Annotated in this window: 67 protein-coding genes and 5 pseudogenes (2 of these 72 cut by a window edge); 54 read left to right on the forward strand and 18 right to left on the reverse strand. The window is 67.6% G+C overall.

Annotated features, from left to right (window positions below; translation table 11 throughout):
- The 6 genes from secA to mtrA form a co-directional block, all read right to left on the reverse strand.
- A protein-coding gene (gene secA, locus O159_RS10070) for a preprotein translocase subunit SecA (RefSeq protein WP_021755705.1) crosses the window boundary here: on the reverse strand, nt 1–487 show its start. It extends 2,330 nt beyond the left edge of the window; the window shows 487 of its 2,817 coding nt (coding positions 1–487); its start codon is at nt 485–487; its stop codon lies beyond the left edge, outside the window.
- Nucleotides 488–683: 196 nt separating this feature from the next.
- Complete coding sequence (hpf, locus tag O159_RS10075) at nt 684–1,382, reverse strand: ribosome hibernation-promoting factor, HPF/YfiA family (RefSeq protein WP_021755706.1); 699 nt, start codon at nt 1,380–1,382, stop codon at nt 684–686.
- Nucleotides 1,383–1,604: 222 nt separating this feature from the next.
- On the reverse strand, nt 1,605–2,354 hold the full coding sequence (locus O159_RS10080; RefSeq protein WP_021755707.1) for a ComF family protein: 750 nt from the start codon (nt 2,352–2,354) through the stop codon (nt 1,605–1,607).
- 170 nt (nt 2,355–2,524) lie between these two features.
- Complete coding sequence (gene lpqB / locus O159_RS10085) at nt 2,525–4,237, reverse strand: lipoprotein LpqB (protein WP_021755708.1); 1,713 nt, start codon at nt 4,235–4,237, stop codon at nt 2,525–2,527.
- Nucleotides 4,234–5,907 carry an MtrAB system histidine kinase MtrB gene (mtrB, locus tag O159_RS10090; protein WP_043993687.1) on the reverse strand — a complete coding sequence of 558 codons (1,674 nt, stop codon included), beginning with the start codon at nt 5,905–5,907 and terminating at the stop codon, nt 4,234–4,236. Before mtrB ends, lpqB begins: the two co-directional genes overlap by 4 nt.
- A gap of 16 nt (nt 5,908–5,923) precedes the next feature.
- A complete protein-coding gene (gene mtrA / locus O159_RS10095) occupies nt 5,924–6,607 on the reverse strand; it encodes an MtrAB system response regulator MtrA (protein ID WP_043993689.1) in 684 nt (227 codons plus the stop codon).
- A gap of 185 nt (nt 6,608–6,792) precedes the next feature.
- Here mtrA and O159_RS10100 point away from each other — a divergent pair, with 185 nt between their 5' ends.
- The 6 genes and pseudogenes from O159_RS10100 (at nt 6,793) to O159_RS10120 (ending at nt 12,089) form a co-directional block, all read left to right on the forward strand.
- Nucleotides 6,793–8,109: a hypothetical protein gene (locus O159_RS10100; RefSeq protein ID WP_021755711.1), complete on the forward strand. Its 1,317-nt coding sequence runs from the start codon at nt 6,793–6,795 to the stop codon at nt 8,107–8,109.
- 10 nt (nt 8,110–8,119) lie between these two features.
- Nucleotides 8,120–8,752 (forward strand): DUF4129 domain-containing protein, encoded by a 633-nt coding sequence (locus O159_RS10105; RefSeq protein ID WP_236609468.1) that lies wholly within the window; start codon nt 8,120–8,122, stop codon nt 8,750–8,752.
- A gap of 203 nt (nt 8,753–8,955) precedes the next feature.
- Nucleotides 8,956–9,288, forward strand: a pseudogene (locus tag O159_RS16610) (DUF4350 domain-containing protein); the annotation flags it as partial.
- Nucleotides 9,289–9,409: 121 nt separating this feature from the next.
- Complete coding sequence (locus O159_RS15920; RefSeq protein WP_021755714.1) at nt 9,410–9,991, forward strand: hypothetical protein; 582 nt, start codon at nt 9,410–9,412, stop codon at nt 9,989–9,991.
- Nucleotides 9,988–10,983, forward strand: coding sequence for an AAA family ATPase (locus tag O159_RS10115; protein ID WP_021755715.1), 996 nt, complete (start codon nt 9,988–9,990; stop codon nt 10,981–10,983). Before O159_RS15920 ends, O159_RS10115 begins: the two co-directional genes overlap by 4 nt.
- Before the next feature lie 2 nt (nt 10,984–10,985).
- Nucleotides 10,986–12,089, forward strand: a complete 1,104-nt coding sequence (locus O159_RS10120) for a DUF58 domain-containing protein (RefSeq protein WP_236609470.1) — start codon at nt 10,986–10,988, stop codon at nt 12,087–12,089.
- Between the two features lie 327 nt (nt 12,090–12,416).
- Here the strand turns inward: O159_RS10120 and O159_RS10125 are convergent, their stop codons facing one another.
- On the reverse strand, nt 12,417–13,412 hold the full coding sequence (locus O159_RS10125) for a stage II sporulation protein M (protein WP_021755717.1): 996 nt from the start codon (nt 13,410–13,412) through the stop codon (nt 12,417–12,419).
- A 17-nt stretch (nt 13,413–13,429) separates the two neighbouring features.
- Here O159_RS10125 and O159_RS10130 point away from each other — a divergent pair, with 17 nt between their 5' ends.
- A complete protein-coding gene (locus O159_RS10130) occupies nt 13,430–14,311 on the forward strand; it encodes an RDD family protein (RefSeq protein WP_021755718.1) in 882 nt (293 codons plus the stop codon).
- Between the two features lie 5 nt (nt 14,312–14,316).
- Here O159_RS10130 and O159_RS16890 read toward each other — a convergent pair whose 3' ends face one another.
- Entirely contained in the window at nt 14,317–14,505 is a 189-nt protein-coding gene (locus O159_RS16890; RefSeq protein ID WP_021755719.1) for a GNAT family N-acetyltransferase, read from the reverse strand.
- On the opposite strand from O159_RS16890, the gene O159_RS16615 reads away from it, so the two are divergent.
- Nucleotides 14,417–14,875 carry a hypothetical protein gene (locus O159_RS16615; protein ID WP_330216820.1) on the forward strand — a complete coding sequence of 153 codons (459 nt, stop codon included), beginning with the start codon at nt 14,417–14,419 and terminating at the stop codon, nt 14,873–14,875. The genes O159_RS16890 and O159_RS16615 overlap by 89 nt on opposite strands.
- On the opposite strand, the gene ahcY is transcribed toward O159_RS16615, so the two are convergent.
- The 3 genes from ahcY to O159_RS14160 all read right to left on the reverse strand — a co-directional run bounded on the left by ahcY (nt 14,869) and on the right by O159_RS14160 (nt 18,093).
- Nucleotides 14,869–16,350 (reverse strand): adenosylhomocysteinase, encoded by a 1,482-nt coding sequence (ahcY, locus tag O159_RS10140; protein WP_021755721.1) that lies wholly within the window; start codon nt 16,348–16,350, stop codon nt 14,869–14,871. The two genes, O159_RS16615 and ahcY, sit on opposite strands and share 7 nt — an antisense overlap.
- 77 nt (nt 16,351–16,427) lie before the next feature.
- Complete coding sequence (locus O159_RS10145; RefSeq protein ID WP_021755722.1) at nt 16,428–17,855, reverse strand: phosphomannomutase/phosphoglucomutase; 1,428 nt, start codon at nt 17,853–17,855, stop codon at nt 16,428–16,430.
- Between the two features lie 25 nt (nt 17,856–17,880).
- Nucleotides 17,881–18,093: a DUF3499 family protein gene (locus tag O159_RS14160; protein WP_021755724.1), complete on the reverse strand. Its 213-nt coding sequence runs from the start codon at nt 18,091–18,093 to the stop codon at nt 17,881–17,883.
- 41 nt (nt 18,094–18,134) lie between these two features.
- On the opposite strand from O159_RS14160, the gene O159_RS10150 reads away from it, so the two are divergent.
- From O159_RS10150 to pstB, 7 genes and pseudogenes are all read left to right on the forward strand, one after another.
- Nucleotides 18,135–18,584 (forward strand): metallopeptidase family protein, encoded by a 450-nt coding sequence (locus O159_RS10150; protein ID WP_021755726.1) that lies wholly within the window; start codon nt 18,135–18,137, stop codon nt 18,582–18,584.
- Nucleotides 18,585–18,710: 126 nt separating this feature from the next.
- Nucleotides 18,711–19,304: pseudogene (locus tag O159_RS10155) on the forward strand (helix-turn-helix domain-containing protein); the annotation flags it as partial.
- Between the two features lie 193 nt (nt 19,305–19,497).
- A pseudogene (locus O159_RS10160) lies at nt 19,498–20,436 on the forward strand (NUDIX hydrolase).
- 134 nt (nt 20,437–20,570) lie between these two features.
- The gene (pstS, locus tag O159_RS10165) at nt 20,571–21,668 is read left to right on the forward strand and encodes a phosphate ABC transporter substrate-binding protein PstS (protein WP_043993692.1); all 1,098 of its coding nucleotides are present in this window, start codon (nt 20,571–20,573) and stop codon (nt 21,666–21,668) included.
- Nucleotides 21,669–21,764: 96 nt separating this feature from the next.
- Nucleotides 21,765–22,712, forward strand: coding sequence for a phosphate ABC transporter permease subunit PstC (gene pstC / locus O159_RS10170; protein WP_021755731.1), 948 nt, complete (start codon nt 21,765–21,767; stop codon nt 22,710–22,712).
- Nucleotides 22,712–23,806, forward strand: a complete 1,095-nt coding sequence (pstA, locus tag O159_RS10175) for a phosphate ABC transporter permease PstA (RefSeq protein ID WP_021755732.1) — start codon at nt 22,712–22,714, stop codon at nt 23,804–23,806. The genes pstC and pstA overlap by 1 nt, the downstream gene beginning before the upstream one ends.
- A 42-nt stretch (nt 23,807–23,848) precedes the next feature.
- On the forward strand, nt 23,849–24,628 hold the full coding sequence (pstB, locus tag O159_RS10180; RefSeq protein WP_021755733.1) for a phosphate ABC transporter ATP-binding protein PstB: 780 nt from the start codon (nt 23,849–23,851) through the stop codon (nt 24,626–24,628).
- A gap of 48 nt (nt 24,629–24,676) precedes the next feature.
- On the opposite strand, the pseudogene O159_RS10185 reads toward pstB, so the two are convergent.
- The 4 genes and pseudogenes from O159_RS10185 to O159_RS14780 form a co-directional block, all read right to left on the reverse strand.
- A pseudogene (locus O159_RS10185) lies at nt 24,677–25,377 on the reverse strand (anti-sigma factor).
- Nucleotides 25,374–25,963, reverse strand: a pseudogene (gene sigK / locus O159_RS10190) (ECF RNA polymerase sigma factor SigK). Before sigK ends, O159_RS10185 begins: the two co-directional pseudogenes overlap by 4 nt.
- A gap of 150 nt (nt 25,964–26,113) precedes the next feature.
- Entirely contained in the window at nt 26,114–26,743 is a 630-nt protein-coding gene (locus O159_RS10195) for a hypothetical protein (RefSeq protein WP_021755735.1), read from the reverse strand.
- A 91-nt stretch (nt 26,744–26,834) separates the two neighbouring features.
- The gene (locus tag O159_RS14780; RefSeq protein ID WP_021755736.1) at nt 26,835–27,140 is read right to left on the reverse strand and encodes a hypothetical protein; all 306 of its coding nucleotides are present in this window, start codon (nt 27,138–27,140) and stop codon (nt 26,835–26,837) included.
- A gap of 132 nt (nt 27,141–27,272) precedes the next feature.
- Here O159_RS14780 and O159_RS10205 point away from each other — a divergent pair, with 132 nt between their 5' ends.
- The 3 genes from O159_RS10205 (at nt 27,273) to O159_RS13370 (ending at nt 28,345) form a co-directional block, all read left to right on the forward strand.
- Nucleotides 27,273–27,494 carry a helix-turn-helix domain-containing protein gene (locus tag O159_RS10205; protein WP_169725687.1) on the forward strand — a complete coding sequence of 74 codons (222 nt, stop codon included), beginning with the start codon at nt 27,273–27,275 and terminating at the stop codon, nt 27,492–27,494.
- Nucleotides 27,495–27,562: 68 nt separating this feature from the next.
- On the forward strand, nt 27,563–28,141 hold the full coding sequence (locus tag O159_RS10210; RefSeq protein ID WP_052323531.1) for a BRO family protein: 579 nt from the start codon (nt 27,563–27,565) through the stop codon (nt 28,139–28,141).
- Nucleotides 28,142–28,345 (forward strand): phage antirepressor KilAC domain-containing protein, encoded by a 204-nt coding sequence (locus O159_RS13370; protein ID WP_052323532.1) that lies wholly within the window; start codon nt 28,142–28,144, stop codon nt 28,343–28,345.
- Between the two features lie 166 nt (nt 28,346–28,511).
- Here O159_RS13370 and O159_RS10215 read toward each other — a convergent pair whose 3' ends face one another.
- On the reverse strand, nt 28,512–28,865 hold the full coding sequence (locus O159_RS10215) for a DUF7882 family protein (protein ID WP_021755738.1): 354 nt from the start codon (nt 28,863–28,865) through the stop codon (nt 28,512–28,514).
- A 376-nt stretch (nt 28,866–29,241) separates the two neighbouring features.
- Between O159_RS10215 and O159_RS15055 the strand changes: the two genes are divergently transcribed.
- The 31 genes from O159_RS15055 (at nt 29,242) to O159_RS10365 (ending at nt 47,903) form a co-directional block, all read left to right on the forward strand.
- Nucleotides 29,242–29,433 (forward strand): hypothetical protein, encoded by a 192-nt coding sequence (locus O159_RS15055; protein ID WP_021755180.1) that lies wholly within the window; start codon nt 29,242–29,244, stop codon nt 29,431–29,433.
- Nucleotides 29,434–29,533: 100 nt separating this feature from the next.
- Entirely contained in the window at nt 29,534–29,815 is a 282-nt protein-coding gene (locus tag O159_RS10225) for a hypothetical protein (RefSeq protein ID WP_144267594.1), read from the forward strand.
- On the forward strand, nt 29,812–30,087 hold the full coding sequence (locus O159_RS10230; protein ID WP_021755182.1) for a hypothetical protein: 276 nt from the start codon (nt 29,812–29,814) through the stop codon (nt 30,085–30,087). Before O159_RS10225 ends, O159_RS10230 begins: the two co-directional genes overlap by 4 nt.
- A 273-nt stretch (nt 30,088–30,360) precedes the next feature.
- Nucleotides 30,361–30,960 carry a PDDEXK family nuclease gene (locus tag O159_RS13375; protein ID WP_021755183.1) on the forward strand — a complete coding sequence of 200 codons (600 nt, stop codon included), beginning with the start codon at nt 30,361–30,363 and terminating at the stop codon, nt 30,958–30,960.
- Nucleotides 30,957–31,838, forward strand: coding sequence for a hypothetical protein (locus tag O159_RS10240; protein ID WP_021755184.1), 882 nt, complete (start codon nt 30,957–30,959; stop codon nt 31,836–31,838). Before O159_RS13375 ends, O159_RS10240 begins: the two co-directional genes overlap by 4 nt.
- The gene (locus tag O159_RS10245; protein ID WP_021755185.1) at nt 31,835–32,224 is read left to right on the forward strand and encodes a hypothetical protein; all 390 of its coding nucleotides are present in this window, start codon (nt 31,835–31,837) and stop codon (nt 32,222–32,224) included. The genes O159_RS10240 and O159_RS10245 overlap by 4 nt, the downstream gene beginning before the upstream one ends.
- A gap of 25 nt (nt 32,225–32,249) precedes the next feature.
- Nucleotides 32,250–32,696 carry a hypothetical protein gene (locus O159_RS10250; RefSeq protein ID WP_021755186.1) on the forward strand — a complete coding sequence of 149 codons (447 nt, stop codon included), beginning with the start codon at nt 32,250–32,252 and terminating at the stop codon, nt 32,694–32,696.
- The gene (locus O159_RS10255) at nt 32,693–33,016 is read left to right on the forward strand and encodes a hypothetical protein (protein ID WP_021755187.1); all 324 of its coding nucleotides are present in this window, start codon (nt 32,693–32,695) and stop codon (nt 33,014–33,016) included. Before O159_RS10250 ends, O159_RS10255 begins: the two co-directional genes overlap by 4 nt.
- Entirely contained in the window at nt 33,013–33,429 is a 417-nt protein-coding gene (locus O159_RS10260; protein ID WP_021755188.1) for a hypothetical protein, read from the forward strand. The genes O159_RS10255 and O159_RS10260 overlap by 4 nt, the downstream gene beginning before the upstream one ends.
- On the forward strand, nt 33,429–34,199 hold the full coding sequence (locus O159_RS13380; RefSeq protein WP_021755189.1) for a hypothetical protein: 771 nt from the start codon (nt 33,429–33,431) through the stop codon (nt 34,197–34,199). The genes O159_RS10260 and O159_RS13380 overlap by 1 nt, the downstream gene beginning before the upstream one ends.
- Entirely contained in the window at nt 34,196–34,564 is a 369-nt protein-coding gene (locus tag O159_RS10270) for a hypothetical protein (RefSeq protein WP_021755190.1), read from the forward strand. The genes O159_RS13380 and O159_RS10270 overlap by 4 nt, the downstream gene beginning before the upstream one ends.
- Nucleotides 34,561–34,896 carry a hypothetical protein gene (locus tag O159_RS14620; protein ID WP_021755191.1) on the forward strand — a complete coding sequence of 112 codons (336 nt, stop codon included), beginning with the start codon at nt 34,561–34,563 and terminating at the stop codon, nt 34,894–34,896. The genes O159_RS10270 and O159_RS14620 overlap by 4 nt, the downstream gene beginning before the upstream one ends.
- Nucleotides 34,897–34,907: 11 nt before the next feature.
- Nucleotides 34,908–35,336 (forward strand): hypothetical protein, encoded by a 429-nt coding sequence (locus O159_RS10280; RefSeq protein WP_021755193.1) that lies wholly within the window; start codon nt 34,908–34,910, stop codon nt 35,334–35,336.
- A 52-nt stretch (nt 35,337–35,388) separates the two neighbouring features.
- Complete coding sequence (locus O159_RS10285; RefSeq protein WP_021755195.1) at nt 35,389–36,054, forward strand: hypothetical protein; 666 nt, start codon at nt 35,389–35,391, stop codon at nt 36,052–36,054.
- Between the two features lie 11 nt (nt 36,055–36,065).
- Nucleotides 36,066–36,314 carry a hypothetical protein gene (locus O159_RS10290; RefSeq protein ID WP_021755197.1) on the forward strand — a complete coding sequence of 83 codons (249 nt, stop codon included), beginning with the start codon at nt 36,066–36,068 and terminating at the stop codon, nt 36,312–36,314.
- Nucleotides 36,315–36,445: 131 nt separating this feature from the next.
- The gene (locus tag O159_RS10295) at nt 36,446–36,640 is read left to right on the forward strand and encodes a hypothetical protein (RefSeq protein WP_021755198.1); all 195 of its coding nucleotides are present in this window, start codon (nt 36,446–36,448) and stop codon (nt 36,638–36,640) included.
- Between the two features lie 807 nt (nt 36,641–37,447).
- Nucleotides 37,448–37,636: an HNH endonuclease gene (locus O159_RS16895; protein ID WP_407929749.1), complete on the forward strand. Its 189-nt coding sequence runs from the start codon at nt 37,448–37,450 to the stop codon at nt 37,634–37,636.
- 227 nt (nt 37,637–37,863) lie between these two features.
- A complete protein-coding gene (locus O159_RS10300; protein ID WP_021755199.1) occupies nt 37,864–38,403 on the forward strand; it encodes a hypothetical protein in 540 nt (179 codons plus the stop codon).
- Nucleotides 38,404–38,467: 64 nt separating this feature from the next.
- Nucleotides 38,468–40,093 carry a hypothetical protein gene (locus O159_RS10305; protein WP_201766211.1) on the forward strand — a complete coding sequence of 542 codons (1,626 nt, stop codon included), beginning with the start codon at nt 38,468–38,470 and terminating at the stop codon, nt 40,091–40,093.
- Between the two features lie 22 nt (nt 40,094–40,115).
- Nucleotides 40,116–41,564, forward strand: a complete 1,449-nt coding sequence (locus O159_RS10310; protein ID WP_021755201.1) for a phage portal protein — start codon at nt 40,116–40,118, stop codon at nt 41,562–41,564.
- Nucleotides 41,561–42,730: a hypothetical protein gene (locus O159_RS10315; RefSeq protein ID WP_021755202.1), complete on the forward strand. Its 1,170-nt coding sequence runs from the start codon at nt 41,561–41,563 to the stop codon at nt 42,728–42,730. Before O159_RS10310 ends, O159_RS10315 begins: the two co-directional genes overlap by 4 nt.
- A gap of 71 nt (nt 42,731–42,801) precedes the next feature.
- A complete protein-coding gene (locus O159_RS10320) occupies nt 42,802–43,296 on the forward strand; it encodes a capsid assembly scaffolding protein Gp46 family protein (RefSeq protein ID WP_021755203.1) in 495 nt (164 codons plus the stop codon).
- A 23-nt stretch (nt 43,297–43,319) separates the two neighbouring features.
- Nucleotides 43,320–44,549, forward strand: a complete 1,230-nt coding sequence (locus O159_RS15285) for a phage major capsid protein (RefSeq protein WP_021755204.1) — start codon at nt 43,320–43,322, stop codon at nt 44,547–44,549.
- A 68-nt stretch (nt 44,550–44,617) separates the two neighbouring features.
- Complete coding sequence (locus tag O159_RS10330) at nt 44,618–45,043, forward strand: hypothetical protein (RefSeq protein WP_021755205.1); 426 nt, start codon at nt 44,618–44,620, stop codon at nt 45,041–45,043.
- Nucleotides 45,040–45,441: a DUF6093 family protein gene (locus tag O159_RS10335; protein ID WP_021755206.1), complete on the forward strand. Its 402-nt coding sequence runs from the start codon at nt 45,040–45,042 to the stop codon at nt 45,439–45,441. The genes O159_RS10330 and O159_RS10335 overlap by 4 nt, the downstream gene beginning before the upstream one ends.
- Nucleotides 45,438–45,860 (forward strand): hypothetical protein, encoded by a 423-nt coding sequence (locus tag O159_RS10340; protein ID WP_021755207.1) that lies wholly within the window; start codon nt 45,438–45,440, stop codon nt 45,858–45,860. Before O159_RS10335 ends, O159_RS10340 begins: the two co-directional genes overlap by 4 nt.
- A gap of 11 nt (nt 45,861–45,871) precedes the next feature.
- The gene (locus O159_RS10345; protein ID WP_021755209.1) at nt 45,872–46,279 is read left to right on the forward strand and encodes a hypothetical protein; all 408 of its coding nucleotides are present in this window, start codon (nt 45,872–45,874) and stop codon (nt 46,277–46,279) included.
- A gap of 13 nt (nt 46,280–46,292) precedes the next feature.
- Nucleotides 46,293–46,523 carry a hypothetical protein gene (locus tag O159_RS10350; RefSeq protein ID WP_021755212.1) on the forward strand — a complete coding sequence of 77 codons (231 nt, stop codon included), beginning with the start codon at nt 46,293–46,295 and terminating at the stop codon, nt 46,521–46,523.
- The gene (locus O159_RS10355; RefSeq protein WP_021755215.1) at nt 46,523–47,032 is read left to right on the forward strand and encodes a phage tail tube protein; all 510 of its coding nucleotides are present in this window, start codon (nt 46,523–46,525) and stop codon (nt 47,030–47,032) included. Before O159_RS10350 ends, O159_RS10355 begins: the two co-directional genes overlap by 1 nt.
- A gap of 89 nt (nt 47,033–47,121) precedes the next feature.
- Nucleotides 47,122–47,535: a hypothetical protein gene (locus tag O159_RS10360; protein WP_021755217.1), complete on the forward strand. Its 414-nt coding sequence runs from the start codon at nt 47,122–47,124 to the stop codon at nt 47,533–47,535.
- Nucleotides 47,536–47,573: 38 nt separating this feature from the next.
- Complete coding sequence (locus tag O159_RS10365) at nt 47,574–47,903, forward strand: hypothetical protein (protein WP_021755219.1); 330 nt, start codon at nt 47,574–47,576, stop codon at nt 47,901–47,903.
- Here O159_RS10365 and O159_RS14635 read toward each other — a convergent pair.
- Complete coding sequence (locus tag O159_RS14635) at nt 47,900–48,097, reverse strand: hypothetical protein (protein ID WP_021755221.1); 198 nt, start codon at nt 48,095–48,097, stop codon at nt 47,900–47,902. The genes O159_RS10365 and O159_RS14635 overlap by 4 nt on opposite strands.
- Nucleotides 48,094–48,339, reverse strand: a complete 246-nt coding sequence (locus O159_RS14640; protein ID WP_144267596.1) for a hypothetical protein — start codon at nt 48,337–48,339, stop codon at nt 48,094–48,096. Before O159_RS14640 ends, O159_RS14635 begins: the two co-directional genes overlap by 4 nt.
- Before the next feature lie 56 nt (nt 48,340–48,395).
- Between O159_RS14640 and O159_RS13390 the strand changes: the two genes are divergently transcribed.
- The 5 genes in view from O159_RS13390 to O159_RS10390 are tightly spaced (at most 13 nt apart) and all read left to right on the forward strand, a layout consistent with a single transcriptional unit that may run on beyond the window.
- The gene (locus O159_RS13390) at nt 48,396–51,236 is read left to right on the forward strand and encodes a phage tail tape measure protein (RefSeq protein WP_021755223.1); all 2,841 of its coding nucleotides are present in this window, start codon (nt 48,396–48,398) and stop codon (nt 51,234–51,236) included.
- Nucleotides 51,236–52,078 carry a hypothetical protein gene (locus O159_RS10375; protein WP_021755226.1) on the forward strand — a complete coding sequence of 281 codons (843 nt, stop codon included), beginning with the start codon at nt 51,236–51,238 and terminating at the stop codon, nt 52,076–52,078. Before O159_RS13390 ends, O159_RS10375 begins: the two co-directional genes overlap by 1 nt.
- A complete protein-coding gene (locus O159_RS10380) occupies nt 52,075–53,235 on the forward strand; it encodes a hypothetical protein (protein ID WP_021755228.1) in 1,161 nt (386 codons plus the stop codon). Before O159_RS10375 ends, O159_RS10380 begins: the two co-directional genes overlap by 4 nt.
- Entirely contained in the window at nt 53,232–54,119 is an 888-nt protein-coding gene (locus O159_RS10385) for a hypothetical protein (RefSeq protein WP_021755231.1), read from the forward strand. Before O159_RS10380 ends, O159_RS10385 begins: the two co-directional genes overlap by 4 nt.
- A 13-nt stretch (nt 54,120–54,132) precedes the next feature.
- A protein-coding gene (locus O159_RS10390) for a hypothetical protein (protein WP_144267598.1) crosses the window boundary here: on the forward strand, nt 54,133–54,546 show its 5' portion. It continues 207 nt past the right edge of the window; the window shows 414 of its 621 coding nt (coding positions 1–414); it begins with the start codon at nt 54,133–54,135; its stop codon lies off the right edge, out of view.

The raw sequence follows: 54,546 nt of genomic DNA on the forward strand, positions 1-54,546 counted from the left end.
CGGGAGTCTGCCCGGCGAGGATGACGCCGGTCGTCATCCCGAGCGCGCGGAACACCCGGCCCATCAGCTCGGATTGGTAGCTCGCGAGATAGTCGTTCACCGTGATGACGTGGACGCCGCGGCTGGTGATCGCGTTCAGGTACGCGGCCGTTGTGGCGACGAGCGTCTTGCCCTCACCGGTTTTCATCTCGGCGATGTTGCCCAGGTGGAGGGCGGCCCCGCCCATGATCTGCACATCGAAGTGCCGCATCCCGAGTGTGCGCTTGGAAGCCTCGCGGACAGCGGCGAACGCCTCCGGGAGAAGATCGTCCAGCGACTCGCCCTTGCTGTAGCGCTCGCGGAGCTCGACGGTCTCATGCATGAGCTCGTCGTCGGTCAGGGCGCTGAAATCGTCTTCCAGGGCGCTGACCGCTTTCGCGTACGCCTCCAGGCGCCGGAGGACGCGGCCCTCGCCGACACGGAGAACCTTTTCAAGAACTGAGGCCACTGATGCACTCCACTTTTGCTCGATCGGGCCGGTGATGCCCGCGCCACGGCGGACGCACGCCGACGGTAGGCTCCGGCAACGCTAGGGACATCGTACTTGCTCAGCCGCACAGGACGAGCAGCGGATGCTGAGAGGCGGCTCCGAGCGCGCCGAACGAAGAAGCGCCGATGGCGGGCGCCATCGGCGCGTTCCGGACTCAGCCGAGCTTGCGGCTCGCCGTCGCGACCTCCTGCAATTCCTCAGCGTCGTCGTCCAGAGAGATCACGCCGTAGTCCCAGCCCCTGCGCCGGTAGACGACGCTCGGCCGCTTCGTCTCCTGGTCGACGAACAGGTAGAAGTCGTGCCCGACGAGTTCCATGTAGTAGAGCGCGTCATCGACGGTCATCGGCACGCTCGCGAAGACCTTCCGCCTGATCACGACCGGGCAGTACTGCTCTTCTGCGTCCACGGGCTCCGCGTCGGCCGCGATCGTCGGGACGCTCCCGGTGCGCACCTGCTCGAGCACCGCCACCGATGCCGCGGACAGCCCGACAGCGCTGAACCCTTCGGTGCTCGCCTCGCGCAGCGAGGTCGGGCGATGCTGCCCGCGATGGACCTTCCTCCTGTCCTTCGCTCGCCGGACCCGCTCGAGAAGCTTCCCGAGCGCGATATCGAACGCGGCGTACTTGTCCGTCCCCGTGGCCTCCGAGCGCACAGTGGCTCGCGGGCCGACGAGCGTCAGTTCGACGCGGTCGTCGCCGTTCTGGGTGCCGAGCTTCTCATTGTGACGGCTGACCTTGATCTCGAAGGAGATGGCCCGCTCTGCCAGGTGAGCGACTTTCTCCGACTTCTCGGCCGCGTATTCACGGAAGCGATCAGTGATTCCCAGGTTGCGTCCGATGATGTTGATGTCCATGGAGACCTCCCTGATCCGGTGTGATGTTCGCCCGGATCACGGAGGGCGGATTCGCTCACGCCTTTTGGACTACCGTAGTGCCCAGCCCCGGGATTCTGAACAAAAAACATATGTTATGTTCATGAATCCCCCGAACGCTCGCTGAACGCTTTCGCGCGGGCGAGGGGAGGGGCGCTGTCCCACTGCCGTCTCGTCACGAGGGTCTTCTCCGTGAGGCCTTTTTCATGAACCTCCTTCATGGGCGTCCCGCACTGAGGACCCCTGAGGACCTCCCCGTAGCGGAGTGCGCGCGAGCGTCACCGCGCCCACCGCCTCGCCTCCGGCCTCCGCGATGGCGCGAGCCGCCTCGGTCACCGTGGCGCCGGTCGTGAGGATGTCGTCGACGATGAGGCAGCGCCGTCCCGCGAGCCGCGGGGAAGCGCTCATACTGCCAGCGCGATTCTCCGCTCTCCGGTTTCCCGGCAGCCCGGCCTGGTCGGCCGTCTGACGCGCGAGGCGGAGCGCGCGCCACAGGGGTGGGACGAGCATCCGGGAGCGTGACAGGAGCATCCCTGTCGGGTGATAACCCCGTCGTCGCCAGGCGGATCGAGTGGACGGGATGAGCACCGGGAGCAGCGCCGCCGCACCGGCTGCCGCGGTGGACGCGGGACCCATCGCACGTTGCGCCTCGGCCACCGCGGGCCGGAGAGACCGTGCGAGGAACGTCGCCGCATCCGTCCGGTCGCCGTCTTTGAAAGCGAGCAGGATGCGGCGGGCGGCTCGGTCGTAGCGCAAAGCCGACCAGATCGGAAGGCCGGAGAGGGCATTGGCCGCGACCTCCGGCGAGAGAGCGCGTTCGCAGACGGAACACACGGACCGGTCGCCGGCGCCGCACCCCGCGCAACGCACGGGGAGGAGGATCCCCGCCGCATCGAGGACGGCGGAGCGGGCGAGCGAAAGGCGGACGGGGCGCTTGAGCGATGTCTTCGTCATGCCACAAGCCTCCCGGGGACGCCCGCCCCGCCGTCTGCTCCGGGGAAATCTGTGGAGAACCCATCGCGCCGGCCTCCCTGTGCAGAAGTCCAAGGGCCGGGGCCGGCCGAAACGATCAGGGCGCCCGACGAGGTGCGAACGACGCGAAAGAGCCAGCGCCACGCAAAAGGTCAGGGCTGCCCGAGCTGCACCGCGACCGCGCCGACTCTGTCCGCCTGCGTCTGCCATCCGGTCCCGGACGGCGCCTGCAGGGTCCCGTCGGTCGCGAGAACCAGGTAGCGGGACAGCCCGCCCGCACCCACGATGACGCCCCCGAGGGCCGGGCCGGCGGTGATCGTCGTCGTGCCGCCGATGGTCTGCTCCGAGATGCCCGTGGCGTTGCCGTTGGTGACGCTCAGCACGGCGACGGCGAGATCGGAGGTCCAGGCGACCGAGACCGGCACGCCTTCGCCGACGGCGAGTTCGATCGGCGCGGTCAGTTCGGTGGGGACCCCTGCGGAGCCGCGGAGCACACCGGCGACGACGAGCGAATACCCCGAGGCCGTCCGGAGGACGGCGACGACGCGCGTCCCGTCCCTCGACACAGCGAGCGAGACGATCCCGGTAGCGCTGGGCCAGTCGGCCTTCACGAGGTGGACCTCGCCGGTGGACCCGGTCGCCTGGAGCCCAGCCGGCGAGTCCGCCGGGACGGTCCACACCCAGCCGTCGTTGTCGAAGGCGGGCGCGATGATGCCGGGACGGGCGTCCACCCTGACCGGTTCGCCGCTCCGGCGCACGAGGAAGGCGCCCGCTTTGGAGAGGACGGCAGCCTGATCGCGTGCGGCGTTGACGGTCACGGCGGTGGGCTGCAACGCGACGACCCTGTCGCTCAGCCCGCTCAGCGCGGTCACCGTCGAGCCGTTCAGCAGGCCGAAGGCATCGCCGCGGGAGACGATCGGGTGCGAATCGACGGGAGGGTCCTGCAGGGATGCGGCGGCATCGTTGAGCGGCGGGATCTGCTGGACATTGCCCTCGATCGACAGTTCCACCGAGCGCGCCAGGCTGGCGAGGCTCTGCTCCAGCTGCACCTGCATCCGCTGGAGTTGCGCCTGGTCGGCCTGCGCCGCCTCGGAGCTGAGGTCGACGCGCGCGACTCCCCCGTTCGTCGTGACGGAGGGCACAGCGAGCTGGGCGCCCTGCGGGAACGCGGAGACGACGGCCCCGTTCAGCCACTTGGCCGGGCCGGCGAGCACCGCGCTCGCCACCCTCGTGGCTGCGGCGGCGACCCGGGCCGGGAACCAGCGTGCGTCCGGCACAAGGTAGGCGAAACCGGGGCTGTAGAAGTAGAGCGTCTGCTGCGAGTAGACGGCGCGGAACGTCGGGTCGTCGACGACGACGCCGTTCGGCGCGACCGAGATCCGCCACTCCCCGTCTTGTCTCACCAGTTCGTAGCTCAGCCCGACCGGCGCTTTGCTCAGCACCGGATGGTAGACCCCGGTGCTGTCGACGTTCGCGACCGGGCTGACATCCACACTCCACTGGTTGCCGTCGTGGTCGTAGATGCGGTTGCGTCCGTCGTCCACAGTGACGGACTCATCCGGGTTCCAGGCGGCGCCCATCGGCCGTGTGAGGTACTCCCGGGCGATCTGGAAGTTGTTCTTGGGGCTGGACGCGGCGTCGATGAAGCCCTGGACGATGCGCTGTGGCGAGGCGCCCTTCTCGGGCGGGGAGGGGTTGAAGTCGAGGTCGAGCTGATCGTTGACCTGCGCGATCGGGCCGCCCTGACGCACAGGACCAGAATCCGGGATGCTGGCGCAGGCGGCGAGCAGGACGACGAGGGCAGCCGCGAGAGCGGCGGCGACCGCCCGACGGCGCGCGGCCGCGGGGCCGCTCCGGAGGGTCACGCGCGTGCTCCGCTCTCGGGGAGGGGACGCGTCTCGGGACGCGGTCCCTCCGGGGCCGCACGGCGGCGCGAAGCCCCCGCGGTGGAGCCCGCGTCGATCGGCGGCAGCGGGAGCGGCGAGTCGGTGATCTCTGTGCCGGGGACCCGCGGCAGAGTCAGCCGGAAGCAGGAGCCCTCCCCCGGGGCCGACCACACCTGGAGCCATCCGGAGTGCAGCGTCGCATCCTCGAGGGAGATGGCGAGCCCGAGACCGGTGCCCCCGATCGTGCGTTTGCGAGACGGGTCAGCCCGCCAGAAGCGGTCGAAGACATGGGCGACATCCTGCTGGTTCATCCCGATCCCATCGTCGCGGACAGTCAGGGCGACGGCCGTCTCGTTGCTGTCGACGGTGACGACGACGGGTTTGCCCTCGCCGTGCTCGATCGCATTGCCGAGGAGGTTGCGAACGACGCGGCGGATACGGCGCGGGTCCATCCCGACGTCGAAATGCCCACCGGGCGCATCCAGGCGGAGCACGGAGCCGTTCTGCCCGGACAGGGTGCGCAGTTCGTCCATGACCTCCCCGGCCAGCCGGACCAGATTGGTCGGCTCGAGGTCGAGCGCGACGGAACCGGCGTCGTAGCGGCTGATCTCGAGGAGGTCGGAGAGGAGGCGGTCGAAACGCTCGATCTGGGTGTGCAGCAGCTCGGCGGTCCGCTCGGTGGCCGGCGGGAACGTGTCGCGCTGGTCGTAGAGGACATCGCCGGCGAGGCGGATCGTCGTCAGCGGCGTGCGCAGCTCATGCGACACATCCGAGACGAAGCGCTGCTGCAACTGCGACAGGGTCGCGAGCTGGTTGATCTGGTTCTGGAGGCTGTCGGCCATCCCGTTGAAGGAGCGGGCGAGCGAGGCGAGGACGTCCTCGCCTCGCTCCGGGATGCGGACGGCGAGATCCCCGGCCGCCAGCCGCTCGCTGGTGTGGGCTGCGACCCGGATGGGCTCCACCACGAAACGGACGACCACCCAGGCGATCCCGCCGATCAGCACGATCAGCACGAGGCCCGCGAGCAGCAGCGTGTTCTGGACGAACATCAAGGTCGTCTCGGAGTCGCGCAGGTTGTAGCCGATGTAGAGCTCGTAGTGGCCGTAGGAGGGCAGCGTCAGCTGGGTCCCCACGACGATGCCGGGGTCGGTCGAACCGCTCCCGGCCGACAGCGCGACGGACTGGTAGAACTGCTTCGTCCCTCCATTCTGCACCAGGGTCCGGAGCGGGGCGGAGATGACCGGGTTCAGCGCCGGGCTGCCGCGGTCGGGCGGCGCGAGGATGCTGGTGTCCTGCCCCGGCACCCGGTAGGCGGCGACGAGCCGGCTGGAGGTCGAGCCCTGCACCGACTGGAGCGCGGTGGTGAGCAGGTTCTTGCCGCTGTCGCCCGCCGACACATCCGAGGCGTTGAGGGTGGCCTGGGCTGCCGTCGTCGCCCGGCTGGAGTCGCGAAGGGCCTCCGAGAGCCGGGACTGGTACAGGTCGTTGCTGATGCTGAGCACCATGTAGACCCCGGTGACGAGGATGGCGACCCCGGTGAACAGCAGCGTGATCGCCACCGTCCGGACCTGCAGCGACCGCCGCCACAGACTCGCCAAACGCAGCGGCGCCTGCCGCCACCCTTCCCTGTCCGGCCACCGGAAGCGCATGCGAAGCCGTCCGGCGCTACGTCGCCATACCGGCGCGGTAGCCGACCCCGCGCACGGTCATGACGATCTTCGGGTTGTCCGGGTCTTGCTCCACCTTGGCGCGCAGGCGCTGGACGTGGACGTTGACCAGGCGGGTGTCGGCCTTGTAGTGGTACCCCCAGACCTGTTCGAGCAGCATCTCCCGGGTGAAGACCTGCTGCGGCTTGGCCGCGAGGGCGAGCAGGAGGTCGAACTCCAGCGGTGTGAGCGCGATGCGGGCGTCGCCTCGGCGCACCTCGTGGCCGGCGACATCCACCAGCAGATCGCCGATGCGCAGTTGCTCGGCCGGCGGGGCGACGGGAGCGGGACGCAGGCGGGTGCGAACGCGGGCGACGAGCTCCTTGGGGTTGAACGGCTTGACCATGTAATCGTCGGCGCCGGACTCGAGGCCTTTGACGACATCGGCTGTGTCCGATTTGGCCGTGAGCATGATGATCGGGGTCCCCGATTCCGCTCGGATGCTGCTGCACACTTCGATCCCGTCGAGGCCGGGGAGCATGAGGTCGAGCAGCACGAGGTCGGGCTTGGACTCCCGGAAGACCCCGACCGCCTCCGAGCCGTCCTCGCAGAACACCGGGTCGAATCCCTCGGTGCGCAGCACGATGCCGATCATCTCGGCCAGGGCGGTGTCGTCGTCGACCACCAGGATGCGACTAGTCATTGGTCTGTAATCTCTCTGAGCCCCTCTCGGCGGCGCGAGCCGCACAGCAACGTGACAAGCGTAGTCGAGGTGGCTGCCTGCGTCCCGGAAGCGGCTCGGCGCACCCCCGGGGGGAGGGGACAACGCGGTCGCCTCAGATGTGCCAGCATGGAAGCAAGTGACAACCGGGGGATGAGAGGGGCTGTGTGAGCGACGACCAGACCTGGCGGACACCGGACGCCCCTCAGGGAGCCGACGGCGCAGGCGGGGAGAGCGCGGACGGGCACAGAGGCCGCAACGCCGCCGGCCAAGGTCCTGGCTCCGGTCCGGCAAACCCCGGCTACGCTCAGCAGCCCCCCGCCTGGCAGCATGGGCAAACCGCCTGGCAGCAGCAGCCCCCTGCCTGGCAGCAGCAGCCCCTCACCGGCTACGGCCAGCAACCCGACTGGGCGCCACCGCCGAAGCCGGGACTGGTCCCGCTGCGGCCGCTCGGGTTCGGCACGCTGCTCGGCGCGCCGTTCCAGGTGCTGCGGCAGAATCCGAAGATCACGGTCGGCGCCGCGCTCATAATGCAAGGGCTGCCGTCCGTCTTCGTCGCCGTCCTCACGAGCGCAATCGCCTTCCTCCTGCTCACGCGCGTGACGAGCGCGGACGTCCAGGACCAGAGCGCGATCACGGCCGGGGCCATCGGCGGATCGATTCTGCTCGGGGTGCTCTCGATCGTCGTCTCCACCGTCTTCAGCGCGCTGCTGCAAGGCATCGTCGTCGCGGAGGTCTCGCGGGAGACGCTCGGCGAGAAGCTGACCTTCGGCTCGCTGTGGCGGATGGTCCGCGGGCGGATGGCCGCGCTCGTCGGCTGGGCGTTCCTGTTCGCGCTGGCCTGGCTCCTCGCCCTCGCTCTCGTGATCGTGATCGTGGTCGTGCTGGCCTCGCTCGGCGGTCCGGCCGGGATCATCGGGGCGCTCCTGGCGGGGCTCGCCGGGGGCGTCGGCCTGATCGCCGCCGCGATCTGGATCAACACGAAGCTCGCCATCGTGCCGAGCGCGATCGTGATCGAGCGGTTGCCGATCGGCGCCGCGATGTTGCGCTCGTGGGAGCTCACGACCGGGTATTTCTGGCGGACTCTCGGTGTCATCGTGCTCATCGCGGTGATTATCGGGGCCGTGACGCAGATCATCGCCACACCGTTCTCACTGATAGGGATGATGGCGGGCGGGATCGTCGCGCCGACATCGCTGAGCGGCCAGGATCAGTCGGCGTTCGCCCCGTTCCTCGCGGCGCAGCTCGGCACGAACATCCTGGCGAGCATCGTCGGCGCCGTCATCGGGGCGATCGGCAGCGTCGCGCAGACCGCAGCGGTCGCCCTGCTCTACATCGACCTCCGGATGCGCAAAGAGGGCCTCGACCTGCACCTGATCCGGTTCGTCGAGGCGCGACAGGCGGGGCAAGCTGTCCCCGACCCGTACACACGGCCCGCGCCGGCCTCCCCCGCGCCGCCGGCCGCTCCCTGGCCGGGCGTCTGAGACCGTGCGCGTGGACATCCCGGTGGATCCGAGTTCGCCGGACGCTCACGACTGGATCCGCCAGGAGCTCGTCAAACCGGAGTACCAGGCCGCCAAACCGACGTGGTTCGATCTGGTGTGGAAAGCGGTCGGCGACGGGCTGGCCGCGCTGTTCCAGGGGTCGGGCGGAGACGCCGGGCCCGTCCTCTTGGCCGTCATCGTGCTGATCGTGGCCGGGATCGTCGTCGCGGCGTTCTTCGTCTTCGGCCGCCCGCGCGTGAACCGGCAGGCGGCGGCCTCCCGGCGCGCGGTGCTCGGCGGCGTCGACGCGCGCACCGCTCAGGAGCTGCGGAGCGCCGCCGCGGCGGCCGCCCGCGCGGGCGACTGGGCGCTCGCCATCGAGGAGCAGTTCCGCGCTCTGGCGGTCGGGCTGGATGAGCGCACACTGGTGTCTCTCTCCCCCGGGACGACCGCGACGGAGTTCGCCGCCCGGGCCGCCGCCGCCGTGCCGGAGGAAGCGGAAACGTTGCGCGAAGCGTCGCGCGCGTTCGACGACGTCCGCTACCTCGACCGGCCGGGCACCGAGTCCCGTTACCAGCTGCTCGTCGCGCTGGATCAGCGGCTCCAGACGCGCCGCGCCGCGCCGCCGGCGGTTCTGACGTGACACGGCTTCCGGCTCCGGCCCCGGTTGCCGCCCCGGTGGCGACCCCGACCGTCCGGCGCACTCTCCGCCGCTCGCTCCCCTGGCTCCTCCTCGGCGGGCTCGTCGCGCTCATCGTGCTGCTCGGAGCCCTGTTCGCCGGCTCCCGGGACACCTTCGGGGGCGTGCTGCGCTCCACCAACGCGGGACCGACGGGGGCCAAGGCCGTGTCCACCGTCCTCCAGCGGCAGGGAGTCACGGTGCGCGCCGCCGGAACGCTCGAGGAGGTCCGGGAGGCCGCTGACGCTGACAGCACCGTTCTCGTCTTCGACTCCCGCGGCTCCCTGACCGGCGACGCCTATGCCGAACTGAGCTCCCTGGCGGAGACGATCGTGGTGGTCGAACCCGGCTTCGAGGCGCTCCGGACGCTCGCACCCGGGGTACACGCCGCGGGCGAGCCCACCGGCCCGGTCTCCGCCGGCTGCCCGGTCCCGGCCGCCCGGAACGCCGGGCGGATCGACCCGCGCGCGACCGGGAACACGAAGGACGCCTCTGTCCCGGGGACATTCAGCGCGAACACGGACGTCCAGCGCTGCTTCGTCCGCGACGGCGGAGCCTCTACTCGTCCAGACGCGCGTCGAGGGCCGCACGGTCTCTCTGCTCGGGTCGGCGGCGATCCTCATGAACGACGGCGTCGAGCGCGAGGGCAACGCCGCCCTCGCGCTGAATCTGCTCGGCGGCCACCGCACCCTGGTGTGGTACCTGCCCGGGATCGCCGACCGCCCGCCCGCCGGTCCGCCAGACCTCGCGGAGCTGACGCCCGGCTGGGTGACCCCGGTCGTGCTCCTGCTGCTCGCTGTGTTCGCCGCCGCGATCTGGCGCGGACGGAGGTTCGGCCCGCTCATGGTCGAGAGCCTGCCGATCATCGTCCGCGCGGGCGAGACGCGAGAGGGGCGCGCCCGGCTGTACCAGCGCTCCTCTGCCCGGCTCCGCGCGGCGGACGCGCTGCGGATCGGCGCGATCGGCCGGCTGGCACGCGCTGTCGGATTCTCCCGGACGTGTACGGCCGGGGAGATCGCGGATGCCGTCGCCGCCGTCACGGGCAGGGAGCGCTCCGGCGTCCGCGCCCTCCTCCTCGACGACATCCCGACGACGGACGCGCAGCTGCTCGCCCTCTCGGACGCCCTCGCGAAGCTCGAACGAGCCACCGCCGCCGCCGTCACGCCCGGCCAGGCGGGACCGACAGGAAGAATGGAACAATGACCGATCTGAGCACCGGAAACCGCCCCGCGCCGCCCGGGGACGCCGCGAGCCTGCGCCAGGCCCTCGCAACGGTCCGCCACGAGGTCGGCAAGGCCGTCGTCGGCCAGGAGGGCGCCGTCACCGGACTGATCATCGCTCTGCTCGCCCACGGCCACGTTCTGCTGGAAGGCGTGCCCGGGGTCGCCAAGACGCTGCTGGTGCGCTCGCTCAGCCAGGCGCTGAGTCTCGACACGAAACGCGTTCAGTTCACGCCCGACCTGATGCCGGGCGATGTCACGGGATCGCTCGTGTACGACGCTCAGACCGGCAGCTTCGTGTTCCGCGAAGGGCCTGTCTTCACAAACATCCTGCTGGCCGACGAGATCAACCGGACGCCCCCGAAGACGCAGTCGGCCCTGCTGGAGGCGATGGAGGAGCGCCAGGTGAGCGTCGACGGTGTGAGCCGCCCGCTCCCCGATCCCTTCATCGTCGCGGCCACACAGAACCCGGTCGAGTACGAGGGCACTTACACCCTCCCCGAGGCGCAGCTCGACCGCTTCCTGCTGAAGCTGACGCTCGATGTCCCCGAGCGGGACGCGGAGGTCGAGGTGCTGCGCCGCCACGCGGCCGGGTTCGCTCCGCGCGATCTGGCCGGCGCCGGGGTGACTCCGGCGCTGACCGCCGAACAGCTCGCCGCGGCACGGGCGTCCGCCGCCTCCGTCGGCGCGAACGCCGATATGCTGGCCTACATCGTCGATCTGGCGCGCGCCACGCGCCAGAGCCCCTCGGCGAAGCTCGGCGTCAGCCCCCGCGGAACGACGGCTCTGCTCGCGGCGGCCAAAGCCTGGGCCTGGCTCTCCGGCTACGGCTCGATCACCCCGGACCACGTCCAGGCGATGCTCGTGTCCGTGTGGCGGCACCGTCTGCAGCTGCGCCCGGAAGCCGAGCTCGAGGGCGTCGGCCCCGACGCGATCCTCCGGGCGATCATCCAGCAGGTCCAGGTCCCGATCTAGGTGTGCTGCCCAACACGGGTGGCAGGACAGTGCGCGGCACGCTCCGGGACGGATGGGAGCCGTCGGCGGGCGCCGGAACCGCCCGCGCGAACCTCAGCATCCGCGCGGGCGAGCGCCAGCGCGTCCCGATCGGCCTGCGGCCGTGGCGTCGCGGCGAGCGGCGGGTGTCGCAGGTGACCGTGCGCTCCTGGGGGCCGCTGCGGCTCTGGGCTCGGCAGGCGACGCTGGCCGCGCCGGGCCGCATCCGGGTGCTGCCGCCGTTCACAGCGCGGAAGCACCTTCCCTCCCGGCTGGCGCGGCTGCGCGAACTGGACGGGATGACGAGCGTCCAGCTCCGCGGTCAGGGAACCGAGTTCGACTCCCTGCGCGAATACGTCCGCGGCGACGATGTGCGCTCGATCGACTGGCGGGCCACCGCACGCTGCCACGATCCGGCCGGCGGGAGAGGCGCCCGTGTCATGGTGCGCACCTGGCGGCCCGAACGCGACCGCCGTGTCGTCATCCTGATCGACACCGCCCGCACCTCTGCCGCCCGCATCGCGGACGAGCCGCGCATCGACACGGCGTTCGAGGCCGCCCTCCTGCTCGCCGCCCTCGCGAGCCGCGCCGGCGACAGTGTGGATATGCTCGCCTTCGACCGGGTGGCCCGCGGGCGCGTCCAGGGCGCGAGCGGTCCCGAGCTGCTCTCGCGGATGGTGGATGCGATGGCGACGATCGAACCGGCCCTCATCGAACTCGATTGGCCGGCGGTCCCGGGACAGATCTCCGCGCTGACCGGCCAGCGCTCACTCGTCGTCCTGCTGACGTCGATCGAGGCGCCCGGCGCCTCCCGGAGGCTGCTGTCGGTGCTGCCGCAGCTCACGCGCAAGCACCTGGTCGTGGTCGCCAGCGTGACCGATCCCGACACTGCCGTGGCGGCGCACCAGCGCGAGGACCGCGAACGGGTGTACCACGCCGCCGCGGCTGAGCGGGCGCTGCTGGACGTGAGCCGCGTCTCCGCGGCCGTGCGGCGCCTCGGCGGGGATGTCGTGACCGGCTCACCCGCGGACCTGCCGCCGGCTCTGGCCGACCGCTATCTCGCACTGAAGGCCGCCGGGCGCCTGTAGCTGTTCTCCCCCCGGCCTGCTCCTCACCCGCCCTGCCCCCGCCCGCCCCGACCGCCGCAGACTCTAGGAGCCGACAGCCGTGGCGAACGGAGGAGTTTCCCCCGACATCCCCGCAAATCTCCTCCATTTCCTGCGTTCCACCCCCTCACACCCCCGAATCTCCTCCCTTTTCCACCACCCGTCGGAAAAGGAGGAGATCGCAGCCGGGAACGGGCGGAACGCAGGAAACGGAGGAGAAAACGGGTGGCAGGGGCCGGATCTCCTCCGCTTCCGACGGGGACGGGGACGGCTGAAAGAGGGGCGGACGGAGGGAGGGGCAAGCCGAGTTCAGGCGGCGACGACCCGGCGGGCTCCCGCCTCGTCCTCGGCGAGATCGCCGGTCTCCCCCGCGCGCACCGCGCGACGGCCCACGACCAGCAGGTAGAAGAGGAAAGCCGCGAAGGCCAGCGCACCGATCGCGATCTTCGCCCAGACCGGCAGCGCCGACGGTGTGACGAAGCCCTCGATGAGGCCAGACAGGAACAGGCTCAGCGCGCAGCCGACCGCGACCGTGAACAGCGCGCGGCCGTCCTCGGCGAGCGCCTGCCCGCGGGTGCGGGCGCCGGGCGCGATCCACGCCCAGAAGATCCGCAAACCGGCCGCCGCGGCGACGAACACGCTCGTCAGCTCCAGCAGGCCGTGGGGCAGGATGTAGGCGAAGATGACGTCGCCCTGGCCGTAGGCGAACATCACCCCGGCCGCGGTCCCCACCCCGACCGCGTTCTGGATCAGGACGTACGGCACCCAGAGACCGGTGATCCCGAACGCGATGCACTGGGCCGCGATCCACGCGTTGTTCGTCCAGACCTGGCCGGCGAAGGACGCGGCGGGGTTGTCCGAGTAGTAGCCGACGAACGAGCGATCCGCGTACTGCTGAAGATCGGCGTCGCTGCCGAGGTTCCGCAGCACCTGCGGGTCACCGGCGACCCACACCGCGTAGAGTGTGGCGACGACGATCGTCGCGAGGGCGACGGCGAGCACGACCCAGCGGATGCGGTAGAGCGCGGCCGGAAGCCGCAGGACGAAGAATCGCGGAATCTGGGAGAGCACATTCGCCCCCGCGCCCGTGAACCGCAGCCGGGCCGTCGCCAGCGTCAGCGAGAGACGGTCGCCGACCGTCGTGGACCCGGCGCTCGTCTGGATCGCCGACAGATCGGCCGCCGCCGACTGGTACAGGTCGATGAGTTCGTCGGCGTCCGCGCCGTCGAGTCGTCGCCGCTTCGCCAGCTCGGCGAGCCGGTCCCAGTCGGCGCTGCGCGCGGCCGTGTATGCGTCGAGATCCATCTGATTGAATGATAGCCATGACGGCAGCGGTGGAGGGGCCGCCGCAGGGCGCGGCCGAACCGGTGACCGGACGGGCCCTGGTGACCGGCGAGGCCGTGACGCTGGACGTGCGGCCGGCCGGGTACATCCTGCGTGCGGCGGGAACGATCATTGACGCGGCGCTGTCCCTCCTCGTGATGCTCGCCAGAACCGGAGGCTGGCTCGACCGCGCGGCCGTCCAGGCGCTGGTGGTGCTGATCCTGGTGTTCGGGATGGTGGTGCTGCCGATGGGCGTCGAACTGCTCACTCGCGGCAAATCCCTGGGCAGACTGGCAGTGGGCGCGCGCATTATGCGCGACGACGGCGGCGCGATCGGGTTCCGGCACGCGTTCGTCCGGGCTCTCGTCGGCGTGCTGGAGATCTTTCTGACCGTCGGCGGCATCGCGGCGCTGACCGGCCTCCTGAACCCGCGCTCCCAGCGCCTCGGCGATCTGCTCGCGGGCACCCATAGCCAGCTGGAGCGAATTCCCCGGCCGCACCCGCTCCTGCTCCCGCTGGCGCCTCAGCTGACGCTCTGGGCGCAGACAGCGGATGTGGGGCGGCTGCCGGATCGGCTCTCCTGGCGCATCGCGCAGTTCCTTCGGCAGGCGCCCCAGCTGACCCCGGCCGCACGCCTCGGGCTCAGCACCGAACTCGCCCGCGAAGCGTCGGTGTTCGTGTCGCCGTTGCCTCCGGTCGACGCGGAGACCTTTCTCGTCGCGGTCGCGTCGCTGCGGCGGAATCGGGAGGCCGCGGCCCTCTCCGGTGAGAGCCAGCGGATCGCCGCCCTCGCCCCGGTGCTGTCCGGCCTGCCGCACAGCTTCCCGGACCGGCGGAGCGGGAGCGACCGGGTGCAGCGCCACGTCGAGCGGGGCAGGTGAGCGCCTCAGCTGTGCAGGAGCCGCTGGAACAGCACATGATCCTGCCAGCGCCCCGCGATCTTCAGATATGCCGGGGCGACGCCGATGCGCTCGAAGCCGGCCCGCGTGAGCACCGACTGGGAGGCGTGGTTCGCCAGCAGAGTGGACGCTTGGAGGCGGTGCAGACCGTACTCGTCCCGCGCCGCTGCGATCACGGCGGCGAGCGCTTCGGAGAGCTGGGCCGCGGCCGGTGTGGGCGCGGTCGAGCCAGTAGCCGACCGTCGCGCTCTGAAAGGCTGCGCGGACGAGGCTGCTGAGATCGATGCCGCCGGCGATGTCGCCGCCGTCCACGAGGACCAGCGGGAGGGCGCTGCCGCCGTCGCGCAGGGCCAGCAGTTCCCGTGTGTGGGCGAGCTGGCCCTCCGCCGTGAAGAAGTCCTCCGTGCGCGTGGGGTCCCACGGCGCGAGGTGAGCGCGGTTGCGGATGTGGGCGGCCGCGAGGGCGGGCGCGTCGTCCTCTCTGCGCACGCGCAGGAGGAGGTCGCCCGGCAGCGGACGGTCAGCGAATTCGAGGGTCATCAGTAGCGGTAATGGTCGACCTTGTAGGGACCCTCGACCGGGACGCCGATGTACGCGGCCTGCTCACCGGTCAGCGTGGTCAGCTCGACGCCGAGGGCGGAGAGATGGAGACGCGCGACCTTCTCGTCGAGGTGTTTGGGGAGGACATGCACACCGATCGGGTATCTCTCCGGGGAGACGAAGAGCTCGAGCTGGGCGAGCACCTGGTTGGCGAAGGAGGTGCTCATCACGAAGCTCGGGTGGCCGGTGGCGTTGCCGAGGTTCATGAGCAGGCCCTCGGAGAGGACGAGAACGCTGCGGCCGTTCGGCAGCCGCCACTCGTGGACCTGCGGTTTGATCTCGATGCGCTCGGCGCCGGGGAGCGCCTCGAGTGCGGCCAGGTCGATCTCGTTGTCGAAGTGGCCGACGTTCGCCACCACCGCCTGGTGCTTCATCGCGAGGAGGTGGTCAAGCGTCACCACACCGACGTTTCCCGTGCCGGTGATCAGGATGTCGACCTGGTCGATCACGGATTCGAGCCGTGCCACCTGGTAGCCGTCCATCGCTGCCTGCAGCGCGTTGATGGGGTCGATCTCGCTCACGATCACGCGCGCGCCCTGTCCCCGGAGCGCCTCTGCGGCACCCTTGCCGACATCCCCGTAGCCGGCGACGAACGCGACCTTGCCGCCGATGAGCACGTCGGTCGCGCGGTTGAGGCCGTCCGGCAGCGAGTGGCGGATGCCGTACTTGTTGTCGAACTTGCTCTTGGTGACCGAGTCGTTGACATTGATCGCTGGGAACAGCAGCTCGCTGTTCCTGGCCAGTTCGCACAGGCGGTGGACGCCGGTCGTCGTCTCCTCGGTGACGCCGAGGAGACCGGCGGCGACCCGCGTCCAGCGGTCGGGCGAGGCGGCGAGGGAGGAGCGCAGCGCGGCCAGGACGACGCGGTGCTCCTGGCTGTCGCCGGGCGCGTCCGCCGGAACCGCGCCAGCGCGCTCGAACTCGCGGCCCTTGTGGACGAGAAGAGTGGCATCGCCGCCGTCGTCGAGGATGAGGGTGGGTCCCGTCCACGCGGCGCCGGCCTCGGCCGCCTCCGCCGTCCAGTCGAAGATCTGCTGGGCACACCACCAGTAGTCCTCGAGCGTCTCGCCCTTCCAGGCGAACACCGGGACTCCGGCCGGCGCCTCCGGAGTTCCCTCCGGGCCGACCGCGACGGCCGCCGCTGCCTCGTCCTGGGTGGAGAAGATGTTGCAGCTCGCCCAGCGCACCTGCGCGCCGAGAGCGACCAGCGTCTCGATGAGCACAGCCGTCTGCACCGTCATGTGGAGGGACCCGGCGATACGCGCGCCCGCGAGCGGCTGAGAGGGACCGAACTCCTCACGCAGAGCCATCAGGCCGGGCATCTCGTTCTCGGCGAGGCGGATCTGGTGGCGGCCCGCCTCCGCGAGAGAGAGATCGGCGACCCTGAATGGCAGAGCGGTGTCGGTGGGGAGAAAGGCCATGCCGTCATTCTCGCACGCGCGCCGGAGGGTGGAAGAAACACGAAACGACCCTGCGACCGAGAGCTCCGAAAGCCGCCTCAGGCCCGGATGAGCGCGAGGACCTCATCGCGGAGACGAGCCATCGTCGCCACGTCCGCCGCCTCCACGTTGAGCCGCAGAAGCGGCTCCGTGTTGGACGCCCGCACCGAGAACCACCAGAACGGATCGGCTTCGGCTGTCAGCCCGGTGACGGTCAGCCCGTCCAGCTCGTCGAACTCCGCGCGTCCGGTGAAGGCCTCCACGATGCGCGCGTAGGCGGCGGGGACGTCCGCCACGGTGGAGTTGATCTCCCCGGACAGGGCATACGGCGTGTACCGGGCGGAGAGCTCGGAGAGCGGTCGGTCCTGCGAGCCGAATTCGGCGAGCATGTGCATCGCCGCCAGCATCCCGTTGTCGGCGCCCCAGAAGTCGCGGAAGTAGTAATGGGCCGAGTGTTCGCCGCCGAAGACCGCGCCGGTCTCGCGCATCGCGTCCTTGATGAGGGAGTGGCCCACCCGCGTGCGGTAGGGGATCGCTCCGGCCGCTTCGATCGTCTCCGGAACGATATTCGAGGTGATGAGGTTGTGGATGACCGTGATCTCCGCCTCCGGGTCGTCGCGGCGCGCCCGCTGGATCTCGCGCAGGGCGACGATAGCCGCGACCGCGGAGGGGGTCACGGCCGCTCCGGTCTCGTCCACCACGAAACAGCGGTCGGCATCGCCGTCGAAGGCGAGGCCCAGATCGGCCCCGTGTTCGACGACGACGGCCTGGAGATCGACCAGGTTGGCCGGCTCCAGCGGATTGGCCTCGTGGTTCGGGAAAGCGCCGTCGAGCTCGAAGTACATCGGGACGATCTCGATCGGGAGCGCCGGGAGACCGGCCGCTTCGCCGAGCACGGCGGGCACGGTCAGACCGCCCATCCCATTGCCCGCGTCCACGACGACCGTGATCGGCCGGACGCCGGAGAGATCGACCAGCTCGCGCAGAGAGGCCGCGTAGTCGGCCAGCACATCCTGCTCGCGGTAAGAGCCCGGGGTCGCGACCGGCTCGATCCCACCGGCCAGATAGGCCGCAGCGCGGTCGCGGACGGCGGCCAGCCCGGTGTCCCGGCTGATGCCCTGGGCGCCCGCCCGGGAGAGCTTGATCCCGTTGTAGGCGGCCGGGTTGTGGCTCGCGGTGAACATCGCCGCAGGCGCATTCAGCGCGCCGGACGCGAAATACGATTCGTCGGTCGAGCAGAGTCCGATCGCGACCACATCGGCGCCGCGGGCCTGTGCGCCCCGGGCGAAGGCCGCGGCGAAACCGGGGGACGAGTCCCGCATGTCGTGGCCGACGACGACCGGGCCGCCGGCGGCCCCGATCTCGTCGACGAAGCCCGCCGCGATGGCGGTCACGACCTCCTCGGTCAGCGCACGGCCGACGAGGCCGCGGACGTCGTAGGCCCCGACGATCTGGGCCAGGAGGAGGGAAGGATCGGTCTTGCTCACCCGACCAACCTAGCCGACCGGTCCGTCATCTCCGCTCGCCGAAAACCTCATGCCGAACGATCTGCCAGCCTTTCGGTGCGGAGAGCCGCTCCGCGTGAATGGCGCAGAGGTCGTACGTGTGCGGCTCGGAGGACAGGCTGAGGGGCCCGAGCACGGCCATCGAGTCCGCGTAGACGTAGGTGAGCGTCGCAACGGCCTCGCGCGGGCACGCGACGCGGGAGCAAGGCCGACTCGACACCCGGCCAGACTACCGCCGCCGCACCGACGTAGGATGGCGACATGCCCCGCAACCGCCGCGCCAACGCCAGCAGCACGCCCCCGGCGACGAGCCGGTGGCGAAGCCGGCACGGTCGTGGCGCTCGCGGGCCGGTGACGGGTCCGCATCTGCCGATGCTGTCGAACCGCATCGACTCCTTCGATATGACCGTGGCCTCCACCGCCGACTACCTCAAGGGCGTCTGGCCGGAGGAGCTGGCCGGCGTGTGCTTCGAGGTCGCGGCAACCCCGACCGGGAACCCCGGCGAAGACGGCGTCGATCGCTGGCATGTGGATGGCTCCCGCCGCCGCATCGTTCTGTACCGGGTGCCGATCCAGCGGCTGACCAAGCTCCACCGCAACGACGATCTGCACCGCCGGATGTACATCGAGGGATGCGTCTTCCGCGCCGTGGCCGAACTGCTCGGCAAGGACCCGTGGGACCTCGCCCCGGATCGCTTCCGGCACTTCTGAGCGGCGGGCCCTAGGTGTGCTGCTCAGGGACGTTGGTTGAGGTGTGACGCGATAGATGGGTGAGGACCTCCCGGTCGAGAGTGGGGCTGTCTAGTTTCCCTGCACTCGATGACTTAGGAGGTCCTCGTGACCCACGCTAATGCTGCTTTGACTCCTCGCGAATGCCTCCGCCTGGCCCGCCAAGTCGTCGACGACGGCTGGTCCGTTGCTGCGGCGGCGACCTACTTCCGAGTGTCCTGACGCACCGCGGACCGATGGGCTCGTCGTTACGTGGAGATGGGCGAGGCGGGAATGCTGGACCGTTCGTCACGGCCGCATCACAGCCCGAACAAGACCCCGCGAAGACTGGTCCGCAAGGTCGTGCATCTGCGGTGGAAGAAGCGGCTGGGACCAGTCGGTATCGGCGCCCAGCTCGGCATGCCCGCCTCGACCGTTCACACGGTCCTCTCCCGGTGCCGGATCAATCGGCCCAGCCACGTCGACGTCCGCACCGGCGAACCCGCCCGCCGCTACGAGCACGAGCATCCCGGATCGATGATCCACGTCGACATCAAGAAACTCGGCAACATCCCCGACGGTGGCGGCTGGCGCTACGTCGGACGTCTCCAGGGAGAGCGGAACAAGGCCATCACCGCGAAGCGGACCGGGAAACACGGGATCACCGGCGACATGATCACCGGCACAGCGTTCGTTCATACCGTCATCGACGATCACTCCCGGCCCATATCGCCGAGCTCGATCGCCTCTTCGATCTGGCTTTCGACCCCGGAACGGCGAGCTGGGCACTCGCGCAGGACGGCGTCTGGACACGGAATCACCTCGACAGCGCCGGCAAGCCGCTGACCGATCTGCAGAATAAGCTCATGCAGCAGATCAATCACCGGCCCCGCAGATCCCGCACAGGAACCAGGCGGTGAGCTCCGCCATCTCTGCGGCGGGCGCCCTCTGCTGGCGCGTCGTGAACGACAGGATCGTCGTGCTCGTCGTACACCGCACGAAGTACGGCGATATCACCATCCCCAAGGGAAAGGTCGATCCGGGCGAGACGCTGCCGCAGACCGCGGTCCGCGAGATCCTCGAGGAGACCGGTCTCGCCATCGCGCTGGGCGTCCCCCTCGGCGTCTCCGCGTACCCGCTGCGCTCCGGCCGCGAGAAGATCGTCCGCTACTGGTCTGCCGAGGTCTCCGACGGCGCGATCGAACGGTCGAGCTTCGTGCCCAACTCCGAGATCACGGCCATCGAGTGGGTCAGCCTCAAGAAGGCCCGCGGCTACCTCACCTACGAGCGGGACGTCGAGATCCTCGACGCCTTCGAGGACCTCGTCCACCAGGGAGTCACCTCCACGTTCGCGCTGATCGCGCTCCGCCACGGCAAAGCGTAGCCCCGTTCCCACTGGGACGGCCCAGACGCGACCCGGCCCCTGACCGACCGCGGCGTCAAGCAGTCCGCCGGGGATGTCCCCACCCTCCGTGCGTGGCGTCCGAAGCGCATCGTCAGCAGCGACGCGGTCCGCTGCGTGGCGACGGTCGCCCCGCTCGCCGCCGCGACCGGAATCGTCACGCGCCGCGACCACGGCATCAGCCAGGACGCGCACGAAGAGGGCCGCGGGGATGTCCGGGCCATCGTCGGCAAGCGCATCCGTGCCCGCAAGACCGCGGTTCTGTGCAGCCACGGCCCGGTCCTGCCCGAGATCCTCCGCGAGATCGCGCTGGCCACTGGCACCATGCCGGGCGCTTATCTGAACGACGCAGCCGACCTCGACACCGGCGGCTTCTCGGTCGTACACCTCTCGGCCACGAACCCGGCCTCGGGCATCGTGTCGATCGAGACTTACGCGCCGCCAGTGGGATGAGCGCCCAAGACAACACGCCTCGTTAACCTTCCGTTTACCGCTGCGGGGGACGCTGGTCAGACACCGGGCATAGCGTCGCACGAGGGTCGCACCGGCCCCGTCCTGTTGTTACTGATCCCCCGGAAGGGACAACTGTGAAACTGAAGCGACTTGGCGTTCCCGTGGCCCTCCTGGCCGCGGCCGCTCTTTCCCTTACCGCCTGCGCAGCCAACGAAGCCAGCGCCCCGGCGAGCACCTCGGCGAAGCCGTCGAATCTCTCCGGCACCCTCAACGGCATCGGCTCTTCCGCCCAGGGAGCCGCCCAGACCGTCTGGATCGCCGGCTTCCAGCAGGCCAACCCGAAGGCGACCGTCAACTACGACCCGCAGGGCTCCGGCGCCGGTCGCAAGAGCTTCATCGCGGGCGCAGCCGACTTCGCCGGCTCCGACGCCGCACTCAACGCCACCGAGCTCGCGTCCACATTCGCGGGCTGCGCAGCGGGCAGCAAGACCATCGACCTGCCGGTCTACATCTCCCCGATCGCGATCGCGTACAACCTCGACGGCGTGAAGGACCTCAAGCTCGACGCCGCCACCATCGCGGGCATCTTCTCGGGCAAGATCACCACCTGGGACGACGCGAAGATCAAGGGGCTGAACGCGGACGCCTCCCTCCCGTCCGCCCCGATCACCGTCGTACACCGTTCCGACGACTCGGGCACCACGCAGAACTTCACCGACTACCTCGCGGCGAACGCGCCCGAGGTGTGGACCGCTCCCGCGTCGCAGACGTTCCCGTTCCAGATCGGCGACGCGGCGAAGGGCACCTCGGGCGTCGCAGACACCACGAAGAACGCCAAGAACTCGATCACCTACATCGACGAGTCGGGCTCGGCCGGCCTGTCCATCGCACAGCTGAAGGTCGGCGACGGCTTCGAGAAGATCAGCGCCGATGGCGCGGCCGCTGTGGTCGCCGCCTCCCCGATCGCCGATGGCCGCGGCAGCAACGACGACCTCGCCGTCAAGATCAACCGCAAGGACACCGCCAAGGGGGCCTGGCCGCTGGTCCTCGTCTCGTACGTCATCGCCTGCCAGGAGTACAAGGACTCCGCAAAGGCCGATCTGGTGAAGGGCTACGTCGACTACCTGGTCTCCGGCGACGCCCAGAAGGCCGCCGCAAAGCAGGCCGGCTCGGCTCCGCTCGCGAGCGATCTCTCCGACAAGGTCTCCAAGGCCGTCGCCAGCATCAAGTAGCGCCCCGGCCGCTCGGCCTGGCCGGTTTCACGGTTCAGGCCGAGCGGTTCCCCACCTCGCCCGAAGAGCGCACCGCCCGCACAGAGAAAGCCACGAATGACCGCCGGAATCACAGGAGTCATCAGACCGAAGGCGAAGGTCCGCCTCGGCGACCGGGTCTTCTCCACGAGCACCATCGTCGCGGGATCGCTGATCCTCGCCATGCTCGCCGCCGTGGCCCTCTTCCTCCTCCTCCAGAGCGTCCCGGCGCTGTTCGCCGGGGCGGGCGAGCTGCCCAACAACGCGACCTCCTTCTGGTCGTGGGTGTGGCCGCTGGTGTTCGGCACGATCTGGGCCGCGCTCATCGCGCTCCTCATCGCGACGCCGCTCTCCCTCGGCATCGCGCTCTTCATCTCGCACTACGCGCCGCGCCGTGTCGCGCAGACGCTCGGCTACATCATCGACCTGCTCGCCGCCGTTCCCTCGGTCGTCTTCGGTCTGTGGGGCATCGCGACGCTCGCCTCCTTCGTCCAGCCCTTCTACCTGTGGCTCGGCGCCAACCTGGGCTGGATACCCTTCTTCGCGCCGCCGGTCTCCGGCACCGGCCGGACCATCCTGACGGCCGCGATCGTGCTCGCTGTCATGGTCCTCCCGATCATGACGGCGATCTGTCGCGAGATCTTCCTGCAGACGCCGCGCCTGCACGAAGAAGCCGCGCTCGCGCTCGGGGCGACCAAGTGGGAGATGGTCAAGATGGCCGTCCTCCCCTTCGCCCGCAGTGGGATCGTCTCCGCGATCATGCTGGGCCTCGGCCGCGCGCTCGGCGAAACGCTGGCGATCGCGATGGTGCTCTCGCCCGCGCTGGTCGTGAAGTTCGCCGTGCTGCAAGCGCAGAGCCCGAACACGATCGCCGCGAACATCGCGCTGCAATTCCCCGAGGCCACCGGCGGCGGCGTGAACGCGCTCATCGCCTCCGGTCTCGTGCTGTTCATCGTGACGCTCCTGATCAACGTGCTCGCCCGGTACATCGTCAGCCGCCGCAAGGCCTTCTCGGGAGCGAACTGATGGCCACCGCCACCGCATCCGCCGCACCGCGGCCCCTCGCGAACGCCTACACCGCCGGAAAACTGCCTCCGTGGGCGCCCTGGACCATGCTGACCGTCTCCTGGGCCGTCTTCAGCGCGGTCTTCGCCATCCTGGCTGCCAGCGGCGCGACCAAGGACTTCAACATCGCGGGCGCCGTCTTCTTCGGGACCGTGCTGTTCGATGTCGCGATCTACACCACCTCGCTCCTGGTCGAGGGCTCGCGCAAAGCGAAGGACCGTCTGGTGACCTCGCTCGTCGCCACCGCGTTCATCATCGCGCTGCTGCCGCTGATCTCGCTGGGCTGGACAGTCATCGCCCAGGGCCTCGCACGCTTCGACCCCGCTTTCTTCTCGGAGTCGATGCGCAATGTCATCGGCGCGGGCGGTGGCGCGCTGCACGCCATCGTCGGCACGCTGCTGATCACCCTCATGGCGGCGCTCATCTCCGTGCCGATCGGACTGCTCACCTCGATCTACCTGGTGGAGTACGGGCGGGGGACGCTGGCGCGCGGCATCACCTTCTTCGTGGATGTCATGACCGGCATCCCCTCGATCGTCGCCGGCCTCTTCGCCTACGCGCTCTTCGCCCTGATCTTCGGCCCCGCCATCCGCAACGGCTTCATCGGATCGGTCGCCCTGTCCGTGCTGATGATCCCGGTCGTCGTCCGGTCGAGCGAGGAGATCCTGCGGATCGTCCCGAACGAACTGCGCGAGGCCTCCCTCGCCCTCGGCGTCCCGAAATGGCTGACCGTCCTGAAGGTCGTGCTGCCCACCTCGCTCGCCGGTCTGGTGACCGGCGTCATGCTGGCCGTTGCCCGCGTCATCGGCGAGACCGCGCCGCTGCTGATCGTCGCCGGCTTCACCACCAGCACGAACTACGACCTGTTCAACGACCGGATGATGACACTGCCGGTGTTCGTGTACACGCAGTACACGCAGGCAGCCGGTCTGAACGCCCAGGACTCGATCGACCGGGCCTGGGCCGGCGCGCTCGCCCTGATCCTCATCGTCATGCTCCTGAACCTCGCCGGCCGCGTCGTGGCCAAGGCCTTCGCCCCCAAGTACGGTCGCTGACCGCCCCGCCCCCACGTTCCCGAACACCAGGCAAGGAATCACGTGTCCAAGCGCATCGAAGTCAACGACCTCAACGTCTACTACGGCAAATTCCACGCTGTGGAAGATGTGTCGCTCACCATCGAGCCCCGGACCGTCACCGCGTTCATCGGCCCGTCGGGATGCGGCAAGTCGACATTCCTCCGCACGCTGAACCGCATGCACGAGGTCATCCCCGGCGCTTATGTCGAGGGCGAGGTCCTCATCGACGGCAACAACCTGTACGGCGCGGGCGTCGACCCGGTGCTCGTCCGCCGCCAAGTGGGCATGGTCTTCCAGCGCCCGAACCCGTTCCCGACCATGAGCATCCGCGACAATGTGCTCGCCGGCGTCAAGCTCAACAACCACCGGATATCGAAGACGGACGCGGACGACCTGGTCGAGGGCTCGCTGCGGGGTGCCAACCTCTGGAATGAGGTGAAGGACCGGCTGAACCTCCCGGGTTCGGGCCTGTCCGGCGGCCAGCAGCAGCGACTGTGCATCGCGCGCGCCATCGCGGTCTCCCCCGATGTTCTGCTGATGGACGAACCCTGCTCCGCCCTCGACCCGATCTCGACCCTCGCCATCGAGGACCTCATCGAGGAGCTCAAGAACGACTACACGATCGTCATCGTCACCCACAACATGCAGCAGGCCTCGCGCGTCTCCGACCGCACGGCATTCTTCACCATCGCGGGGACGGGCAAGCCGGGCAAGCTCATCGAGTACAACGACACGAACATCATCTTCTCGAACCCGAGTGTGCAGGCGACCGAGGATTACGTTTCCGGACGCTTCGGCTGATCGGCGCCGACAGGAGGGAAGCCCCGCGAGCCGCGGGGGCCTGCTGGTTCAGGAAGCGATGTCCACGATCGGCGTCGTCGTCGGCTGGTTCGAACCGCCCTGAGGCTCCACGGTGACGCCGACGGCGTCGCCCGCCGCCATCTCGCCCGTCAGAACGCGCCAGGCGGTGCTCTCGCCGTCGACATCCGTCATGGTGCCGGCCGGGATGGCCGTAGTTCATACACCTTGTCGTCGGCCAGCTTCGGCAGCCCCTTCGTCACGAGTGCGGACTGTCGCAGCTGCACCGACCAGACGAGCGTCGCGGTGCCGCCGCCCACGACCTCAGAACTCTGGAACCGCACATCCGGCGCCGCGTTGATCTCGACGAGCGCCGACGCCTGCTGCTGATCCGGAGCGGCGCCCGCCAGAACGCTGCCGAAGAAAGACCCGCCGATGAAGAGCAGGACGGCGGCGGCAGCGGCGGACAGGACAGCGCCCGGACGCTGGAACCAGCGCAGGCGGGCCCGTTCCGCGGCCGGACGCGAAGGAGAGACGGGCTCCGGGGAAGCCCCGGCCACGACCGGCGGCAGCTGGGGGAGGCCGTCCAGCCGCGCGAAGATCGCCGCCTTCACCTCCGGCCGCGGTTCGACGGGTGCGGCGATCATCCCGAGCTGGGCAGCCACGGCCTCGAAGTCGTGCGCCTCGCGCGCGTCGCGGGCGCCCAGCTCCGCCCCGAGGCGGGGGCGTCCGCCCCGCTCGTCGTCGGTCATGGTGTCACCCCCAGCTCATCTCGCAGCCGTATCATCGCATCGCGCAGCCGAGTTTTCGCTGTGCCCAGGGGATTCCGAGGCGTTCTGCGACCTCGCTCTGCGTCAGGCCCGCGAAGTAGGCGAGCATCACAGCTTCACGCTGTGCCTCACTCAGCACGCTCATCGCCGCCTCCGCCCGTTCGTGTTCCACGCGCACCTCGACGGCCTCGGCGACCTGATCGTAGGCTGTCGGGAGATCACGAATGCCGACGGCGGTGTCCCGGTCGCGCGCCGCCTGCGACGCGCGAATCCGGTCCACCGCGCGACGGTGGGCCATCGTGAGCAGCCAGGTGAGCGCTCGTCCTCTATTCGGATCGAAGCGCGCAGCGGATTGCCACACCTCGAGGGAAACCTCTTGGGCGACCTCTTCGGCCTGAGCGGCGTTGACGAGCAGGCGCCGGATGAGACCGAACACCCGCGGCGCGGTGCCGTCGTACAACGCCGAGAACGCCTGCCGGTCGCCGAGAGCCGTTGCGGCGAGAAGCTCATCGAGTTCACCCGCTGGGGCGTCGTCCACATCGTCTCCGCTCGTCCAGTCAGACGTCATCGAGTCTAGACACAAAGAGCCGGACCGCAGAACGCCTCTCGGCGCGAGGCCGCTCGGAGCGGCGAATTGTGGAGCCCGGGGTTACTACGGTCCGGCCTCGTCAGTGTACAGGAGCGCTCGACGGCGCAGAGTGCGCGCGGAGAACAGCGCTCAGTCGAGCGAATCGGAGCGCCACAGCCGGGCGCAGACCGTCAGCTCCTCGGCGGTGCTGGTGAACCGGAGCGCCCGGGTCGTCAGCTCACTCGCCCGGGCGGGGTCCACAGCGTCGCGGTCGTCCGCGATGTCCAGGCATCCCGCCGCCGTCACGCGGCAGAACGCCGCCGACCGGTCCAGGGCCACCGCGAAGTCGCCCTCGAACACCCCGCGCAGAATGCGGTCGGCCAGTTCGGTCACCTCCGCTGGTCCGGCCGGGATGGGCGCCCCCGCGACAACCGAATCGATCGACCCGAGCACCTCCGTCCCGCGCTGGTACAGCACCGCGGTGCCCTGCGCATCCTGACGGATCAGCAACCGCAGCAGGGAGATGCGCCACAGCGCCCCGGGCAGGCTCTTCGGATTCGACCGCGACCACAGCTCGGCGATCGCCTCGATCCCGTGCTCGTCCGTGAACGCGACCAGCCGGCCGACCACGGCCGGATCGGGATCGGCGCGCACGCGCGCGAGCAGCGCCTGCGCTGTCTCGTGGGCGACACGATTGATACGGGCCGGGTCGTCCCCGCCCAGGAACGCGTCGAACGTCCCTCCCGGGAACAGGGCCGGCTTGTGATGTCGGTCGGGCATCTATCTATTGTCCCCCCGTCCAGGAGCGGGGGGAATCCACGATAGGTTAACAGGCAAGGGCCTCTAGCTCAGTCGGTAGAGCATCGGACTTTTAATCCAAGGGCCGAACCTTCGCTCCTCCCAGAGCAAGCTCACCGCCATCCAGCGTCGTCGGACGCATCAGTGCGGCGTAGAGAGCCGACGAGTCCATCTTCAGCAGTCGAGCAAACATCTCGACGTCGGAAACACTCAGCTCGGCGGCACCGCTCAATCGTCGATTGACGTACATCGGCGTTAGCCCAAGCGTCATCGCCGCTTTCCGGCCGCTCCATCTCTCCTCGGCGAGGATGCCGCGGAGGTTCTTCGCGGCACGCAGGGCAGTTGCGTTGGTCTCTTCGGGTTTCTCTGCCTTCAACATGAAACCGATTGTATCTATTTGCGTGGATAAGTGCAACGCAAAGCGTTACTAAGGCCGGATGACGTATCGGGTTGGCGCGACACACAGTGGACTGCGCTTGCAGTTTCGCGTCTTGCGTTACATAATGTCCGAATGACAACCAATCGCACCATAGACGTGGCAGCGAAGGTTCGCGGCATCGCAGCCGAGAAGCGCGTGAAACAGGGCGATCTTGCCGTCGCCCTGAATGTCTCCCGCATGGCAATTGTGCGCCGATTCAACGGGTCGGTTCCCTTCACCGATCGCGAACTTATCGCCCTCTCGGAGAGGCTCGACGTCCCTGTCGGTGCGTTCTTCGGCGAGGTCGCCGCCTGACGTCTATCTCAAGTCCGCATAGCAGAGACGCCCCGGTGGCACCCGGGGCGTCTCAGGAAGGAATCGCAATGAGTTCCACGGAGATTATACCGTTCACCTTCGAGGAGGTGAACGTCCGTACCGTCCTCGTCGACGGTGAGCCCTGGTTCATCCTCCGGGATGTGTTGAGTGTCCTCGGCCTGTCGAACCCGACCGAGGCTGTCCACTCGCTCGATGAAGACGAGTTCAGTACTACTGAACTCAGCCTCGACGGACAATGCCGCAGCTACTACATCGTCAACGAGCCGGGTTTGTACTCACTGATTCTTCGAAGCCGGAAGACCGAAGCTCGCGCGTTCAAACGCTGGGTGACGCATGAGGTGCTCCCGCAGATCCGTCGGACGGGTTCATACGGGACTCCGGCCGATGATCTCGCTTTGCCGGGTAACTATGTGGAGGCGTTGGAGGCTCTGCTGGTGAGGGAGAAGGCCAACCTTGAGTTGGAGCGTGAGAACGCGGGTTTGGTTCCGCGGGCGACCGCGTGGGATGCGATCGTCTCGGCGGTGGGTGACTACAGCAGCGTGGGGGATGCGGCGAAGATCCTGTCCCGGGCGGGGGTTCCCACCGGCCCGCAACGCTTGTTCGCCCAGTTGGAAGACATCCGGTGAGTGTATCGCGGTGGGGACGGGAAGTGGCGCGCCTACGCGGAACGTGTGGAGAAAGGCTACCTGGCGGAGAAGGCCCAGTTCCACCACCACCCCGCAACCGGGGAACTGGTGTTGGACGCCCCGCAGGTGCGGGTCACCGTGAAAGGCGTGAACAAACTGCGGCAACGTCTCCATGTTGGGGCGCTCACGGCGGTGACCGCATGAACGGGCACAGACTCCCGCCGGGTGTCAATGATGACACCCGTGTGGGGGAACCAGCAGGCCGGGGTGAGTCCCCTCGTCCCCGGCCTGCTGGTCTTCGACTGCCGGAGGACGGCGTTGATCGGAGAGCCTCGTGAGTTATGTGGCTGACGTGTACGGCGACAACAGGTTACTCAAGAGCGGAGTCGCCCTCGTCAATCCAGCGCTTGAGGAGACTCACCGTGTCCTCATCGGGGTGGATGACGAGACGATCCGCGCCTTCGACCAGAAGCAGCATCTTCCACTCCTCAAAAAGCGCATTGTTTGCGTCAACGTGGTCGAGGGTGTCGAACTCGACGGAGATCGACATGCTGGGATCGATCCAGATCGCGTCGTGGCCAACAACGTTGTCGTCAGAACCGCGGCGCTCGAGCCAGAACCCCTGCCCCATCTTCTGCTGGGTGACGATGATCTGCTGAATGGTGGCGATGATCTCGTCGCTGTAGGTGATGTCGGGGACGCCGGGGTAACGGATGACACCCATGAAAGTTCCTCTCGTGTTCGCGCGTCGGAGGTTGCGACTCCTGACGCATCTGGTCGAACTCTAGGGGACACGACAGGTCGGGGTCTCTCTCGTCCCCGGCCTGCTGGTCTTCCGATGCCGATCAATGGTGACGGCATCGCCCGCGCCCGGAAAGCGGCGGACGGAGACCAACTGTGATCGATCTGCGAGCCCCTGTAACGGTGCCGGAGTGTGACCCGGTGGTGATGGTGGCCTCGTGTCGGTGGTGCGGTTTCGATGGGGAGGTCACCGCGACCGTTCTGGGCGTGGAGCGGGGGTGGTCGGCTTGCACGGTCACCTATGGGTTCACCTGCCCGAACGGGTGTGTCAACGAGATCCGCGACGACGGGGGTGGACGGTGAACCGGTGGACCGTGTTCGTGACCGGTGTTTTCCTCACCGCCGTGGTCCTGGCTTTCACTGCCGCGGTGGCGGGCCTGACCCTGCTGCGCCTGCTGGGCACCGTGATCGCGATCGGCGTGTTCACTGCCGCGTGCTGGGCGTATGAGGCCCACACGGGAACACGAGAGAGGAGGGAAACCGATGAGTAGCCCAGATGACTATGACGGCAGATACAGCTTTTTCACGGGCGGGGACGCGGTACAGCGCTGGTTCTCTGATGTGGCTGTTGATCTGCGTTCCTTAGCGGATGTGATCGAGAGGATCAGCGGGTATGACGATGACGCCACCCGCACCCGCCGTTACGCCGATATCAGCGTTGATCTCGCGGCAGACACCTGTGGCACCCTCCCGCTCCTTGTCGATCACCTGTACCGACTCCGCGATGCCCTCTACCGGGACGCGCCGTTGAAGGAGTCCGAGGTCACCGCGGCCGGCGGGGTCTTCGACCTCGCCTTCGGCGGGCGGAATGAGCGTGTTCGCGCTGGACGCATAACACCCACACCCGTGAACTCAGAGAAGGAAAACCCATGATCACGAAATACCTGACCCGGAATAAGAGGATCAACACTCGTGACCACGACATCGTGGTCACGGTCAACTGTCGCACGGACTCCTTCGGGCACACATTCCACACCATCGACCTGGCCTTCGACGAGGAGCTGAGCGTCGGCTATGTCTCCCGGGTCCTGGCTGAACTCGCCGCCCGCCTGTTGGACACCACGGACACAATCCCGCCCGGCCACACGGCCTTCTGTCATGCGCCTGCCGCCCACACCCGTGAATCAGAGAAGGAGCCGGGATGATCGTGTTCGCGTGTGTGGTCGGGTGGGGTATCGCTGTGGTGTGGGGTGCCGCCGTGGTGTGGGACTGGTTCAGCGGTCGCGGGGTGGGCTGATGGACGATGTGATGCGGACGGTTGTGGGCATTGTCTATGGGCCACGGTTCACCGGCCGTGACCTTCCACCACGACCCGGCGGCCGTAACGACAGTGTGGCTGCTGCTGGTGGTGATCATCGCCGTGACCAGTGGGATGTCGACAACCTCGTCCGCGGGGACGGGATGCCGGAGGGCGCGGCGTGACTTACTTCGATCGTATCCTCGACGATGGCACGATGCGCGAGCGGTGGCAGGAGGCGCGCTGGCCGGTGGTTGGCGCGTCCGATGCCGCGAAGCTGTCGAAAGCGTCCTCGCTCCCGTCCTACCTGCGGGGCAAGCTTTCCCGGACGGGCTTCCATGGCAACGACTACACCGCCTCCGGCCACCGGTGGGAGCCGATGATGCTCGCCTGGGCCGGTATCCCGCAGAACGTCGCGCTCGTCCACGCACCCGACGAGCCCGGGTTCGCTGCGACGCCGGACGGGATCCTTGAGCTGCCAGGCGGGCGGCTACGGCTGGCGGAGTGTAAGGCGAAGCACGGGCGGATCGTGAACGGTCCGACGCTGCCCGAGTGGCGGCAGCTCGCGTGGCAGTTCCTCGTGTTTCCCGAGGCCGAGGAGATCGAGTTCGTCTGGGCCGAGATCGTGGGCGGTGAGCTGCGCACGGCCGAGCCGAAGCACCTGACGATCCCGCGGGACCACCCGAAGATCACGGACCTGACCGCCCATCTCCTCCCTATCGCGACCGAGCTGCTGGCGCAGCTGCGCATCGCGCTCGACTTCGAAAGGCAGCTCGCATGACCAGCACCGCTCTCAAGCCGTATGACTCGGCGTCGCTTCCCGAGCGGCAGCAGTACGCGCAGACCCTCGCAACGGGCGGTGACCTGATCCCGAGGGGTCTGTGGGCGCAGGTTCGCCAGCCCGACGGCTCGGTGACCCAGGCGCCGTCGCCGGGGAAGGTGCTCCTGGTGATGGAGACCGGCGCGATGCTCGGCCTCCACCCGGTGGCAGCACTGCAGGGCGTCCACATCATTGAGGGGAAGGCGACGCTCTCACCGGCGCTGATGAGCGCGGTCGTGCGCAAGGCCGGCCACCGCCTCCGGGTGCGGACGAGTGGGAGCATCGCGGGCGGAGACTTCGCCGCGACCGCATCGCTCACACGCTCCGACGACCCCGACTTCACCTACGAGGCCACCTGGACGACTGAGCGCGCGACCCGCGCCGGCCTGATGGGCAAGGACGTGTGGAAGAAGTACGCGGAGGCGATGTGCAAGGCCCGTGCGATCTCGGAGGTGTGCCGCGAGGGCGCGGAGGACGCACTCATGGGCGTGCATTACACCCCGGAGGAGCTCGACACCCCCGTGACCCAGAACGGTGAGGCCGACGTGATCGAGGGCGTACTGGAGCCGACCGAGGACTGGGCGGCGATGATCAAGGACGCGCAGACGAAGGAAGCCGTCGAGGAGATCGTCGCGAGGGCGAAAGCCGTGGGCGAGTTCACCGACCCGGTGCGGACCCTGGCGCTCGCCCGGTACGGCGCGATCGGCCGCGCCGAGGAGAAGACCGTCGAAGCTGAGCCCGTAGCGAACGAGGGCGAGGAGGTCTCTGAGGAAGAGTACCTGCGTCGCGAGGCAGCAGAGTACGAGGCGGCGGTTGCGCGCGGTGAGGTGCAGCCGTGACCGAGCTTGTGCATGCCACGACCGGCGAGCTGATCGACTACCAGCCGGTCTCGCCGATGGAGATCGAGTTCATCATCCGCGAGATCGGCGAACGGTTGGAGACGGCAGTACCGGTCCTCAAGCAGATGTGGCGCGACCGCTACGAAGCCGAACGGGAACTGATCAAAGCGCGCGCGACCGCGATGCTCAACTCCAAGGCCGACTCCGTGACAGAGAAGCGCGCCGAGGCTGACCTTGCCGCCCTGCCGCACCGGTTGGAGTTCGACCTCAAGAAAGAGGCTCTCCACGCGGCCGAGGAGTTGCAGAAGGCTCTCACGGCGAAGCTCTACGGCTACCTCAACCTCAACAAGGCGCTCGCGTCGTCGTACAACGCGACCGGCCGCTGAAAACCCACCCAGAGAAGGGAACACCGTGTCCGATTACCTTGGCACCCTGGACGGTGCGGTCGCCGATCAGGTCCAGACTGAGGATCTCCGCGAGCTGCCACAGCCGCGTCGCACCCACCGTTCGGCGAGGAAAGCCGGAACCGCGTTCGAGTCATCCGTCGCCGCGTATCTCGCCGCCGAGCTCGACGACGACCGGATCGAACGGCGCGCGAAGAACGGTGTCAAAGACCGCGGCGACATCACCGGGGTGAAGACGATCCGCGGCGGGCGGGTCGTGATCGAGTGCAAAAACGTGGCCACCCTCGCCCTGCCCGCCTGGCTGCGGGAGGCCGAGACCGAGGCCGGCAACGACGACGCTGTAATCGGGGTTGTCGTCCACAAACGCCGCGGCGTCGCCGACCCAGCCGAGCAGTTCGTGACCATGACCCTGAACACCCTCGCCCGTCTCCTGAACGGCGGGGCCGAACTATGAGCCCCGACACGATTCCCGTCCTCATCGACATCACGGGCAACGAGATCCACATCCTTGAGCTGATCAATACCCCCGTCGGCCTCGCACTCAACGACCGCGGCGTCTACTCGCTGCTCGGCACCGTCCGTGAGGCACAGATCGCCGGGGCGCGCGAGGGGTCGCTGATCAACAGCTGGCGGTGGGACTCCGAAGGCTACTCGGGTGAAGCGAAGACGAAAGCCGCCGCCATCGCCGCGATGCTCACCGACACCGGCTATGTCCAAGCGACCCTGACCGACACGATCCCCGACCTCCTCGACCACTGGGATGGTGCCGGATGATCCCCGCGACGGTGAAGAAGGCGGTCCTGACCCGCGACGGTGGTGTATGCGTTCTGGCGTCGTTCGGGTGTCTCGGTGAGGCGACGGCGTGCGATCACCGCATCGGGCGTGGGATGGGCGGTGGCCGCGGGTTGGATGTGCCGGTGAACCTGGTGGCCGCGTGTGTGCTGTGCAACGGCCTGAAAGAGGACGACACCCAGTTCCAACGGGAGTGCGCACGCCGGGGTTTGAAAATCCGCCGCACCCAGACCACCACCCAAGACCTGGAGAACGCCGCGCGTATCCCCGTGCAATACCCCGACGGCACCTGGTGGACCCTCACCGGCACCACCAAGCGCCCGCTGCGAGCGGACGAAGCGAACACCCTGATTACCCGGCACGGGCTCGATCAGAACAGAAGGAAGGCGAGCTGATGGCGTGGTTCAAGGTTGATGACGGTTTCTGGTCACACCCTAAAACCCTGAGGCTGTCGACGGCGGCGGTGGCTTTGTGGGTGCGGGCCGGGTCGTGGTCTTCTCAGCAGTTGACGGACGGCGTCATTGAGCATCATGTGCTCGGAATGTTCGGTGCGACGGCTAAAGTAGCGCGGGAGCTCGTGGATGTCGGGTACTGGGAGATCGATGCTCGCGGCTATGTTTTCCACGATTGGCAGGACTATCAAGAGGAATCCGAGAAGGTCAAGGCCCGCCGAGAGGCTGCGCGTGAACGTATGCGCACTGTTCGCGCGAACAGAACCCGAACAGAACCCGAACATGCCAACGAACGTTCCGACGAACATGCGGAGAAGTTCGCGGGAAGTTCGGAAGAAGTTCGCCTAACCCCGACCCGACCCGACCCGACCTACTTAACAACACCTGACGGTGTTGTTGCCCGCACTCGTGGGACCCGCATCCCGGAGCCGTTCGTCGTGACCGGGCAGATGCGGGCCTGGGCGGCCAGCGAGGTCCCGGCGGTCGATGTGGACGCGGCGACCCGGAAGTTCGTGGATCACTGGCGGGCGAAGTCCGGCCGTGACGGGACGAAGCGGGACTGGACGGCCGCGTGGCGCAACTGGCTGAGAACCGACGCCGAACGCAAACCGCAGGCCCGACCGGACAAGGACGAGCGTGCTTTGTCCGTTATCGAGATGGGTCAACGCATGGCGGCGGCGGACGCCGGAGCGCGCCGGGAGGTGACGGCGTGAACATTGATGAGACCGCGAAGGTGTTGGCGAAGATCCAGCTCGGCGACAACCGCCAGATCACTTCGTTGGTGATCCAGGAGTGGCACGACACCATCGGGGACCTGCCCTATACGGACGCCGTGGAGGCGGTCAGGATGCACCGCCGTGACACGATCGCGTATCTGATGCCTGCCCACATTCGAGCCAACGCTCGCGTCCTCCAGCATCGACGCGAACGGGCGCAGCGTATCGCCCGCCCGGGCCTGCCCCGACCGGAGATCACCCTCGACCGGGAAACATTCGAGGCCGAGACACGGAAGTGGATCGAGCACTACCGCAGGCAGCGAGCAAACGAACCCATCGAGACGGAGGAGGCCACAGCGTGACCCAGATTGTGAAGTTCCCAGACGCCGTGTGGGGGCGGTTGGCGTCCCTGGCGGAAACGCGGGAGGTGTCCATCGCGGACCTGATCGTGGAGGCGGCGGAGCACCTGCTCGCGCAGGCTGGTAGCCGGCGGCGCGGCCGCCGGGTGTTGGACGGGGAGGACCCGGCGATCGCGGCGCGGATCCGCGACCTGGTGGAAACCCACCACACCACCGCGGGCATCGCCCGCGAGCTGGGCGTATCCGTGGACTCCGTGCGCACCGTGCTACGCCACCTTGGCATGCCCACCGACAACCGTTACCACGCCGCCCGGACACGGACCCAGGAACGATAGGAGAACACCCCATGACCGACCCCACCACCCCGACCAACCGCGCCACCCCGACCACCGTTGAGGCTCTGGCGGCGGAGCGGGACACGTACGCGCAGGCGCTCTGGGACGTGTACGGCATCCTCGGCTTCGACCGCGACGGTGACCCGACACCGGCCGCGTGCCTGACCTCCGGTGCTGAGGATTTCGCGAACTCGATGGTCGCCGCCGCCTGGGAGGCCCGCGAAAACACTGAGGAGGCTGTGCGTGAGGAGCGCCGCGACGCCCTCGAAGAGGTCCGCGCCCACCGGATCAAACACGTCTTCCAAGAACGCCCGAACGAGTACAGCTACCGGTGTTCCTGCGGATTCCTCGTCAAACACATCCCATTCGGCGGCCCAGCGGAGTGCCCGGAACTGTCCAACCTGATCCGCGGAACAACCGACGAGGAAACCCCCGCATGACAGACACCGACCCGCTCCTGGCAGCCGTCGAGGCGCTGACGAGGGAGACCCGATGACGTTGCTCTGCGTCACGAACGACATGGATGACTGGAGATCCTGCACTATCCGGGACGCCCACACCGTCCGTTGCGGGAACCCCGGCACCTGCACCGGCTGCCTGCCACGCCTGGCGCAGGTCGGGCTGCTCTGCTACCCGTGCTGGGATCGCGTGGAACACGCCTTCGCCGACTGGACCGCCGAACGCGCCCACCTGATGGGGTCGATCGACCGGGCCGTGCAACGCGACACCGGTGGCCGCACCTGCGGCCCGGAGGGATACGTCCCCATCCCCGGCACCCGCCTCGCCGTCGACGAGGTCGAGTCCTACCTCCGCTCCTCGAACGGGTTCCAGGCAGCGGAGGCGTGGGTGTCCACGGTGGCGGGCGCGGCGGACGCGGTCCGGTTCGCCGCCGCCGCCCACCGGGCGCTGCGCACCCATGAGCTCGAAGAACGCGCCCGCCCGCTACGCCGAACCCGCTGCCCCGAATGCGGGCAGCTGTCCTTCGTCCGCAACCCACCCGCCACCGCCGGTGCCCCCGTCACCGTCGTCTGCCAGAACGAAACATGCCGCACCGTCATCCGCGAAGGCGACCGCACCCCGAAGAAATTCGGTGACGAGGAGAAACTCGCCATCATCGCCCGCATCGAGAAAACCCGACCAAAGGAACGTAGCGCATGACAGGAGGACGCATGATCACGTTCGAGGACAGCGCAGACCCCAAGTACATCGATGTGGACCTAGCCGCACAGCTCGTGAACCGGAAGCAGCGCACGATCTACGAATGGATCAAGTTCGAGTCCGTCCGCACCCTCAAGCGACCGAACATGGCAGTGCTCGTACATATGGACGACATTCGCAAGATCGACGGCGAAAGGGCACACGGCAGACGCAGAAAACCCCGCCCACCATGGGAACGACTCGCCGGAAGGGATGCTTGACACTAAGCCGCACTGCCCGCAATCTCGAAGAAGAGGATGGAGAACTCCACCCAAGAAGGCCCCGCAAGCGAATCCCCGCATCGCTCGCAGGGCCTTCGTGATTCTCTGGGTCCGACTCCTGGAGGTCTCTCATGGCTGTGTCGTTGGGTCTCGGGACCGATTTCGAAGCAGAAGTCGCCACGCTGGCCGGGGTCACCAGCTACGACCCCGGCAGTCTGGAGATCACGCTCCTCAACCCGACCGGCGACACAACAATCAGGTTCACCATCGCAGTAAACGTCGACACCCCCACCCTGAAGATCATCCTCGGGAAGCACATATCATGAGCGCCATCCAGTGGTGGAACGGCGGACACGACAGCCCCCTCAGCACCATCGGCTTCGTCCCGAATGAGCACCGCCGATGAGCATGCGGGTGTGCACCGTAAGCGGATGCCCCACCATCTTCGACGCAACCGAAGGCACGCGCTGCAGCGGGCACCGCAAGCAGACAGACCGAGCACGCGGCAGTCGCAAGCAACGAGGCTACGACGCCAACCACGACCGACTCCGCCGGCAATGGGCACCACGAGTAGCAGCAGGCACCATCCGCTGCGCACGCTGCGGCCTATACATCGGCACCGGCGAACCGTGGGCACTCGACCACACCGACACGCGTGACGGCTACCTCGGCCCATCACACTCGCGCTGCAACAACAGCGCAGGAGGCAAAGCCTCACACCGATTCGCGGATTGATCCCCCGCGACAGAGAAGCCCAGCGTCCTGAGCGCTGGGCTTCTCGCGTTCCTCAGGAGAATGACATGGCACAAGATAGCCCAACCAAGACGTGCGCCCAATGCGACCGGCCAGTCCGAGCGAGGGGCCTCTGCTCAACGCACTATAACCAGACGCAGAGCAACCGACACCGCAAGACGACGGTCGCCTGCGCAGTATGCGGCAACGCGGTCGCCAGGGCCACACACAGCGACCGCGCTCACGTCTGCTCAGCACCCTGCCGCGCCGCGCTCGCAGGACGTACCAGTGGCACAGGCAAGTACGACTGGGCGCGCGACGCAGCCAACCGAGCAAGGCAAGCCGGGGCCCACATCATCGAGGTCTTCACCGATATCGAGATCCACGAGCGTTACGGATGGATGTGCTACCTGTGCGGCACAGCAGTGGACCGCAGAGTTGATCCGCTCCACCCCGACGCGCCGAGCATCGACCACATGGTGCCACTGTCCAAGGGCGGACAGCACACCCGCAGCAACGTGGCCCGTGCTCACCTGCACTGCAACAGCAGCAAGCAGGACCGACCCGCACCCATGCCGCACGCCGTGTGACTCTCACGCAAGGCAAGGCGAACACAGATTCGAAGGTCGAGTTAGCCGAGTCGAACACAGACCCAGGGGGTAGGGGTCAAGCAGCCCCCACGCCGACCCGCCGGGGAGGTCGGCCGTTGGTGCGGAGGGTTCAAAAGTTTCGCTCCACCCCCTTTTTCGAACGTTGATTCGAATGTCCGTCGGTTCTGAGCGATTCGGAACTGCAGCGCGACGCTGAGGAGAAGCACATGCCTAGTGGTGGCGCTCGTAATAGGTCCGGTCCGCAGGCTGACCTGTCGTCTGGTCGGTCTGAGCAGCGTGGAATCAAGCTGGCTGCGCTCCCCGCGGGTGGTTTCACGGGCGAGATCCCAGAGTTTCCCCTGCCGATCGCGTCGGCGATCGTGTGGACGACCGATGAGGATGGGCGCCGTGCCAAGCGTGTCGATGAGGACGCCACTGAGGAGCAGCGTTCGCGCGAGCTTGAGGTGTGGTGTGAGGCATGGCGGACTCCGCAGGCGATCGCTTGGAAGCGTGAGTCGTGGCGGTGGCCGGTCATCGGCGAGTACTGCCGCCTTAAGACGATCGTGGAGCGGGACCCTGGTGCGAACGCGACTCTCGTTGGTCAGCTCCACCGTTTCCGTGACCAGATCGGCTTGACGCCGGCCGGGATGCGCGAGAACGGGTGGGCGATCGCGGTCGACGTGGTGGCGGAGAAGCGCGAGGAGCGATCGGAGACTCCGACCGCGGCGCCGGCGCGGCGGTTGAGGGCCGTCAATGGCGGACGGTGAGTTCGTCGTCGACTTCCCTACCCTCGGTGATCTTGGTGATGCGTGGATCACGCAGCACTGTCGCGTGCCTGATGGGTTCGCGCGTGGGAAGCCGCTGCAGATGTCGGACTGGCAGTTCTGGTGCCATGCGAACCGGTATCGGATTCGACCGGACGCGGTGTTCGTGCCGCCGGAGGAGGTCGGACCGGATAACCCGGCGACGCTGAACCAGGCGTTCGTTTACCGGCAGACGCTGATCGTTGGGCCGCAGAAGACGGGCAAGGGTCCGTGGAGTGCGGGTCAGACGGCGTTCGAGGCGTGTGGTCCGTCCGTGTTCGCGGGCTGGGCTGAGGCTGGCGATGTCTACAGGTGCGAGGACAACGGCTGCCCGTGTGGCTGGACGTACGAGTACTTGCCGGGTGAGCCGATGGGGATGCGGCATCCGTCGCCGCTGATTCAGATCACGGCGACGTCGGAGGATCAGGCGGACAACATCTACCGTCCGCTGCGGTCGATGATCAAGCTGGGGCCGTTGAAGGAGCTCCTCGCGGTCCGTGAGGGCTTCATCCGCATCCTCGGGTTGTCTGGTGATGATGACCTCGACCGGATCGACGTCGTGACGGCGTCCGCGAACTCGCGACTTGGTAACCCGATCTCGGACGCTGAGCAGGACGAGGTCGGCTTGTACACGAAGTCGAACAAGATGATCGCGGTGGCGGAGACTCAGCGTCGCGGTGCTGCCGGTATGGGCGGCCGGACTCATGCGACTACGAACGCGTGGGACCCGGCGATGAACTCGTACGCGCAGCAGGTGTTCGAGTCGGGGTCGGACGACATCTTCGTTTTCTACCGGGAACCGGACCTCGAGCTTCGCGGGAAGGACGGCAAGCCGCTGTCCTACCGGCGCAAGGATGACCGGCGCCGCATTCACGAGTACGTCTACCGGGGGTCCTGGTGGGTGAACCTCGATTCGATCGAGGCTGAAGCGGTCGAGTTGATGAAGACGGACGCTGCGCAGGCGGAACGGTTCTTCGGTAACCGGATCGTGTCTGGTTCGGGTTCATGGATCTCCGACATGGGCATGTGGGATGTGAAGTCGGCCCCGATCACCGTGGAGCCGCGCACGCAGCTCTGCGGCGGCTTCGATGGGTCGGACAACAACGACCACACCGGTATCCGGCTTGAAACCTTCGACCAGTACCAGTTCACGCCGTCGTACACGCTCGCGGATGTCGAGCGGAAGGCGTACTGGAAGCCGGCCGAGTGGGGTGGCCGCATCCCGCGGTCTGAGGTCATGGCCACGTTCGAGTGGATCGAGAACAACTTCACCGTGGTCCGGTTCTACCTCGACCCGATGTTCTGGGAGACCGAAGCGGATTCGCTGGCGTCCCGTTTCGGGGAGAAGAAGTACATCAAGTGGCCGACGAACCAGGTGGGCCGCATTCACGGCGCGCTCGAGCGGCTACGTGGCGACATCGGCAACGACGAAGCCGCGTTCCGGCACGACGGCGACAAGGACACCCGCCTGCACGTGCAGAACGCGATCGTGCGGGCCCGACCGGGTGAGAAGTACATCATCGGCAAGCCGTCCGAGCACCAGAAGATCGACCTCGCCATGTCGGGTGTCCTCGCTCACGAAGCGACCATGGACGCCATCGCGGCCGGTGAGTTCAAGACCCCGACAGATAACCGGATGTTTGTGTTCCGCTGACCTCATCGATTGGAGCAACCGCATGGCTGCAGCCGATGAGTTCCCGAAGCTTCAGGACATTCCCGAGTTCACACAGTTGCGGAATACGCTGCAGATCAGCCGGCAGCAGACGCGCCTGTACAACGACTACTACGAGGGCTGGCACAAGCTCGCCCAGCTCGGCCTGGCGATCCCGGAGGAACTGAAGCAGTTCACGGTGATGGTGAACTGGCCGCGCCTGGTGGTGGATTCGGTGGAGCAGCGGCTGGATGTGACCGGGTTCCGGATGCCCGGCACCGACTCCGCGGATTCGGCCCTGTGGGATGTGTGGCAGTACAACAACATGGACGAGCTCGCCGGGTTCGCTCACACGGACGCGCTCGCGATCGGCCGCTCTTACGTGTGCGTCGGCACGAACGATGACGACTCGGAGTTCCCGCTGCTGACGGTGGAGTCGCCGTACGAGATGGTCGCGATTCGTGACCCGCGCACCCACCGGGTGATCGCGGGTATGCGCATGTACGGGGAAGCGGACGTCAACGGGACGATCGTCGACAACCGGGTGACCCTGTACCTGCCGAACATGACCCGCTGGCTCGTCCTCCAGGACGGCGTCTGGGTGGATGAGGTCGACCCGGACGTGCATAACCTCGGCGTCCCGCCGATCGTGCCGTTCATCAACCGCAACCGGGCTTCCCGGGGTTTCGGTCTGACCCGGAACATCCTCGAGGGCGTGTCGGAAATGTTCGACATCATCCCGATCGCGGACTCCGCGGCACGGGCGTTGACGAACGCGCAGCTTGCGCAGGAGACCGTCGCGGTGCCGCAGAAGTTCGCCCTCGGCATGTCCAAAGGCGACTTCGTCGACGTCGACGGGAATCCGCTGCCGATATGGGCGTCATATTTCGGGTCGATTTGGGCGAACGCGAACAAGGACGCGAAGGTCGGCCAACTCCCGTCCGCCGACCTCAGCAACTTCGAGACGATGATCAACATGTACGCCCGGCTCGCGTCGGGTATCGCGTCCCTCCCGATCGAGTACTTCGGGTTGAACACGCAGAACCCGCCGTCCGCGGACGGTCAGCGTGCCGGTGAGACACGGCTGATCAAGAAGGCGGAGCGTCGGCAGACGACGTTCGGGCATTCGTGGGAGCAGGTCAACCAGCTTGTCCTCCGCTTCCGGGATGGTGAGTGGAACACGGACGCGACCCGCATGGAGACGCTGTGGCGTGACGCTGGCACCCCCACGATCGCGCAGGTGACGGACGCGGTGGTGAAGGAGTACACGTCCGGTCTGACCGATTGGGAGACCGCGCAGGAGACCCTGGGGCGGTCCCCGGAGACCATCAAGCGGATGAAGCAGCGTCGGCAGGCTGAGCAGGCCGCCGCGATCGGGTTCGGTGTGCAGCAGGCAGCCGACCTGCAGCAGCTCGGCGCGCACGTGCAGGTCACCGACCAGATCGGTAGCGACCAGGCGGCGAGCGGGGCATGACCGTCGCGTCGGTCGCCCTCGACCGGCAGCGGCGGATGATCCAGGTCACCGACCGCACCCGCAACAAGGCCATGCAGGCGTGGCGGGGAATGAACTTCCAGGACCTCGATGGGTCTTGGGCGACGATCGGGCCGGACATCACCCAGCAGGTCGCCGCGGCACAGTACACGCTCGCTGCTGGCGCTGACCGGTTCACGAACCAGGTGGCCGCGCAGACCGGGTTCAGCCAGGACCCGTCCGCGATCGTCCCGGAAGCGTTAGCCGGTGTCGATGGGATGGGCCGTGAGCTCTCCGACACCCTGTACGGGTCGGTGACGGCGACGAAGAAAGCGATCGGGTCCGGACGGTTCGGTGCGGGCGGTTCAATGATGATCGGCCAGTCCTACCTGGGCGCGATCGTGAAGACCCTCATCACCGACGCATCCCGCGACGCCGACAAAGTCTCGGGGACGGGCAAGGGGTACACGCACTACGTGCGCGTCTGCTCGGGGCAGGCCTGCTCGAGGTGCGCGGTCCTCTCCGGGATACACTCCGGCCCGGACGCATTCGCCCGGCACACGTGCTGCCAATGCACCGCCGCCCCCGTCCACGTCGACGGGAAAGTCGTGAAGGAGCTGTCCTCGTTGAAGGGCATCCCCACCACCCCGGAGGAGTACTTCGACTCCCTGTCGAAGTCGGAACAGGACCGTGTCTTCACGAAGGCCGGCGCGGAGGCGATCCGGAACGGCGCCAACGTCACCACGGTCGTGAACGCACGCCGTGGCGCTGACGGGATCGGGTACGCATCCCACGGTGGCGCGAAGACCGGCCCAGGCCCCCGCGGGGTCTTCACCAAGACCACGATCGGATACCGCCCCAACGGCACACCGGTTCAGGTGTACACCACGTCAGAGGGCACAACCCGCCGCGGCGGGTTCGGGCGTCAGCAGATCCGGATGGGCTCCACCGGCCGGGTCCGGCTGATGCCGGAGTCCATTCTGGAGATCGCCGGCAACGACAAAGAGTTGGCGCAGGCGTTCCTCCGTGACGCCGGCTACCTCGACTACGTGCCGCCGAACGGCTACACGACCGACTGGGTCATCAATGGCCTCCCGGCGCAGCAGCGCGCCGACCGTGTCCTCGTAGACCAGGCGACCCTCCGCTACGGAAACTTCACCCTCGGCTGACCACAGCCCTTCATGCCCCCGGCAGACGCGATGTCTGACGGTTCATTCCAAGCGATTTGGAGACAACCAGAATGCCCGACCCGACCGAACCCGTCGTCGAGAACAACGAGCCCGTCGTCGAGAACGACGGCGAGCTCGGAGACGCCGGCAAGCGAGCAATCGCAGCCGAGCGGAAACGCGCGGAGATCGCCGAGAAGTCCCTGAAGGCCCTTCAGGAGGAGATCACCAAGCGGGAGAACGCCGAACTCTCGGAACTTGAGCGATTCAAGAAAGAGAACGAGGAACTCCGCAACAACAACTCGACCTCGAGCCTCGAAGCGACTCGCTACAAGGTCGCACTCGAGAAGGGCATCCCAGTAGACCTGGCCGGACGGCTCCAGGGAAGCAACTACGAGGAGCTCGCCGCGGACGCGGATACTCTCGTCTCCCTGCTCCCGGCGGCCGGCGCCCCGGTCAAGCAAACCCCACGTCCAGACCCGTCCCAGGGCGCGAAACGGCAGCACGCTGCCGCGTCGCCTCGGGAAGCGTTCGGCGACGCTCTCAAATCCGCTCTCGGCCGCAGCTAGCGGCCTAACCTCTAGGAGTCCTCGTGGCTATCAACCCCACAGCGCTCGCGAACGTCAACGGCACCCTGCTGCCGCCGACGATCACCGGGCCCATCTTCAACAAGGCTGCCGAGCAGTCGGCCGTCATGTCCCTCGCGCGGCGTGTCCCGCTCTCCATCAACGCCCAGACGGCGATCCCCGTCCCCATGGACATCCCGGTCGCTGACTGGGTCGGAGAGGGTGGCGCCAAGACCGGCGGCCAGGCCGGCGTCGGCGTCAAGACCATGACCGGCAAGAAGATCGCCCTTCTGGTGCCGGTCTCCGACGAGGTCGCGTCCACGAACCCGGGCGGTCTGTACGACCAGCTCGAGCAGGACCTCCCGACCGCGATCTCCCGCGCGTTCGACTTCGCGGCGATCAACGGCAAGTCCCTGAAGACCGGCGGCGCGGGTCCCTTCAGCGACTACCTGGCGCTCACGAGCTCCACGGTCGCGCTCGGCACCGGCGCACAGTCGAACGGTGGTCTGTACAACGACATCGTGACCGGCGCGGGCAAGGTCGTCGACAAGAACTACGACTTCACCGGCATCGCCGCTGACCCGCGGTTCAAGATCGACGCCCAGCTCCAGACGGACACGCAGGGTCACCCGCTGTTCAACGACGAGGCCGGCACGCTCGCCGGGTTCCAGACGTTCTTCAACAAGGGCGTCTCGGGCAAGTACTGGCGCGCGGGTGACTCGGTGCAGACCATCACCATCGCCGGCACCCCGACCGGTGGCACGTTCATCGTGTCCTCGGGCGGCAATTCCTACACGGCCGCGTACAACGTCTCCGCGGCGACGCTGCAGTCCGCGATCCAGGCATGGGGCGGCGTGTACGCCACCGTCACCGTCACCGGCACCGCGGGCTCCTCGTACGTGATCACCTTCCCGGCGGTCTCGACGAACATCGCCAGTGCGGCCGCCCCGGTCACCGTCAACGGCAAGGCCCTCACCGGCGGCACCAACGTGACCGCCACCGTGGCCGCGTCCGGCGCCGGCGGCACCGACTCCCTCCTCCGCGGCATCGGCGGTGACTGGTCCCAGGCGGCGTACGGCGTCGGCATGGACATCACCATCAAGGTGTCCCAGGAGGCGTCGTACTACGACGGCTCGACCTGGCACTCCGCGTTCCAGGAGAACCTCACCCTGCTCCTCGTCGAGGCCTACTTCGGCTTCGTGATGGGCTCCCCGGACGCCTTCGTGGCGTACACGAAGGGCACCGCCGCCTTCTAAGCCGCCGCCCCTTCCGATAACCGAGCAACGACGAGAGAGGGTGCGCGATGGCTACCAACCCTGCAACCGTGACGGACCTGCAGAACAGGGCCCTCCGCACCCTCTCCACCGTCGAAACCACTGTCGCCCAGCAGTGGCTGAACGACGCGTTCAACAACCTCACCACCCGCCTCCCCTCCATCACCACCCGCCTCCCCTCCGACGGAACAGGCCCCGACGACACACCGTCGACCGGGTTCCAGGAGCTCGTCGTGCAGACGGTGTGCGCGATGGTCATGCGGGTGTTCAATAACCCCAACGGTCTCCTCGACGAGACCGTGGACGACTACACGTCCCGCCGAGACGCCACCCAGTCGACCGGTCTGCTGTACGCGACCGATGACGAGCTGGCGCTGCTCGCGGAGTCGGGGTCTTCGGCGAACTCGTTCACGATCAGCCCGCTAGGACGCAGCCCGGACGCGACGTGGACTCCTGACCGGGTGATGTCCTGGTGAGCGCATCTTCCACGCTCGCGCACGGCCGCGCGTTGGCGGAAGCGCTGATGGAGTCCACCTGCGTGATCACCCGCGCCGGCACCCCGACCGTGGATCACTCCACCGGGGCCACGACAAGCGCTGACGCGACGATCTACACGGGCCCGTGTCGTCTCCGGTTCCCGTTCGTGCGGCCGGAGCAGGCGGACGCTGCCGGGCAGGTGGTGGAGAAGACGCGCGGGATTCTGTCGTTGCCGATCTTGGACCCGTCCACGGCGAGTGTGCGGACGGGCGATGTGGTGACAATCACGGTGAACCCGTCCGACCCGGGCATTGTCGGCATCACACTCCGCGTGGAGGGGCCGTTCCCGGAGACACACCCGACCGCGCGCCGGCTGCCGGTGGAGGTGGTCTCGTGAGCGACGGTTTCGAAGTCGACTTCTCCGACGTGATGAAGCTCGCCGCCGACATGGGTCACGTGGATGAGACGCTGGCCCCGCTTGTGCGGAAGGCGATCGAGGTTACCGCGCGGAAGGTGAAGGACAGCGCGAAGGCGAAGGTGGCCGCGGGTTCGTCGTCATGGTCAGGTCTGCCGAACACGATCGACTACGACCTCCACGGCACCACCGGCGCGCGCCTGGGCGGGATTTCCGCCGAGGTTGGGTACAACAAGTCCCGCGGGGGCGGCAAGCTTGGCAACATCCGCGAATTCGGTGCGCCGGCCAAGAACCGCGGGCCGCACAACGACCTCGCGAACGCCCTGGAGGAGAACCAGGACGACTTTCAGCGTGGGCTGGAGATCGCAGCCTCGGATGCTGAGAAGGCGGCCGGCCTGTGAGGTGGGCTGATGTGGAGGCGGCGCGGGCGCTGGTTGAGCAGGTGCCGATCCTGACGGGTGCGACGTTCATCTCGAAGGCGCCAGAAGACCCGGCGAACCCGGATCGGATGCAGCCGTTGCCGTACGCGCTCATGCACCCCATCGGTGGAACCCCGACCGCCGAGCGTGAGACGGGCCCAGCGGTGACCGAACACCCATCGATCACCTTGCACCTGGTGGGTTCGTCGGCGGAGCAGGTGATCGCGCTGACGGATCTCCTCCGTCCGGTCTTGACGCCGGAAACGGTGCCTGTGGTCGCCGGCCGCCTTAATGGGCGTGTCTGGTGGCGTGAGCCGCTGCCTGTTCAGGAGGACACCGACGTGTCCCCGTCCCTGATCTACGCCGTGATCGAATTCGGTTGGCGTTCCGACCCCGCCTGAGGAGGCAAATCTCATGACCCCGTTCATTCGTGTGCGTTCAGCTGATGGGCCGAAGCACGAGTACGACGTCTCCCCCGAACTTGTGGTGGCGTTCCCCGACGACTACGTGATCATCGACGACAACCCCGTCGATTCGGCACGTGAGCCGAAGTACGTGACCGAGAAGGCCACGAAGCCGGCGAAACCCGCGGCCGAGGCCGCCCCCGAACCGTCCCTGGGCGAGACCAACGAGGAGGGTGCCTGATGGCAACCGAAGCAGTACCCGCAGGCACCGTAGCGGACGGTAACGGGCTCGTCCTGTTCGTCCCCACGATCGCCGACCCCTACGGCACCGGCCCGACCGTCGCCGAACTCACCGCCACCGGTGTGAAGAAGCTGACCTATTCCATCGACGCCGGCGGCTACACGCACACCATCACCGTCAACAAGGTCAAGGTGAACCGTCTCACGATGGCGCAGGAGCTCCAGTACGACGGCATCGTCACCGACGACATCTCGATCAAGTACGCGTACACGAACACCGTCAGCGACATCGCCCGGCTCGCGCTCCCCGCGGGTGCCGTCGGGTTCATCGTGGAGCGGTGGGCCGTCCCGAACGGGCAAGCGATCGCTGCCGGCGACATTATCGATGTCATCCCGATCAAAGCGTCGATCCCCGCGAAGGACGCCCCCGCCGCGAACGCGGAGCTGACCCGCACGCAGACCCTGAACGTCACCGGTCCTGTGTCCCGCGACATCCCCGTCCACGCGTAACAGGCCCCTGCCGGGCGTAAACCATGCCCAGGGAACGCCCGGCAGGCCTCCTCTTCATCTCTGGGCTGATCCCTGGGGAGCAGACTCTCTTGTCACTTGATGACGACCTCGACGCCGACCTGACCCGTGATGTCGACTACGCCGACCTGAACATCACCATCAACGGGAAACTGCGCACCCTGCGGTTCACCCAGATGGACGGCCTCGAATGGGCCGAACTCACCGACCGTTTCCCAGCCCGACCCGATGTCCTTCTCGATATGCGTTACGGGTACAACCTGCGCTCCCTGTCGAAAGCCGCAGCGCCCCTGTGCGGGAAACTCCTCGACGGCGACAAGCAGGTAGCCCTCACTGAGGAGCAGTGGGAGAAGCTGTTCAAATCGCAGCCCGGGTCCACGATCACGCGCATCGGTGACGTCATCTGGAACCTCAACGAGTACCTGCCCACAGCAACGGTGGAGGCCCTAAAAAAAGGATCAACGCCCGCGTCCAGCAAGAACTGATCCTCGCACGGGAGCTGGGCATCTCCCACCGCCGACTGATGGGCCGGGAACTCCGCGAGATCACCGAGGAGTTCGACGGTGACGGGAACCTCCTCAGTCGCACAGTCACACGACGGGAGCCGGAGTTCACATCTCGTGAGGTGAACTTGCTGCTCGCGTCGAAAGAACTACAGGACGACCTCAACCCCTACGGCATCCCGTACAGCGAAGCCACGAACCCGAAAAACCAGCACGCGTACGTCGCCGACCCCATGCCAACGATCGACCATGCCGCTAAAACGGTTCTCGACGCGCAGGACGCCTACTACAAACAATGGCCCAACACATCATCGAACGGGCATTTGTGGCAGGTGCGACGGAAGGATTAACGGCGCTTCCGCAAACCGCGAAGCAGCAGGACGGTTCCAACAACCGCACAGAACACAACTGCAAACAGCTTGTATCCAAATTCATCGGTGCCTACCGGACGCACGAGAATACCGAGGCCCCAGGCATACACCGCCGCCGCCGCGATGATCCAGCCGGTTCCGCGGCCTTTCTTGACGTCCTTCGACTCAGTCATGAGCCGCCTGAACCCTTGTTCCGCTGCACAGAAGTCAGTGCCATCACACCGCCGACGACCGCAGCCACAACCGCAGCCACGAGAAGCAACCCCGTATCCGCGGCGAATCCGTTGAAGACGCTGACGACGACCCAGGTGATGAAAATCACGCCAGCGACGATCAAAGCGTATACCCACGACGGTCGCGTGGACCGCGCCGTCCGATAAACGGACTCATCAAATCGGATCGGTTCCTTCGACACGCGCTGATCTTACAACCCGCGCTTCCCGCGCACCATGCCGTGAAGGGAGACCCCCTATGGCTGATAGGACGACGAAGGTCACGTTCACCGCGAACTTCAACAACTACCTCGCCGGGATGGACGCTGCGTCACGGAAGACGCAGGAGTTCGCGGCCGGGTCGGCGCAGAAGCTCGCCGCGCAGAAGCAGGCGTTCACCGATATCGGCCACACTGCCCTCCTCGCAGGCGGCGTCATCGCGGCGGGCCTCGTGGTCGCCGTTAACGCGTTCTCCGAGTTCGACGCGAAGATGTCGCAGGTTCACGCGCTGTCGCACGCCAGCGGCGATGACATGAAGCGGCTCTCCGACGCCGCCATGACTGCCGGCACCCAGATCGGGTTCTCGGCAGCACAGACAGCGGACGCGGAGATCGAGCTCATCAAGGCGGGCGTGTCCGTGTCGAACATCCTCGGCGGTGCGCTGAAGGGTTCCCTCGAACTCGCTGCCGCCGGTCAGATCGACGTGGCGGACGCGACCGAGATCGCGACGATCGCGCTCACCCAGTTCGGGTTGAAGGGTTCCGACATCCCCCACGTCGCGGACCTCCTCGCCGCCGGTGCGGACAAAGCCCTTGGTGGTGTCTCCGACCTCGGCGAGGCCCTGAAGTCGGGTGGTCTGGTCGCCGCCCAGTTCGGTGTCTCCCTTGATGAGACCGTGGGCACCCTGTCCGCGTTCGCGAACGCTGGCCTCCTCGGTGAGACGGCCGGCACTGATCTGCGGCAGATGCTCTTGAAGCTCGCGGACCCGTCCGCGGAGGCCCAGCATGACATGGAACGGCTCGGCATCAGCCTGTATGACCAGCAGGGCAAGTTCGTCGGCATCGCGAACCTGGCGGGACAGTTGCACGACAAGCTCGGCGCGCTCGACGAGGCCACCCGCAACCAGACCCTGGCGACGATTTTCGGCGCCCGTGCGATCGCCGGCGCGAACGTCCTCTACAAAGAGGGCGCGAAAGGCATCTCGGACTGGACCAACAACGTCAACGACACCGGTTTCGCGGCCGCGCAGGCGGCCGGGAAAATGGACAACCTCCAAGGCGACATCACCAAGCTCGGTGCGGCGTTCCAGAACGACCTCATCAAGGGCGGCTCCGGAGCAAACGACGTCCTCCGTGGGACCGTGCAAAACGTCACCGCCCTCGTGAAGACCATCAGCGGCGTCCCACAACCTGTGGTCGCGGTCGGGGTCGTGATCGCCGGTCTGACCGCGGGTGTGCTGCTCCTCGGCGGTGGGTTCCTCTCGATCGTGCCGAAAATCGCCGCCACGAAAGCGGCCATGGCCGAACTCAACCTCACCGGCAGGAGCCTCGGGAAGATGCTCGGCAAGGGTGGCCTCATTGCCGCCGGACTGATCGGACTAGAGGGCGCTCTCGCTGGTGCGTCGTCGTCGATCCAGTTGACCTCCGCCCAGGTATCCGACCTGAACTCGCGGCTGAACAACGCCGACTTCACGGGCATCAACAAGGAGTTCGTGGACGCGAACGGCAATATCACCAAGATGGGAGACGCCCTCGACGACCTGTTCTCGCCGAACTTCTTCAAGAACTACTACGGCGGCGTCGCCCAGCTCAACGGGGTTTTGAAGAACTGGACGGGAATCGATCTCGGCGCGTGGGCGGACACCAACAAGGCGAAGTTCGCGCAGCTCGGCACCCAGCTTGGTGAGACCGCGAAGAAGGACCTTCCCCAGGCCGCGCGGCAGTTCCAGCAATTCGTGAAGCTCGCTGGTGGTGGGTCGGAGAAGGCGCACGAACTCCTCAACGCTATGCCTGACTATAAGGCTGCCCTGATCGACCTCGCGTCCGGAATGGGGAAGACCCTGAGTGGCCAGGAGCTCCTCAACCTGGCCCAGGGGAAGGGGACGTTTGCGGCGAAGCTCGCGACCAAGTCCGCAGCTCGGCAGGCGGCGGCGCTGGCGAAGCTGTCGGGGACTGCCGTGGATGCGAAGGGGGATATTTCTGACCTGGCGAAGGAGATCACGAATTTCGGGAAGGCCGAGTTCGATGCGGAGGACACGGATCGGGCGTTGCATCAGGCGATCGATGATGTGACTTCGAAGCTGAAGGATCAGGTGGACGCGTATAAGCAGGCGCACGGGAATCTCAATGGGTTTACGAAATCGCTTGATATCAACACGCAGAACGGCCGCGACAACTCTGCCGCGCTCGAGCAGATCGCCAAGTCCGCTCTCGCGCACGCTGCCGCGGTCGCGACGCAGACCGGGAGCCAGGAGCAGGCGACGGCTGCGATCAATGATGGCCGTGCGGCGCTGATCAACGCTCTGGCTCAGTTCGGTGTTACTGGGCAGGCGGCGCAGGAGTATGCCGACAAGCTCGGTCTGATCCCGAGCAACGTGTCGACTCTGATCAAGTTGAACAAGTCGCAGGCGCAGATCGACGCGGAGAACCTCATCGACACCCTGAATCGGGTGCAGCGCAACATCGACATCGCGGTCACCCTCCACGGGGCGAACCATCTGGCCACTACGGGCGGGCTGAGGGTCGCGAACGCGAACGGTGGCATGTACTCGTACGCGGATGGTGGGTTCGGGGCGGGTATCTATTCCGGTGGGGCGCCGTTGTACAAGTTCGCCGAGCCGGAGACGCGGTGGGAGGCGTTCATCTCGGGCAAGCCTGGGCAGGAGGCCAGGAGTAGGCAGATCTGGGCGCAGGCGGGCCGCAAGCTCGGCATGGGCCCGAGTGGCGCTGCTAGCTCGACGACGGTCTCTCTCGCGGGGGCAACGATCCTCATGTCCGTTGACGGCCGTCAGATGACCGCGGTCATCCAGGACCAGATCGTGTCCGCGAGCCGTGCGCAGAAGACCGGCCTTCAGGGCGGCATGCAGGAGGTGGCTTACTGATGCCCTACGCCCCGACTCTGACGGCCTTCACCGACGCGAACCCGGGCGTGCGTGTCCTGGTCACGTTCTCGGCCCTCGCGTCCGGGACGCAGACGATCAACGTCTACCGGACAGCGGAGGGACGCCGGTTCAAGGTCCGCGGTGGTGTGAACCTGTACGCGGTCGGTGGTGTCGCCGTGATGGACTTCGAGGTTCCGCTCGGAGTCGCGGCGACGTACCAGGCGGAACAGTTCGACTCGTCGGGCCTGTCCCTCGGGTTCACGGACGCGACCTCTGTGACCGTGTCGACGTCGGGTGTGTTCACGGACACGTCGCAGGCGATCTTGCATCAACCGTTGTCGCCGTCGCTGTCGATCATCGCGAACCTGGATGCTTCTACCGCTGCGGATGTCGCGAACGTGGTGCCTGGGTCGTTGACGTACCCGGAGGGCGCGACGGTCGGCACCTGGATCGGTGGGCGCCGGCAGGGCATCAGCGGCCTCGCGTTGACGGTGAAGGCGCAGTCGTACGCGGACGCTGACGAGTTCCGCAACATGTTCGGCGGGTATACGACCGATTTCCCCGCCGTGCTCTGTGTTCGCACTGCCCCGCCGGTGAGGCTTCCGCGGGTGCTGTTCGCGTCCGTCGACATGGTGCATGAGTCGGTCGACTACATCAACTCTCTGGTGACGTTCGCGTTGACGGTGAACGAGGTTGCTCCGCCCGCACCAGGGCTCATCATCCCCACCCTCCGCCGTGAAGACCTGGACGTGGCCTATGCGACCCGTGGTGCGGGGGACGCCGCGTACGCGACCCGTTTGTCGAGGGACACCGACTACAGCAAGGCGGGGCTCGCGGGATGAGGTTCGGAACTCCACAGCTGAAGCAGGTTCTCACCGGGTCGTTCACCCACCGGTACGTCGTCGATGTCATCAAGGACGGCTCCCGGGCGCTGCGGGACGTCCCGGTGACGAATGTGCGCCTCACGGACAGTGGCGCCTCTCTGGTGCAGTCGACGGGTTCGTTGACGATCGTCTACCAGGGCGATTTCGCCGACTCGGTCGCCCCGTCGCGGATCGGTGACATTCTCGCGCCGTTTGGCACACGGCTGATCGTGTACGCCCTCATCACCGCCGGGCCGGGGTTCCAGGAGCGGGTCGCCCTGGGGCATTACCTCATCACGGGGGCGCCGAAGATCCGGACCACCCGGTTCCAGTACCAGGGCGCCGGGGCGGTGAAGGGCGACCTGATCGATCTCACCATTGGTGACCTGTTCGCGGGGGTGCAGTGGGACCGGTTCGACATCCCCGGCGTTGCCCCGGACCTCACGTCGGTGTGGAAGGAGTATCAGCGTCTGGTCGGCCTCCCCGTGACGAGGACGGTCGCTGACGCGGCGATCCCGACAGCGGTGGCGTACCAGGAGGACAAGCTCCAAGCCTGCTACGACCTCGCCACTGTCCTCGACGGGGTGGCGTACATGACCGCCGATGGCACAGCCTCGATGCGGCCGAACGTGTGGCCGGCCGCCGTGGACACCCTCCATAGCGGCGACGTGAACGGTGACGGCACTCCCGTGAAAGCTGGTGCTACCTCGGACGGGACCCTGGTCGATGTGGTGCCGTCGCTTGCGAACGACAATGTGTACAACGCGGTCGTCGTGCGGGGGAACTCGCAGGACGCCTCGACGATCGTGCTCGCGACGGCGGAGGTCACTGATGGGCCGTTGCGGGTGCGGAACCAGGACGGGTCGCTGTCCCCGTACCGGCGCAAGCCCTACTTCTACTCGTCCCAGTACGTGACCACGCAGGCGCAGGCGGACGCATACGCCCAGCAGATGCTTCCCCGGGTGTCCCGGCTGCGCTCGATCACCTACGACCTGGTGGAGACGTTCAACCCGCTCCGCGAGGTCGGCGACGTCCTCACCGTGCGCAGGCTCGGGCAGGCGTTCACCTGCCGCATCACCGACATCAGCCGGGACGCCGGCGCAACCCAGACCGTGACCGTGGCGGTGAACCCATGACCGACGACTACAGCGCCGCGCTGCTCCGCGCCCTCCAGGGACGTGCGCGGGTGAAGATCCTGCAGGGCACGTTCGTCGCCCAGTCAACGTTCGGGTGCAACGTCGATGTCGGGGTGGGCTCGTCATCGTCGCGGATTCCCGCGCACCTCGGCACGTCGTTCCTCCCGGAGGTCAACGAGCCGGTGTGGGTGTGGAACATTGACAAGCAGTGGTTCGTCACGGGGCCTGTCGCATCGAAACCCGACCGTGGCACCGTCGTCTCGGTGGCAAGCGGTCTGGTGACGTTGACGACCGCGCTGGGCACCACGGTGATCGCCCCGTACACGGGGCCCAGCCCGTCGGCCGGGCAGATCATGAAACTGCTGTGGCACGGTGGGCCGTTCGCGATGCTCATGTCCACCAGCCCGGTACCGAACACACCCCCACCGGCCCCCGGCGGCGGGACGACCACGCACCAGGACGTGTTCACGGCAATCGACGCAGGGTCCTATGGGTCGGGCCGGTGGTGGACGAACCAGGTTTACGCATCCGACAAAAACCTTGGGTGCTGGTTCTACGGCACGAAAACCGCCGACACCATCCCGGCGTCCGCGACGATTCAACGCGTCGAGCTGTACGTCTCGCCGGAGAGGATTAGCGGTTCGCCGCCGAACATCGCCGTCCATGGGTACTCGGCCAAGCCCGGAGACGCGCCCGCGCTGGCGACCGTCGCCGCCGTGGCGATCTCCGGCGGCTGGGTGACCCTCCCCGCCTCGATCGGGAACAACCTCAAGGCCGGCGGCGGCTATGTGGGTGTCGGCTTCAACCATGGCGGATACAGCATCCTCCGCTCCCTCGCCGAAGACGGGTTCTCCGGCGCGCTGCGCATCACCTCCACCTACTGAAAGCAGGCACAGCATGGCACGAGACAGTTCCGGGACGAAGAACCAGCCCCAATACTCCTCCTCCGGGGTGCCGGCCCAGGCCGCTGACCTGTCCGAGGTGTCGAACTACGCGGCCGGCGTCGGCAACCGCAAGACCGGCACCTCCACCACCCGCACGGGCCTGACCGGCGCGGACGTGTGGGACGGCCTCGAGTTCTACGAAACCGACACCGGCGCCACGTGGGAGCACGGCTCGTCCGGCTGGGCGCGCAAGCGCATCACCCGCCTCGGCCGGGCGCGCCTCACCTCGCCGCTGGTGTTGTCCGTCGCGTCGACGTGGACCGACGTGCTCTCCGTCACGGTCACATCGACGGGTGGTTTGACCCTTGCGGACTGGCGCGCATACGTGTCGAACCAGAACTCCGGCAGCCGGCAGATCGCCCAGTTC

The organism is Leifsonia xyli subsp. cynodontis DSM 46306, assembly GCF_000470775.1.
In the GTDB taxonomy this organism is placed as follows: Bacteria; Actinomycetota; Actinomycetes; order Actinomycetales; family Microbacteriaceae; genus Leifsonia; species Leifsonia cynodontis.

Coding starts and splice junctions, on each gene's coding strand:
- hpf (WP_021755706.1), bottom strand. CDS start 1,382: ATGGACATCAACATCATCGGACGCAACCTGGGAATCACTGATCGCTTC.
- O159_RS10080 (WP_021755707.1), bottom strand. CDS start 2,354: ATGACGAAGACATCGCTCAAGCGCCCCGTCCGCCTTTCGCTCGCCCGC.
- mtrB (WP_043993687.1), bottom strand. CDS start 5,907: ATGCGCTTCCGGTGGCCGGACAGGGAAGGGTGGCGGCAGGCGCCGCTG.
- mtrA (WP_043993689.1), bottom strand. CDS start 6,607: ATGACTAGTCGCATCCTGGTGGTCGACGACGACACCGCCCTGGCCGAG.
- O159_RS15920 (WP_021755714.1), top strand. CDS start 9,410: ATGAACGACGGCGTCGAGCGCGAGGGCAACGCCGCCCTCGCGCTGAAT.
- O159_RS10115 (WP_021755715.1), top strand. CDS start 9,988: ATGACCGATCTGAGCACCGGAAACCGCCCCGCGCCGCCCGGGGACGCC.
- O159_RS10125 (WP_021755717.1), bottom strand. CDS start 13,412: ATGGATCTCGACGCATACACGGCCGCGCGCAGCGCCGACTGGGACCGG.
- O159_RS10130 (WP_021755718.1), top strand. CDS start 13,430: ATGACGGCAGCGGTGGAGGGGCCGCCGCAGGGCGCGGCCGAACCGGTG.
- ahcY (WP_021755721.1), bottom strand. CDS start 16,350: ATGGCCTTTCTCCCCACCGACACCGCTCTGCCATTCAGGGTCGCCGAT.
- O159_RS10150 (WP_021755726.1), top strand. CDS start 18,135: ATGCCCCGCAACCGCCGCGCCAACGCCAGCAGCACGCCCCCGGCGACG.
- pstC (WP_021755731.1), top strand. CDS start 21,765: ATGACCGCCGGAATCACAGGAGTCATCAGACCGAAGGCGAAGGTCCGC.
- pstA (WP_021755732.1), top strand. CDS start 22,712: ATGGCCACCGCCACCGCATCCGCCGCACCGCGGCCCCTCGCGAACGCC.
- O159_RS10195 (WP_021755735.1), bottom strand. CDS start 26,743: ATGCCCGACCGACATCACAAGCCGGCCCTGTTCCCGGGAGGGACGTTC.
- O159_RS14780 (WP_021755736.1), bottom strand. CDS start 27,140: ATGTTGAAGGCAGAGAAACCCGAAGAGACCAACGCAACTGCCCTGCGT.
- O159_RS10205 (WP_169725687.1), top strand. CDS start 27,273: ATGACAACCAATCGCACCATAGACGTGGCAGCGAAGGTTCGCGGCATC.
- O159_RS10210 (WP_052323531.1), top strand. CDS start 27,563: ATGAGTTCCACGGAGATTATACCGTTCACCTTCGAGGAGGTGAACGTC.
- O159_RS10215 (WP_021755738.1), bottom strand. CDS start 28,865: ATGGGTGTCATCCGTTACCCCGGCGTCCCCGACATCACCTACAGCGAC.
- O159_RS10230 (WP_021755182.1), top strand. CDS start 29,812: ATGATCACGAAATACCTGACCCGGAATAAGAGGATCAACACTCGTGAC.
- O159_RS10240 (WP_021755184.1), top strand. CDS start 30,957: ATGACCAGCACCGCTCTCAAGCCGTATGACTCGGCGTCGCTTCCCGAG.
- O159_RS10255 (WP_021755187.1), top strand. CDS start 32,693: ATGAGCCCCGACACGATTCCCGTCCTCATCGACATCACGGGCAACGAG.
- O159_RS10260 (WP_021755188.1), top strand. CDS start 33,013: ATGATCCCCGCGACGGTGAAGAAGGCGGTCCTGACCCGCGACGGTGGT.
- O159_RS13380 (WP_021755189.1), top strand. CDS start 33,429: ATGGCGTGGTTCAAGGTTGATGACGGTTTCTGGTCACACCCTAAAACC.
- O159_RS10280 (WP_021755193.1), top strand. CDS start 34,908: ATGACCGACCCCACCACCCCGACCAACCGCGCCACCCCGACCACCGTT.
- O159_RS10285 (WP_021755195.1), top strand. CDS start 35,389: ATGACGTTGCTCTGCGTCACGAACGACATGGATGACTGGAGATCCTGC.
- O159_RS10290 (WP_021755197.1), top strand. CDS start 36,066: ATGATCACGTTCGAGGACAGCGCAGACCCCAAGTACATCGATGTGGAC.
- O159_RS10295 (WP_021755198.1), top strand. CDS start 36,446: ATGGCTGTGTCGTTGGGTCTCGGGACCGATTTCGAAGCAGAAGTCGCC.
- O159_RS16895 (WP_407929749.1), top strand. CDS start 37,448: ATGTGCTACCTGTGCGGCACAGCAGTGGACCGCAGAGTTGATCCGCTC.
- O159_RS10300 (WP_021755199.1), top strand. CDS start 37,864: ATGCCTAGTGGTGGCGCTCGTAATAGGTCCGGTCCGCAGGCTGACCTG.
- O159_RS10310 (WP_021755201.1), top strand. CDS start 40,116: ATGGCTGCAGCCGATGAGTTCCCGAAGCTTCAGGACATTCCCGAGTTC.
- O159_RS10315 (WP_021755202.1), top strand. CDS start 41,561: ATGACCGTCGCGTCGGTCGCCCTCGACCGGCAGCGGCGGATGATCCAG.
- O159_RS10320 (WP_021755203.1), top strand. CDS start 42,802: ATGCCCGACCCGACCGAACCCGTCGTCGAGAACAACGAGCCCGTCGTC.
- O159_RS10350 (WP_021755212.1), top strand. CDS start 46,293: ATGACCCCGTTCATTCGTGTGCGTTCAGCTGATGGGCCGAAGCACGAG.
- O159_RS10355 (WP_021755215.1), top strand. CDS start 46,523: ATGGCAACCGAAGCAGTACCCGCAGGCACCGTAGCGGACGGTAACGGG.
- O159_RS10365 (WP_021755219.1), top strand. CDS start 47,574: ATGGGCCGGGAACTCCGCGAGATCACCGAGGAGTTCGACGGTGACGGG.
- O159_RS14635 (WP_021755221.1), bottom strand. CDS start 48,097: ATGACTGAGTCGAAGGACGTCAAGAAAGGCCGCGGAACCGGCTGGATC.
- O159_RS13390 (WP_021755223.1), top strand. CDS start 48,396: ATGGCTGATAGGACGACGAAGGTCACGTTCACCGCGAACTTCAACAAC.
- O159_RS10375 (WP_021755226.1), top strand. CDS start 51,236: ATGCCCTACGCCCCGACTCTGACGGCCTTCACCGACGCGAACCCGGGC.
- O159_RS10380 (WP_021755228.1), top strand. CDS start 52,075: ATGAGGTTCGGAACTCCACAGCTGAAGCAGGTTCTCACCGGGTCGTTC.
- O159_RS10385 (WP_021755231.1), top strand. CDS start 53,232: ATGACCGACGACTACAGCGCCGCGCTGCTCCGCGCCCTCCAGGGACGT.